Origin of the sequence: Plantactinospora sp. WMMB782, assembly GCF_049179135.1 — a bacterium.
Classification (GTDB): domain Bacteria; phylum Actinomycetota; class Actinomycetes; order Mycobacteriales; family Micromonosporaceae; genus Plantactinospora.
In genome coordinates this window covers 1,253,585-1,311,255 of record NZ_JBMHMC010000007.1, presented here as the reverse complement: position 1 = coordinate 1,311,255, position 57,671 = coordinate 1,253,585, and the positions used below count along the sequence as shown (strand labels likewise).

Below are 57,671 nucleotides of genomic sequence, written 5' to 3'. Positions count from 1 at the left end.
CCCGCGTGACGCCTGTCACGCGGGAGCCGGCTGGACTTTGGCCGGCTCCCCGGGGGTCGGGTGGCTGTCGTGGATTCGCCGCACCGCTGCCACACGGTCTCGACGACTTTGCAACTGCCCGCCTGCGGCGGACACCGAACTGTCAAGGACAGCGGCTAGCGGACAGCCACCTCACGAGTCCTATTGCTATACAAAGCTCGGACCACCTCCCTTCCCGTGTACGGCCACGCTATCCAGCCCGGTCGGCGCCGGCAAGGGTTTTTGACCACAGGAGGGTGGTGGTGAGGAACTCGTAGACGGCTGCGACGAGCTTCTCCGGCAACCGCCCGACCAGGGCGCGTGCGGCCGGGCCGGCGAAGGCAGTACTGGCGTGAAGTCTGTACAAATTTCGAGTCTTGCCGGATCAGGCTACCGGGCCGACGGCCCGGTAGCCTGCGGTGCTACGCGGTCTTGGCGACGCCAACCGGGCAGGTCATCCCGTTCGGGCCGTGGTTGCAGTAGCCGTTCGGGTTCTTCGCTCCTGGCGGACGATGAGGTATTCCTCTGAGCCCTCGCCGAACGACGGTGACGAGCAAGCTCAGGACTCGTGGTGGCGGCTGCGTAACTCAACGACACGCGCCCGTCGCACGAACAGTTCGGCTCCGGATCGGAAGATCTCCAGCTGACCCGCGGCTACGAGATCGAACAAGGCGGTTCGAACGACACCTAGCTCGTCCGCAGCTTCATCGAGGCTCATCATGTCAGGTTGCGGCGAGGACCGGAACCGCTCCAGGTCGAGATCAAACCATTCCAGCTGTTGCTTCCACAGGAAATACTCGTGGTGGAGCCGCGCCCGGCCGCGCTCCACCGGGAACTCCGCGAGGAACTCGTCAAGCACGTCGAAGATGGCGTCGACACCGGCGCGATCTTCTTCCGGCGTGGTCGGCCGCCCTGAGACGTCAAGGTCGTGGGCCTTGAGGACGAGTGCAGGCCACCCAAGGTTCGTCCCTTCGCCAAGGCGCAGGATGAGGTACTCACGGAAACCATCGAGGAGCCGACCGCTGGTTCCCATGTCAAGCCCAGTCAGGAAGGCAACCACCTTCTCGAAGCTCAGATCAGCCCGACCGAAGTACATACCGGGACGTTGCCGCACACTTCGAAGTACTTGTCGGTGACTCACGCCGAGATGGTATGACGGCAGGCGGGCTGTTCCCCAGGCCGTCGACGAGCAGTTCGCTCCGAGATCAGTACGCGGTGGACACCCGGATTTCGACCCGTCCTTTCGTCGACGCCGAGGGGGAGGGGACCGGACTTCAAGATCCCCTCCCTCAGTTGGTCGCGCGACGCGCTCAGTGCGCTTCGCTGACCAGGCCACGCCGACCGGGCAGGTGAGACCGTTCGGGCCGTGAGTGCAATACCCTCCCGGATTTTTGGACTCTGACGAACAGTGATGTGCTGATTCGCGCCTTTGAATCAACGCGACCGGTAGGCGTCGGCGCGATGTTCTATTGCCGTCACGGTCACAACGCGGTCGTCTTCGTCGATCTCGTAGAGGACTCGATACGTGCCCCGTCTGGCCGACCAGGTTCCCTCGAACGGTGGCAGAAGCAGTCGTTTGCCGACGCGATGCGGGTTGTCGAGGAGGACGGTGGTAATGAACTCGTAGACAGCTGCGGCGATCTTCTCTGGCAGCCGCCCGGCCAAGGCGCGTGCGGCCGGGCCGGCGACCTGAAGTCGGTAGCGGTCGGGGGCCGGCCCAGTCACCGTGCCTGCTTCGACCGCTTCGCCATCAACGCCGCGAGTTCGTCGGCGTCGAGAACGTCACCGGCTTCGACGGCCGCCTTGGATTCGGCAAGTTGCCGCATGGCTTCAGCGCTGGACAGGACCTCCAGCGTCTCTTCCAATGCCGCGAGATCGTCGGCGGAGATGAGCACCGCGGCGGCGTGGCCGTGTTTGGTGATCTCTATCCGCTCATGGGTCGAGGTCACCTCGTCGATGAGTTCCGAGAGGCGGTTGCGAGCGTCGGTGAACGGCACGACAGTCATGCTCGAAGTATAGGCAGTTACTGGCGTGAAGTCTGTACAAATTTTGAGGCTTGGTGGATCAGGCTACCGGGCCATCGGCCCGGTAGCCTGCGGTGCTACGGGGTCTTGGCCACACCAACCGGACAAGTCATGCCATTCGGGCCATGAGTACAATAACCACCCGGGTTTTTGGTCGGCGCCAGGTATTGCTGGTGGTAGTCCTCGGCGTAGTAGTAGTCACCCAGCTCCGCGATCTCGGTGGTGATCTCACCACGCCCGGCCTGCGCCACCACCGGGGCGAACGCGTCCCGGGAGGACCGGGCGGTCGCCGCCTGCTCCTCCGTGGTGGTGTAGATCGCCGACCGGTACTGCGTACCGACGTCGTTGCCCTGCCGCATCCCCTGGGTCGGGTCGTGGTTCTCCCAGAAGACCTTGAGTAGGTCCTCGTAGTCGATCTTCGACGGGTCGTAGACCACCTGAACCACCTCGGCGTGCGCGGTCCGGCCGGAACAGACCTCCTCGTAGCTCGGATTCCGGGTGTAACCGCCCGCATAGCCCGCAGAGGTGGAAATCACCCCGGGCAGGGTCCAGAACAGCCGCTCGGCCCCCCAGAAACAACCCATCCCGAAGACGGCCACCTGGGCGCCGGCCGGCCACGGCCCCCGCAGCGGGGTGCCGAGCACCTCGTGCCGGTCGGAAACCGGCATCGCGATCGGTCGGCCGGGCAGGGCCTGGTCGGGGGTGGGCAGTTCGGCATTGACACGCCGTAGGAACACGATGGAACTCCTCTCGTACCTCTGCCGGGTGTAACGCGGCACGCACCCGGATCCTTACCCGTCCCGGCCCGCGCCACCCGTCACCCGGCTCCCCAGGCGGTCACCCGTCGAGTGCGGCGGCGATCCGGTCGGCGTACCAGGTGGCCTCCTCGTCCGAGGCGTACTTCGTGCGCGGCCAGAAGAAGCCGCGCAGCCCGTCACCCTTCGTCCGGGGTACGACGTGGGTGTGCAGGTGCGGGACGGACTGGGACACCCGGTTGTTCATCGCCACGAACGTGCCGCCGGCACCGAGGCCGGCCTCGACGGCGAGCGCGAGTCGCCGGACCAGCCGGAAGTAGCCGGGCAACGCCCTTTCCGGCAGGTCACCGAGAGTCTCCACGTGTTCTCGGGGCACCACCAGCACATGCCCCCGGAACACCGGCCGTACGTCGAGGAAGGCCACCCCGTCCGGGCTGTCCAGCACCCGGAACGCCGCCGCACCCGCCACGATCCCGCAGAACACGCAAGCCGCCACCACGGCAGGCTAGCCTTCTGCAAATGAGTCACGGCTTCGAGACACTCGCCATCCACGCCGGCCAGGAGCCGGAGCCCCGGACCGGGGCGGTGGTGCCACCGATATACCAGACCAGCACCTACGCGCAGGACGCCGTCGGCGCACCCCGGCTCGGCTACGAGTACAGCAGGTCGGCGAACCCGACCCGGGACGCGTTGCAGGACTGCCTCGCCGCGCTGGAGGGCGGCCCGGTCGGGCTGACCTTCGCCAGCGGGCTGGCCGCCGAGGACACCCTGCTGCGTACGGTCTGCCGGCCCGGTGACCACGTGGTGATCCCGGACGACGCGTACGGGGGCACGTTCCGGCTCTTCGCCCGGGTCGCCGAGCGCTGGGGGCTGACCTGGACGGCGGCCCGGATCTCCGACGTCGACGCGGTACGTGCGGCGGTCCGCCCCGGCCGGACCAGGGTGATCTGGGTGGAGACCCCCACCAATCCGCTGCTCGGGATCGCCGACATCGCCGGGCTCGCCGGACTGGCAAGTGACGTCGACGCGCTGCTCGTGGTCGACAACACGTTCGCCTCGCCGTACCTACAGCAGCCGATCGCGCTCGGCGCGGACGTGGTGGTGCACTCCACCACCAAGTACGTCGGCGGGCACTCCGACGTCGTCGGCGGCGCCCTCGTCGCGGCCAGTGCCGCGCTCGGCGAGGAACTGCGCTACCACCAGAACGCGATGGGGGCGGTGAACGGGCCGTTCGACGCCTGGTTGACGCTGCGCGGGGTGAAGACCCTCGGGGTACGGATGGACCGGCACTGCGACAACGCCGAGCGGATCGCCGACTACCTCGCCGGGCACCGGGCGGTGGCCCAGGTGCTCTATCCCGGCCTGCCGGAGCACCCCGGGCACGAGGTCGCGGCGAAGCAGATGCGCCGGTTCGGCGGAATGATCTCCTTCCGGGCGGCCGGCGGTGAGGAGCACGCCGTACGGATCTGCGACCGGGCGAAACTCTTCGTCCTCGCCGAGTCGCTGGGCGGGGTCGAGTCGCTGATCGAACACCCGGGCCGGATGACACACGCAAGTGCTGCCGGCTCGCCGCTTGAAGTTCCCGCCGATCTCGTGCGACTGTCTGTCGGCATCGAGACCGCCGACGACCTACTCGCAGACCTGGAGCAGGCGCTCGGCTGACCGCCGTCCGGCCGGCTGGCCGCCCGGACGGCGCCGCGGACAAGCCGATGGGGAGGTGGCCGTGCAGGACATCACGCCGAACTGGGTGGGCGCGACCGCGAAGCAGATCGCCCGGGCCGTCCGTCGCGGGGACGCCTCCGCCACCCAGGTGGTGGCGGACCACCTCGACCACATCGACCGGACCGACCGTGAGCTGTCCGCGTTCCGGGTGGTGCGGGGCGGTGAGGCGATCGTCGAGGCGGAGAAGGTCGACGAGCAGGACGACCTGGCGAACCTGCCGCTGGCCGGGGTGCCGGTGGCGGTCAAGGAGAACACCGCCGTGGCCGGGCTGCCGACCTGGAACGGGTCGGCGGCGGCGCGTACCCCGGTCGCCGAGGACGACCACGAGGTGGTCCGGCGGTTGCGCGGCGCCGGAGCGGTGATCGTCGGGGTGACCCGGATGCCGGAACTGGGGCTGTTCGGGTTCACCGACGACGAGACGGTGACGACCCGCAACCCGTGGGCGCTCGACCGCACCCCGGGCGGCTCCTCCGGTGGTGCGGCGGCGGCGGTGGCCTCCGGCATGGTGCCGATCGCGCACGGCAACGACGGGCTCGGTTCGATCCGGATCCCGGCCGCCTGCTGCGGCCTGGTCGGGCTCAAGCCGGGCCGCGGGGTGGTGCCGTGCCAGCTCGGCGCGAACGACTGGTACGGCCTCGCCGAGCAGGGCATCCTGGCGACCACCGTGGCGGACGCCGCGGTCGGCTTCGCGGTGCTCGCCGGACGCCGGCCGGACAAGCTGACACCTCCGCAGCGGCTGCGGGTCGCCGTCTCGCTCCGGTCGCCGGTGGCCGGGGTACGCCCGGACCAGCCCAACCGGGACGCGGTGGCCGCCGCCGCGAAGCTGCTGACGGTGGCCGGACACGACACCGTCTCGGTCGACCCGGTCTATCCGACCTCGCTGGGGCTGCGCGGCATCGCCACCTGGCTGGCGTCGGCGGCGAACGAGATCGAGGCGGCCGGTCTCGATCCGGCCACCCTGCAACCGCGCAGCCGGCGGCACGCCGCCCTCGGCAGGTGGGCGCTGCGCCGTGGCCTGGTACGCGAGCAGGACCGCACCAGGTGGCGGGAGCGGAGCATCGGCTTCTTCGGCGACCACTCGGTCGACCTGCTGCTCACCCCGGCCCTGGCCAGCGCCCCGCCGCCGGCCGGCGGTTGGGCGTCCCGCCCGTGGCGGGCGAACCTGCTGACCTGCATCCGGTACGCCCCGTACGCCGGGCCGTGGAACCTGGCCGGACTGCCGTCGCTTGTCGTACCGGTCGGGCTGCGCCCGGACGGGCTGCCGGTCGGGGTGCAACTGGTCGGGCCGCCCGGCTCGGAGCTGCTGCTGCTCGGGGTGGCCGGGCAGTTCGAGCTGACCGGCCCGTGGCGCCGGCACGCCCCGAACTGGCCCAGGGTGCCGACCCCCGCCGGCTGACCCACTCCGCGCATCCGACCTGTCGACCTGTCGGCCGGCGTCTGTCGACGGCGTCTGTTGGCCGGCGTCTGTCGACGGCGTCTGTTGGCCGGCGTCTGCTGGCCGGTCAGGAGTTGGTCTGGGCTAGCAGGACCGCGACGAGCAGGGCCGGCGGTTGGAGTACGGCGGCGGCGGTCAGTGGCAACAGTCCGCTGTTCCTGGTGCGCTCGAACCAGTCGGCCACCCCGCCCCGGCCGACCCGATCCACCCGGTCCGACCCGCCGGCCCTGCCGCCCTTGTGGGCGGACCGGCCGAGCAGCAGCGCGCCGATCGCGCAGAGGGCGCCCGGATAGAGCATGCGCAGTTCGGCAGGTGCCTCGGGCAGTTTGTGCCCCTCCTCCGGGAAAACCACCGCGAGCCCGGCGGCCATTACCGTCACGGCGCCGGCCGCGATCCCCAGCGCCAGCCGGCTGCTGGGCGGCAGGACGGCGTACACCACTCCGAGCACGATCAGCGGCAGCCCGACCACCGCCCAGCCGACCGTCGCCAGGGCAGCCGGCGAGCAACCGCCGTCCGTGCAGGCCACGGCGACCAACTGGCGCAGCAGCGGTTCGCGCGACGCGATCCCGGCGACGATCGCGCCGAGGACGAGCAGCACGAACAGGCCCGTGCCGGCCAGGCCCGGCGTCGGCCACCGCAGCCGGTCGTCGGCCTCCGCCGGGGCCGGGCCGGGCCGGAGCGGCGGCACCGGAGCCGGCCGGAGCGCACCGCGACGGTCCAGGGTCAGCCAGGGTGCGGTCGGCGCGGGCAGCAGGACCGGGCCGACCGGCGATAGGGTACGGCCGTCGACGGTCACCGTGGCCCACTGCCCGGGTACGGGCACACCGTGCAGTACCGCGGGTCGAGGCTCGCGGCCGGCGGTCGGTACCAGCGGCTCCCGTACCCCGATCTCGGCAAGTGGGAGTACGTCCGGGCCGGCGCCCGCGTAGACGTACACCCGGTCGACGCCCTGGTGCACGGTGACCGTGTGCAGCGGCTGCGGTCGCCGGAAGAACCGGCGGCCGGCGAGTACCCGGCCGGCGGACCGGGCACCGACGCCGAACCCGAGCAGGGCGAGGATCGTCACCAGGGCCAGCACCGGCGTCAGGTCGTACGGCTCGCTGACGAGTTGCCGCAGGCCGGCGTCGTCCAGCGCGACCTCGACGGTGGAACCGACCGGATAGTCGGCCGACTGGTAGACCGGTAGCCGTCGACCTGGCCGGCCGTCCGGGAAACCGAGTTGGAGTTCTCCCCAGGACGGGTGGGAGAGCACGGTGGCGGTGACCACCTCGGCCCGGCGCTGCTGGTCGTCGACCTCGCTCTGCCGCACGCCGCTCCAGGTGGCGAGGGCCAGCGCGACGGTGAGCAGCACCGTGCCGGCGACCATGGAGCCCAGTGGGAGGCGGGGCGGCCGGGCCGGCCGGGGTGGCCTCGCCTGGCGGGCCCGGCGGTGCCAGTCGCGCAGGGCCGCCCGGTGCCGCCGGGGCGGGCGGGTAAGCCGGGCGAGCAGCCCGCAGCCGACCGCGTAGCCGACGAGCAGCGGATAGAACCAGACCGGCAGGTGGTCGGCCTGGGTCAGCTCGTAGCCGAGGGCGGCGGGCACCGTCGCGGCGGTCACCGCCGAGGCGAACTCCAGCCGGACGAGGGCGAGCAGCGGGAGGCTGGCGATCAGCCCGACGACGACGTTGCCGGCCCGGTCCGGGCCGCAGGGGTCCGCCGCCGTGCAGGGCGCGGCCGGCAGGACGGCAAGTAACACGCCGCAGAGCAGCAGGCCGGCGCCGAGGGCGAGCCAGCGGGCGTACCGGACCAGCCACTCCGGCCGGCTCTCCGGCTCGGCGGTCAGCCTGAGTCGGACCACGTCCCGCCAGGGCAGCGGTGGCGGCGGCCCGTCGGGCAACGATGCGCCCGCAGGGGTCGGCTCGGTGCCGGCAGACATCGTCAGGCTCCGTTCCCGTGCTGCGGCGGCTGGAGGATCGGGCAACGGCCCGAGCGGAGGATAGAACGGCCCGGCAATCCGGTGCCGGGTGACCTCGGGCACGCCGGCAGCGCCGGGTCGAGTGCGGCCGGGCCGGGATGCGACGATCTGGGACATGACGGAGCTGGTAGGACTCGCCGAGGTGACCGCCGCGCGCGAGCTGCTCGCCGGGGTCGTCCGGACCACTCCGCTGGAGCCGTCCCGGCCGCTCTCCGCCGCCCTGGGCGGACCGGTCTGGCTCAAGTGCGAGCACGTGCAGCGGGCCGGGTCGTACAAGGTCCGTGGCGCGTACGTGCGGATCGCCCGGCTCTCGGCGGCGGAGCGGGACCGGGGGGTGGTGGCGGCCAGCGCCGGCAACCACGCCCAGGGGGTCGCGCTCGCCGCCGGGCTGCTCGGCGCCGCCGCCACCGTCTTCATGCCGGTGGGCGCGCCGCTGCCGAAGGTGGCGGCCACCAAGGGGTACGGCGCCCGGGTGGAACTGGTCGGCAACACCGTGGACGAGTCGCTGGTGGCGGCGGAGGACTTCGCCGACCGCACCGGGGCGGTCTTCATCCACCCGTTCGACCACCCGGACGTGATCGCCGGGCAGGGCACGGTGGCGCTGGAGATCCTGGAACAGTGTCCGGAGGTGCGGACCATCGTCGCCGGGGTCGGCGGCGGGGGCTTGGTCTCCGGGATCGCGGTGGCCGCCAAGGCGCTCCGCCCGGAGGTACGGGTGGTCGGGGTGCAGGCCGCCGGCGCCGCCGCCTTCCCCGCCTCGCTGCGGGCCGGTGAGCCGGTACGCCTGCCCGCCTTCGCCACCATCGCCGACGGCATCGCGGTGGGCCGCCCCGGCGAGGTCACCTTCGCGCACGTCAGCAAGCTGGTCGACGAGATCGTGACGGTGCCGGACGAGGACATCTCCCGGGCCCTGCTGATGCTGCTGGAGCGCGGCAAGCAGGTGGTGGAGCCGGCCGGTGCCGCCGGGGTGGCGGCGCTGATGTCCGGCGCGGTGCGGGTCGAGCCGCCGGTGGTGGCGGTGCTCTCCGGCGGCAACATCGACCCGCTGCTGATGCTGCGGGTGATCGAGCACGGGCTCGCCTCGGCGGGCCGGTTCCTGCGGATCACCGTGCGCTGCGCGGACCGTCCCGGCCAGTTGGCGTCGCTGCTGGGCCTGATCGGCGAGCACCGGGGCAACGTCGTCGACGTCGTGCACCAGCGGCAGAACCCGCACCTGCGGCTCGGCGAGGTGGAGGTGGCACTCTCGGTGGAGACCCGGGGGGCCGAGCACTCCGACCGGCTGATCAGTGCGTTGCGGGGCTGCGGCTACCAGGTCGACGTCGCCCAGCCGGGCTGAGCCGGCCGGGCTGCAACGTCGTCGCCGGTCGCCTCCTGGTCAGCCGCCGTACGCCTCGAACCGGACCACCGTCACCTTTATCTCCGCCCCGCTGGGCGCCGTGTACGTGACGGTCTGGCCGGGGCGGGCGCCGAGGATGGACTTGCCGAGCGCGGACTCCGGGCTGTAGACGGTCAGGTCGGTGGTGGCGGCGATCTCCCGAGACCCCAGCAGGAAGGTCTCGGTGTCGTCGGTGTCGTCGTCGAAGTGGATCGTGACGACGCAGCCCGGTGCCACCACGTCGGCGGCCGGCGCCTCGCCCACCTGGGCGGTACGGAGCAGTTCCTGTAGTTGACGGATCCGGAATTCCTGTTTGCCCTGCTCCTCCCGGGCGGCGTGGTAACCGCCGTTCTCCCTGAGGTCACCCTCTTCTCGCCGGGCGTTGATCTCGGCGGCGATCGCCGGCCGTCCGGCGATCAGCTCGTTGAGCTCCGCCTGCAGCCGGTCGTAGGCCTCCTGGGACAGCCAGGTGGCTGCCTCGCGGTCGGTCGTGGACACAGACGATCTCCTCGGGTAGTCGTGGACAGGGACGAATTACCAAGTTACCAGTGCGCTACACACCGGACGCCACGTCATTTACCGCTGTACAGCTGCCGACGGGATTTCTCGGGCCGCCGGGGAGCCGACCCCGGGGGAGCAGGGCGCGTCCGGCCGGCCGGGCGGCAGCGGGACGAAAAGCTCAGTCGGCCGGGCGGCAGCGGAGCACCTCGCCGAGCATCGGCCGGGCCGTGGTGGCCAGCCGGTGCCGGACCGTCAGGTGCCGCTGCCCCGGCTCGGCGTCGACCCGCATTTCCTCGCGGGCGACCTCGGCGCCGTCCCTGGCGCGGGCCCGCAACACGCAGACCGCCGAGCCGCCCGCCGGAACGGTCACCCGGAAGTCGAGCACCAGCTGGCTGTCGGTGATCTCGGTGTAGGTGATCACCTGGGCGTCGTAGTTCGGGTCGCCGTACTGCCGGTAGAGGCGGTAGGAGGCGGCCACCGTCACCGCCAGCAGGGCCGCCGCGAGCAGCGCCGGGACCCAGGGCCGGCGGTGCCGGTGCGTACGGCGCCGACCGTACCGGCCGGGTGGGAACACCGGGGCGGAGGGTACGGGTGTGGCGGGCGTCTCGGGCACCGGCGGGTATCTCCTGGGACTGTTGTCGGTGGCATCGGCAAGAATGGGTACGCCCATTCTCGCAGTAGACGAGGGACGGGCGCCTGGAGGGGGACCGGGGGCCGAGCCCGGCCCGGGCATCACGAGGGAGCACCTGAGTTGGCAGAGCAGCTACGGCTGATGGCCGTGCACGCCCATCCCGACGACGAGTCGAGCAAGGGCGCGGCGACCATGGCGAAATACGTCGCCGAAGGCGTGCAGGTCCTCGTCGTCACCTGCACGGGCGGCGAGCGGGGCAGCGTCCTGAACCCGAAGTTGGACCGGCCGGACGTCTGGGCGAACATCGCCGAGATCCGCCGGGCCGAGATGGACGCCGCCCGGGCGATCCTCGGCATCGAGCAGGCCTGGCTCGGCTTCGTCGACTCGGGGCTGCCGGAGGGCGACCCCCTGCCCCCGCTGCCGGAGGGCTGCTTCGCGCTCCAGGACGTCGAGGTCGCGGCGGCGCCACTGGTCAAGCTGATGCGCGAGTTCCGGCCGCACGTCGTCACCACCTACGACGAGGACGGCGGCTACCCGCACCCCGACCACATCATGTGCCACAAGGTGAGCGTGGCGGCGTTCGACGCGGCCGGCGACCCGGAGCGCTTCCCCGAGCTGGGTGCGCCGTGGCAGCCGTTGAAGCTCTACTACGACATCGGCTTCTCCAAGGCCAAGATCATGGCGCTGCACGAGGCGATGCTCGCCCGGGGCGCCGAGTCGCCGTACGCGGAGTGGCTGGAGCGCTGGGAGGACCGGCCGGACAAGGGGCCGCGGATCACCACCCGGGTGCCGTGCTCCGACTACTTCCCGGTTCGCGACGACGCGCTGCGGGCGCACGCCACCCAGGTCGACCCGGACGGCTTCTGGTTCCACGTGCCGATGGAGTTGCAGCAGCAGGCCTGGCCGACCGAGGACTTCGAGCTGGTCCGCTCGGTGGTGGAGAGCCCGCTGCCCGAGTCGGACCTCTTCGCCGGGGTCCGGGAGACCGCGCAGGTCCGCTGAGCCCGGGATAGGCGTACCGTGAAGGGACAGCCCGGCACATCGGAGGATTTCCAGTCATGCTTACCGCTGCGCAGGTGCTCGCGCAGAACAACTTCGGTGACACCCGGACCGGTGGCCTGGCCGGACCGATGGGTCTGTTCCTGATCACCGTACTCGCCATCGCCACGGTTCTGCTGATCCGTAACATGAACGCCAGGTTGCGCCGGCTGCCGGACCGCTTCCCGCACCAGCGCGAGGACGACCTGCCGGACACCGAGGCGGGGGCCGAGCCGTCGGCCGGCGAGGGGAAGTCCGGCGTGGCGTCCGGGCCGGAGGAATCTGCTGGAAGCGCTCCCAATACCGCCCAGCAGGGCCGGAACGACCAGTCCGCGCCATGATTCACGCTAATCCGCCCAGGCGCCCCCTGTTGCGCTCAATCGGATTGGCTTAGCCTTCCGCCGGGGGACCAAAAGTCCCCGCACCGTGCGCGGGAGGGGGCGCCGATGAGAAGCAGACCCGACGCCCAGCGCCGGTGGCAGCACGGCCACGTCCCGAAGCGGCCGCCGGCGAACGGCGGCGATCCGTGACCTCGGGGCGTCGGCCGGGACGCTTCCTCGCCCTGGCCGGCATCGCGTCGACACCCCGTCGGGCGCGCGCCCTCACCTTCAGCGTCCTGCCCGTCGCGGTGGCCCTCGCCGTGGCCGGCCTGCTCCTCCCCACCGGTCCGTCGGCCGACGATCCGCTGCCGGCGGTGGCCCGGTTCGGCCTCGCCGTCGCGGTGATGGCGGTGGCGCAACTGTTCCGGCTGCGCCTGCGGGTCGGTTCCGGCCGGGTCAGCGTCACCTGGGGCGAGGCGTCGTTCATCATCGGCCTCGCCCTGGTGCCCCCCGGCTGGCTGCCGGCCGCCGCCCTGCTCGGCGCGGTGCTGGGCTGGACCCTACTGACGATTTTCGTGGACCGGCGCTCGGCGCTGGACGTCGTGCACACCGCCGCCTCGACGGCCCTCTCGGTCGGGCTGGCCGTCACCGTGGCGCTGACGGTCGCCGGATCACTCGGCACGAACGTGCCGGAGGCGCTGCGGACCCGGTTCGCCGGCGAACTGTCGCCGCCGCTGATCGCCGCGCTCGCCGTCGGTTCGCTCAGCTACCTGCTGGCCTCCGCCTGGCTGGCCGGGCTCGCCCTGGCACTGCGGCACGGCGAACGGCTCTGGCCGGCGCTGCTCCGCGCCCTGCAGGGCAAGCTGCTGATGTTCGTCGGCAACGTCTTCGTCGGGCTGGCCGTGGTGGCCGTGCTCGGGTACGACAGCCGCTGGCTGCTCTTCCTGCCGCCGGTGCTCTGGCTGCTCCAGCAGACGTACAGTCACCGGCTCCGCGCCGACGACGAGCGCCGCGCCTGGCGGGCCCTGGCCGAGGCGACCGGCGCGCTCAACCAGCTCGACGAACACGGCGTGGCCACCGCCGGGGTGGCCGGCCCGCTGGCGCTGTTCGGCGCGGAGTGGGTCGAGGTGGACGTGCGGCGCGGCGACGGCCGGTGGCGGCGCTACCGGGGCGAGCCGGGCCGGCCGGTGGTGCACCGCGACCTGACCGCCGCCGAGCGGGCCGACCCGGAGCCGGCCGGGCCCACCGGGGCGCCGACCGCCGGGAACGGCCGGCCGCCGCTCGCCAGCCGGCTCGGCCTGGACCTGGCCGCCGGTCAGGTCGGCGGCGACCTGGCCGCCGACCGGGGCACCGGGCCCACCGGCGCTCGCGCCGGCAGCCCGCCCGGCCTCGCCGTGACCGGGCGGACCGAGCAGGAACTGGCCCGACCGCTTGTCGTCGGCGCGTCCCCGGTCGGCGAACTTCGGGTCCGGTTCCCCCGCTCCGCCCCGCCGAGCCAGCGGGAGCAGGACGCGCTCTCCGCGTTCGGGGACGCGCTGGCGGCGGCGCTGCACGACGCGGCGACGCACCGCCAGCTCCGGCTGGTGACGGCCCGGTCGTCGTACGAGGCGGTGCACGACGCGCTGACCAACCTGATCAACCGGGCGGCGTTGCTGAGCAAGGGTGACGTCGCGCTGCACCAGCTCGGCCACGACCATCCGGTGGCGCTGCTGCTGCTCGACATCGACCACTTCAAGGAGGTCAACGACACCCTGGGGCATGCGGCCGGCGACGAACTGCTGCAGGTGACGGCCGACCGGCTGGACGCAGTGGTCCGCCCCGGCGAACTGCTGGGCCGGCTCGGCGGTGACGAGTTCGCCCTGCTGATCCCCACCCCGGCGGTACTCACCGAACCGTCCACCGACCGGTCGCCGATGCCGAACGTGCTGCGCCGGGCCAGGGAGATCGTCGAGCTGCTCGCCACCCCGATCGAGGTGGCCGGGGTGCGGATGTCGGTCGAGGTCTCCGTCGGCGTGGTGGTGGCCGGTGCGGGTACGGCCGACATGACCGAGCTGCTGCGCCGGGCCGACATCGCGATGTACCAGGCGAAGCAGGGCGGCGGCAGCGTCGCGTCGTACGACAGCGCCCGGGACGCGGCCAGCACCGACAAGCTCGCCCTGCTCGCCGAGTTGCGCGAGGCGCTCGACGTCGACGACCAGCTCGAACTCGCGCTCCAGCCGGCGGTGGACCTCTGCACCGGAGAGCCGACCGGGGTGGAGGCGCTGATCCGCTGGCGGCACCCCCGGCGGGGCCGGCTCACCCCGGCCGACTTCGTCCGGACCATCGAGGGCAGCGAACTGCTCGGCGCCTTCACCCGGTACGTGGTGGACAAGGCGCTCGGGGTGGCCGCCGAGTGGGCCCGGCACGGTCTCGACGTACCGATCTCGATCAACCTGTCGGCGCGCAGCCTGCTCGATCCGAGGCTGCCGGCCGAGGTGGCCGAGTCGCTGCGCCGGCACAAGGTGCCGGCGCGCCGGCTGGTGTTGGAGATCACCGAGACGGTGGTGATGAGCGAGCTTGAGGTCATCGACGAGGTGCTCTCCGCGTTGCGCACCATGGGCGTGCAGCTGGCCGTGGACGACTTCGGCACCGGCTTCTCCTCGCTGACCTTCCTGACCCGGATCTCGGTGGACGAGTTGAAGGTCGACAGGTCGTTCGTGATGAAGATGGCGGAGTCGGCGGAGGCGGCGGCGATCGTGCGTACCACCGTCGACCTCGGCCGCGAGCTGGGGCTGCGGGTGGTGGCCGAGGGGGTGGAGACCGCCGACCAGCGGGCCGCGCTCGCCGAACTCGGCTGCACGGCCGCGCAGGGCTACCACTTCTTCCGGCCGATGCCGTCGGACAAGATCGTCGCGGTGCTGCGCTCGCTGCTCGACTCCGCCCAGGCCCGGATCCTGCCGCTGCGCGCCGACGGCGCCTCCTAGCCACGGTCGGGGCGGAGCGAGCGGGCCGAGCGCCGAGCGGCGTACCGGCACAGCGGTTATGGTCGTCGGGTGAATCGACTGGCCGGCGCGACCAGCCCGTACCTGCTCCAGCACAAGGACAACCCGGTCGACTGGTGGCCGTGGACGCCGGAGGCGTTCGCCGAGGCCCGGCGCCGGGACGTACCCGTGCTGATCTCGGTCGGCTACGCGGCCTGCCACTGGTGCCACGTGATGGCGCACGAGTCGTTCGAGGACGAGGCCGTCGGCAAGCTGGTCAACGACAACTTCGTGGCGATCAAGGTGGACCGGGAGGAGCGGCCGGACGTCGACGCGGTCTACATGACCGCCACCCAGGCGATGACCGGGCAGGGCGGCTGGCCGATGACGGTCTTCGCCGCCCCGGACGGTACCCCGTTCTTCTGCGGGACCTACTTCCCGAAGGCGAACTTCGTCCGGCTGCTCCAGTCGGTCAGCCAGGCGTGGACCGACCAGCGCGAGGCGGTGTTGCAGCAGGGCGCCGCCGTGGTCGAGGCACTGGCCGGCGCGCAGGCCGTCGGCGGGCCGACCGCGCCGCTCACCGCCGACACCCTGGACGGCGCCGCCGAGCAGCTCGCCCGGGAGTACGACGAGACGAACGGTGGCTTCGGCACCGCGCCCAAGTTCCCGCCACAGATGAACCTGCTCTTCCTGCTCCGGCACCACCAGCGCACCGGTGCGGCCCGGGATCTGGAGATCGTCCGGCACACCTGCGAGGCGATGGCCCGGGGCGGCATCTACGACCAGCTCGCCGGCGGCTTCGCCAGGTATTCGGTGGACGGGCACTGGACGGTGCCGCACTTCGAGAAGATGCTCTACGACAACGCGCTGCTGCTGCGGGTCTACACCCAGCTCTGGCGGCTCACCGGGGACGCGTTCGCCGGCCGGGTCGCCGCCGAGACCGTCGCGTTCCTGCTGGCCGACCTGGACACCCCGGCCGGCGGGCTGGCCTCGGCGCTCGACGCCGACACCGACGGGGTGGAGGGCGCCACCTACGCCTGGACCCCGGACCAGCTCGTCGAGGCACTCGGCGACGACGACGGCCGCTGGGCCGCCGACCTCTTCGCGGTCACCGACGCGGGCACCTTCGAACACGGCACCAGCGTGCTCCGGCTGGCCCGGGACGTTGACGACGCCGACCCGGAGATCCGGGAACGCTGGCAGCGGGTCCGGGCCGCCCTCCGGGAGGCACGCGACCGCCGGCCCCAGCCGGCCCGGGACGACAAGGTGGTGGCGGCCTGGAACGGGCTCGCCGTCACCGCCCTGGTCGAGTACGCCACCCTCACCGCCGACCCGGTCGCCGGAACGGCGGCGGTGCGGATCGCCGAGGTACTCGCGGAACGTCACCTCGTCGACGGGCGGCTGCGCCGGGTCTCCCGGGACGGTCAGGTGGGCGAGCCGGCCGGGGTGCTGGAGGACTACGGCTGCGTCGCCGAGGCGTTCTGCGCGATGCACCAGTTCACCGGGGAGGGGCGCTGGCTGGAGCTGGCCGGGCAACTCCTGGACGTCGCCCTGGACCGGTTCGGCACCGGGCGGGGCGGCTTCTACGACACCGCCGACGACGCCGAGCAACTGGTCAGCCGGCCGGCCGACCCGACCGACAACGCCACCCCGTCCGGACTGTCGGCGGTGGCGGCGGCGCTTGTGGCGTACTCGGCGCTGGGCGGCCAGGTGCGCTTCCGGGAGGCGGCGGTGGCGGCCCTGGAGACCGTCGCGCCGATCGTCGCCAGGCACGCCCGGTTCACCGGGTACGCGGCAGCGGTCGGCGAGGCGCTGCTCTCCGGCCCGTACGAGATCGCGGTGGTCACCGCCGAACCGGCCGGCGACCCGCTGCTGGCGCTGGCGCACCGGCACGCCCCGCCCGGCGCGGTGGTGGTGGCCGGCGAGCCGGACCGGCCCGGCGTACCCCTGCTCGCCGACCGGCCGCTTGTCGACGGCGGCCCGACCGTCTACGTCTGCCGGGGCTTCGTCTGCGACCGCCCGGTCACCTCCCCGGACGCCCTGCTGGCGCAGCTCGGCGTGGCCGGGAGTTAGGCTTGCCCGCGCTATGGATTCCCGCACGGGTCTGCCCGTTGTCGGCATGGTGGGTGGCGGCCAACTGGCCCGGATGACCCACCAGGCCGCGATCGCCCTCGGCCAGTCGCTCCGCGTCCTCGCGCTCACCCCGGAGGACGGTGCCGCGCTCGTCGCCGCCGACGTCCGGTACGGCAAGCACACCGACCTCGCCGCGTTGCGCGACTTCGCCGACGGCGCCGACGTGGTCACCTTCGACCACGAGCACGTGCCGACCGAGCACGTCCGGGCGCTCGCCGAGGCCGGGGTGGCGGTCTACCCGCCCGCCGAGGCGCTGCGGCACGCCCAGGACAAGCGGGCGATGCGGGAGCGGCTGACCGAGCTGGCCGCCCCGGTGCCGCGCTGGCGGCCGGTCGCCGAGCCGGCGGAGCTGGTCGAGTTCGGCGACGAACTGGGCTGGCCGGTGGTCCTGAAAGCGGCCCGGGGCGGCTACGACGGCCGGGGAGTCTGGGTCGTCTCCGGCCCGGCCGAGGCGACCGAGCTGGTCCGCACGCTGCGGGAGGCCGGCACCGAGCTGATCGTCGAGGAGCGGGTGCCGCTGCGCCGGGAGCTGGCGGTGCAGGTCGCCCGCTCGCCGTTCGGCCAGGTGGCGGCGTACCCGGTGGTGGAGACCGTGCAGCGGGACGGCATCTGCGTGGAGGTGCTGGCGCCGGCGCCGAGGCTGCCGGAGGATCTGGCGCTGCGGGCCCAGCAGCTCGCCATCGACCTGGCCACCGCGCTCGGCGTGGTCGGCCTGCTGGCGGTGGAACTGTTCGAGGTGGCCGGCCCGGACGGCGAGCCGGCGCTCGTCGTCAACGAGCTGGCGATGCGCCCGCACAACTCGGGGCACTGGACGATCGAGGGTGCCCGGACCTCCCAGTTCGAGCAGCACCTGCGGGCGGTGCTCGACTACCCGATGGGCGACACCGCGCTGACCGCCCCGGTGGTGGTGATGGCCAACGTGCTCGGCGGCCCGGACGGCGGCATGTCGATCGACGAGCGGCTGCACCACCTCTTCGCCGAGGACCCGGGCGCCAAGGTGCACCTCTACGGCAAGCAGGTCCGGCCCGGCCGGAAGATCGGGCACGTCACGGTGCTCGGCGACGACCTGGAGAAGGTACGCGCCCGGGCGGTCCGGGCCGCCTGGTGGCTACGGGAGGGACACGAGTGACGGAGTCTGCGCCGCCGGTCGGCCTGATCATGGGCAGCGACTCGGACTGGCCGGTGATGGGCGCGGCGGCCGAGGCGCTCACCGAGTTCGGCGTCGGCTACGAGGTCGGGGTGGTCTCGGCGCACCGCACCCCGGTCAAGATGATGGAGTACGCCCAGTCCGCCGCCGGGCGGGGCATCCGGGTGATCATCGCCGGGGCGGGCGGCGCGGCGGCGCTTCCCGGCATGGTGGCCTCGGCCACCCCGCTGCCGGTGATCGGGGTGCCGGTGCCGCTGGCGCATCTCGACGGGCTCGACTCGCTGCTCTCCATCGTGCAGATGCCGGCCGGCATCCCGGTGGCGACCGTCTCGATCGGCAACGGCCGCAACGCCGGCCTGCTGGCGGTGCGGATTCTCGCCGCCGCCGACGAGGCGCTCCGCGACCGGATGGTCGCCTACCAGGCCGACCTGGCCGCACTCGTCGCCCAGAAGGAAGCCAAGCTGCGGGCCAGCCTCGGCGGATAGCCCGCGCTGCCCGGGTCAGCGCATGCCGCGTACCGCGCGCAGGCGTTCCTGGGTGCGGCGGCGGTTCTCGTTGCTGGCACCGAACGCCAGCAGCAGCAGGCCGACCGGGATCAGCACCAGCCACGGGCCGAAGCTGAACAGGGCGCGCAGTGCGGCCAGTGCGGTGACCACCGCCCCGATGATCACCGGTGCCTGCTGCCGGCGGTAGGAGCCCCAGATCAGCGTGGCCACGCCGCCGAGCAGCAGCAGCACCTGCCGGACCGCGCTGTCGTTGCCGGCCAGCACGATCACCAGGGTCGGCAGGAACGCCGCCACCAGCGCCGGCCCGTACGCCGCCCAGCTGCTCAGGTCGGTGCGGTGCCGCAGCTCCAGCAGGCCGACCAGCAGGGCCAGCACGGCGAAGGCGAGCGTGTACGCCTCCGGCAGTGCCACGTCGGCGAGCGCCATCAGCAGCCACCAGGCGACCACCTCGCAGCCGACCGCCGACCAGAAGAGGGTGCGCCGCTCGACGGTACTGCGGTAGGGGCGTACGGCGGCCATCCCGAGCACGGCACCCCAGGCGGCGAGGAGTGCGGCGATGTGCCGGGGCGAGTCGTAGGCGAGCGCGGCGGCGATGAGCGCGGCGGCGTACCCGCTCCACTCCACGGTGGTGGCCTCGCGGATCGCCTCCGGACGGCGCAGCCGGGGCAGCATCGCGGCGACCAGCAGCAGGATCGCGCCCACCGCCAGCACCCCGAAGGCGGACCAGGCCGGGTCGAGGCCGAACACCAGCCCGGCGGTGAAGACGAAGGTCTGGGCCATCACCGAGGCGAAGAGCCAGCCGAGGATGCGGGCGTTCTGGGTCCGGCCGCCCAGCGCGGCGACGGCGCCGACCCCGACCGCCGCGCCCAGGGTGAACAGGGTCAGCTCCCGGGTGGCGAGCGCGCCGGCCAGCCCGGCACCACCGGCGGCCAGCCCGATGCCGAAGACCAGGATCCGGGTCAGCCGCAGCGAGCGGGCGATCTCGGCGTCCGGCGGCGGCGGGGTGAGCGCCAGCCCGAGCATCGCGATGGTGAAGACCCCGAGCGCGGCCAGGGTGACGTTCGGCCAGCCCAGGCCGAGCGAGATCGGGGCGATCAGCAGGGTGATCGCGGCACCGGGGAGTACCACCGGCACCGCCCGGGCCGGCCGGCCGCCGCTGAACCCGGTGGCGGCCAACCCGGCGGCGATGGTCAGCAGCAGCGCGGCGAGTACGTTGCCGGGGTCGGCGGCCTCCGGCTCGGGGTCGGTGAGCGCGGCCGGCGGCCCGTCCCAGATCCCGGTGAGCGTCTGGTACGGCTCGACGAGCGCCACCACGAGCGCGGGTGCCAGTGCGGCCACCGCCAGCGCGGTCGGCAGGGCGGCGGCGAGCATCGCCCCGACGGCGGGGCTCACCGACCAGCGACCGCCCCGGGCCGGCTCGGGCAGCCGGCGGAGTGCACCGCCGAGCATCACCGACCAGCGCCGGATCGGCTCCCGCAGCGGGGTGGGTGCCGGGGTGACCGCCCGGACCAGCTCGGCGAGCACCCCGAGCAGTACGGCCGAGGCGGCGTAGACGCCCCAGGGCAGGCCGGTGAAGAGGGCCGCCACCGAGGTCGCGGTCGCGCCGCCGACGATGCCCATCGTGGCGTACGGGAGGTACTGCGGAACCTGCCGGCGGACCAGTCCGACGACCGCCACGCCGAGGCTGGCCCCGGCGAGGGTGGCCAGCACCACCACCTCGGCCGGCCGGTGCAGCGCGGCGGCGAGCGAGGCGAGCGCTCCGGTGAGCGCGAACAGCCCGCCGCCGGCGGCGATCCCGCCGATAAGCGCGGTCTGTGGCGGCATCGACCAGGAGTCGGTTTCCTCGGCCGGACCGGAGAGGGTGCCGACGACCCGGGCGAGGGTGGCGACGACGGCGCCGATCAGCGCGACGATGCCGAGTGCGGCGGCGGTGGTCCACGGCCGTACCAGGCTCGCGCCGACCGCGTGCAGGGCGACCACGCCGGCCACGGTGGCCCGGGCCAGCCCGGCCCGGGGGTCGGTGGCGACGACGGAACTCACCCCGTAGACGGTGGCGACGGCACCGCCGACCACGATCGGGGACCACCAGGGCAGCCCGAACGCCGCCGGGGTGCCGATGGTGGCGAGTCCGACGCAGACCGCGGCGACGTCGTACGCCCACGGCCGGGGCAGGGCGATCGCGGCGGCGCCGGCCAGCAGGAGCAGCGCGACCGGGGCCTGCCAGCCGGTGCCGTCCGGGCTGACGTGCCACTGCGAGAGGTCGGCTTCCCAGAGCCGGCCGGGGGTGGTCAGCACCTGGAGCCCGCCGCTGGCCGCCGTCGCGCCGGCGAGCAGCGCGACGATGCCACCGGTGAGCGAGATGCCGAGGACCGGTCCGCGCCGCCAGTCGGCCGGCATGGCCCGGATTCCGGCGGCCACCACCAGGATGAGGAAGGCGGCGACGGCCAGTTCGGCACCGTCGCCGAGGATGCCGGCGATCCGGGCCAGGGTGCCGACCAGGGCGGCGGTGACCGCCGCGGCGGCGATGTCCGAGCCGTCGAGCAGCCGGTCGGCCCGGCGGCCGGCGTCGATCGACGGCGCCAGCACCAGCAGGATCGCGCTGACCAGCAGCAACCCGCCGACCAGGGTGTCCGGCAGGGTGGCGCCGGGTGCGCCGAAGGCCGCCGCGGTGACGGCCAGCGCACCGAGGCCGGTGCCGACGGCCAGCGGCCCGCTGATCTGCCGCTGGGCCACCTGGGTGACCGCCGCGTAGCAGAGTACGGCGCAGACGGCCAGGAAGCTGGCGGCCAGTACCGGCTCGGTGGCCTCGCGGGTCGACAGGACGGTCGGGGTGGGGTCGACGGGTACCGCCGAGGCGACGAAGGACGCCACCGCGCCGGGAAAGGCGAACGCGGCTCCGCCGGCAGCCCAGTCGCCGACCAGCCCGGCGTACCTGCCCAGCGGTGCGGTACGGGCCAGCGGGGCGAGCGCGACGAGTGCACCGCCGAGCGCGAGGGCGAAGAGCACGGCGGCGGTCAGGCCGGGCCGGGCCACCGAGGCGGCCGCCCCGGCGAGACCGACCACGGCGGCGGCGACCGCGTGGGTCAGCGCGGCCCGTCGGGTCTGCGCGGTGAGCCCGACCAGCCCGATGCCGACGGCTACCAGCACCGGTGGCCAGGGCGCGGCGCCCCAGCCGAGCCCGAGCGAGGCGGGGGCGGCCAGTGCGGTCAGCGCGGCGCCGACCACGGCGAACTCGCGGCGTACCTCGGGCGGCGAGGAGAGCACCGCGGCGATGGTGAGCAGCAGTGCGGTGACGGCGAGCTGCCAGGAGGTGTCGCCGACCCCGGCGGCGAGTTCTCCGGGGTATTCGGCGAGGTCGGCCTCCCAGACCGGCAGCGCGGCCCGGATCGGGGCCAGGGCGGCCCGCAGCGCGCCGCCGGCCACCACGATGCCGATCACGATCAGGGCGGCGGCGGAGGCGAGTTGCGGCCCGCGCCGGGCCGCCTCGGGCACCGCGCGTACGCCGAGGCCGGTGAGCGCGATGACGGCGGCGATCACCACCAGCGCCCGTCCCGGCAGGGCCACCGCGGCGACCCGGCCCGCGGCACCGATCACGGCCAGCGTGAGGATCCCGGCCGCGACGTCCGGCAGCGGTGGCCGGCGCAGTACCAGCGCGCCGACCAGGCCGACCCCGGCGGCGAGCAGCAGGGCCAGGCCGGCCCGGGCCGCGCCCGGTACCGTGTCGGCGTTCACCAGGGCGATCACCGCGCAGATCACGGCGACGGCGAAGGCGACCCCGTGCAGGGTCCAGGCCAGTTCGCGTACCCACGGGGTGCTGGTCGTCGGCCGGGTGCCCGGGGTGCCGGACGGCCGGCGGGCGCCCGGGGTGCGGACCCGTCTCACCGGCCCGCCCTGGGTCGGGTCCGCCTGGACGACCGCGTCCGCCTCCTCCGGGAAGGTCTCCGGCCGGTCCGGCCCGGTCGCGGCCGGCCCGGACCCGGTGTCCCGGTCGGAGTCGTCGGTCGGGTCGGCCGGTGCCCGCCCCGGCCGGCCGTCACTGCGGCGCGGCGGCGCGGGCGGGGCGTCCACACCGGCCGGTGGGCCGAACCGGAACCGGGCCGGCCAGCCGGTCAGCCGGCCGTCGTCGCCGAAGAGCCGGGCGAGGTAGAGGTTGCCGATCGCCACCGCCACCAGCACCACGGCCCAGCCGGCCGGCCCGGTCACCATGGAGTACGCCAGCAGCGGCAGGATCGGCTGCACCGCGAGTACGGCGGCGTAGCGCGGCGCGTTCAGCCCGGTCGCCACGGCGTAGCCGGCCGCCACCACGGTGGTGACCAGGAAGGTCAGCCCGGCGAAGACCGAGCCGGGCAGGCCGCTGTCGCCGAACCGGTCGACGGTCCAGAGCGCGTACCCGGTCAGCGGCACCAGCAGCAGCCCGACCGCCGCGACGGTCTCGGCGGTGGCGACAAGCCCGCGCTGGGCCACCCGGGGCGGTGCGGCCAGCATCAGCGCGGTGGCCAGCACCAGGATCGCCACCCGGCTGAAATCGTCGAACGAGCTGAGCGCGACGGCGACGAAGACCACCGCCGCGACGCCGAGCAGCAGTGCCCCGAGTCCGAGCAGGATGTTCTGCACCTCGAGGGTGGATGCCTCGGGGCGGGCCTTGCCGTCGTCCCAGGACGGTTCGGCGCCGGGCGGCGGCGGTGGCGGCGGTGGCGGGGCGACCGGCGGCATCCGGTCCGGGCCGCCGCCGCGGGGCTGGCGGGGCACCCGGGGCGGCGGCCCGCCCGGCGCGCTGCCCGGCGCGGCGGTCGGCGGGCGCCGGCCGGCCTTGCGCCGGAGCACCCGGCGGGGCTTGGTGCTCTGCTTGCGCCGCTGGTCGGCCGCGTGCGACAGGATGTCCCGCTGGAAGAGCGCCGCCTGCATCTGCGAGGCGATCGTCTTCTGCTCCTTGGCGATCGCCGCTTCGCGGATCTTCATCTCGGCGATCGAACGCTCGATCCGGGCCACGTCGTCGGCCCACTGGAGCTGCTCCGCCCCGCAGTTCGGGCAGTACGGCGCAGCCTCGATCTCGCGGCCGCACGAGGAGCACTGGTACGTCGTACTCACGGCACCCCCTCCAGCCGGCGCTGACGCCGCATCACGGGCCTACACCGAGCATGCCCACCCGGGGTCTGCGTTGCACAGCCCCCGATCGCGTGCGAAACCCGGCTGAGGGAATCCTAAAAGGCCGGCCGTGCAGCCCGGAGGCTCCACGGCCGGCAAGTCGGCGTCGAATTCACGTCTGTCGCCGTCCGGCCGCTCCGTCGAGGGCCGGCCGGTGCGGCGTCCCGCCGCGTTACGGTCGGCCCATCCCCCGGTAGTCCCAGCCGGCCTGGGTCCACAGTCCGGAGTCGAGGCAGTTCCGGCCGTCCACGACCCGCCGTCCGGCGGCGAGTTCGCCGAGTGCCACCGGGTCGGCGTTGCGGAAGTCGGCCCACTCGGTGAGTACGCAGAGCAGGTCGGCCCCGCGCACCGCCTCCTCCATGCTGGCCTCGTACGTCAGCTCGGGCCGCTCCCGGCGGGCGTTCTCCATGCCCTGCGGGTCGTGCACGTGCACGTCGGCGCCGGCCTTGTGCAGGGCGGCGGCGACGGCCAGGGAGGGGGCGTCCCGCACGTCGTCGGAGTTCGGCTTGAAGGTGGCGCCGAGCACCGCGATCCGGGTGCCGGAGAGGTCCGGCCCGGCCGGCCCGTACCGGCGGCCGAGCAGTTCGGCGGCGAGCTGGAGCACCCGGCTGCGGCGGCGCAGGTTGATCAGGTCGACCTCGTGCAGGAAGCGCAGCGCCTCGCCGGCGCCCAGCTCCTGGGCCCGGGCCTGGAACGCCCGGATGTCCTTGGGCAGGCAGCCGCCGCCGAAGCCGACGCCGGCCTGGAGGAAGCGGTTGCCGATCCGTGGGTCGTAGCCGATCGCCCGGGCGAGCTGGGTGACGTCGCCGCCGGCCACCTCGCAGACCTCGGCCATCGCGTTGATGAACGAGATCTTGGTGGCCAGGAAGGCGTTCGCGGCCACCTTGACCAGCTCGGCGGTGGCGAAGTCGGTCACCACCAACGGAACCTCCCGGTCCTCGGTGGCGGCGAGGTCGAAGACGCCCTTGTGCGCGGAGTAGAGCATGCCGTTGGCCCACTCGCTCTTGACCCCGACCACGATCCGGTTGGGCCGGAGTACGTCCTCGACGGCGAAGCCCTCCTGGAGGAACTCGGGGCTCCAGGCCACCTCGACCCCGAGGTCGGCCTCGGCGTGCTTGCCGACGAGCTGCTCGATCCACTCGGCGGTGCCGACCGGGACGGTGGACTTGCCGACGATCAGCGCCTTGCGGATCAGGTGCTGGGAGAGCCCGGTGACGGCCGCCTCGACGTACGACAGGTCGGCGCCCATGCCGTCGGCCCGCTGCGGGGTGCCGACGCAGATGAAGTGCACGTCGCCGAAGACGGCGGTCTCGGCGATGTCGGTCGAGAACCGGAGCCGACCGGCCGCCAGGTTGCGCTTGAGCAGCTCGTCCAGGCCGGGCTCGTGGAACGGCACCTCGCCGCTGGCCAGCTTGGCGATCTTCTCGGCGTCGACGTCGAAGCCGATCACCTCGTAGCCGAGTTCGGCGAAGCAGATGGCGTACGTCGCGCCCAGGTAGCCGGTGCCGAGGAAGGTCAGCCGCGGGCGGGCGGCACCGGACGGCGGGGTGACCGCCGGGATCGCCGGCATGGGCTGGGTGCTCGGGTACGGGATCGTCACGCCTGTGTTCTCCGCTCGCAGTGGCGGCGCTTCATTGCGTCGCGGTGGGAGGTCGGCGCCGGAGGAGGACGCCGATGTCGGACATTGTGGGCCTTGTTCACCTGGTGTCGACGGCGCTCGGCCGGTGGGTGGCCGCCGGTGCCGGGACGACAAGCGCTGAGCCTACGCGGACCGCGGTTGCCGGTGCACCTTCGGTCGGCATCTTCACAGCGTGCCCGCCGGTCCGTAGAAGATCTTGACTGTCGGAAATGCCCGCTCATAGGCTCCGAGCCACCTTCAAGTCGATCTGCCGAGACCTGGTACCAGCCCCGAGAAGGGACCTGAACTTCAGATGACGGTTTCGACGTTACCCCCGACGGCCGGTCCGAGGCCCGCCAGATCGATCTCCCGGCGCCTCGGCGGGGCCGCCCTGGCCCTGCTGCTCGCCCCGCTGCCGCTGCTGCCGGGCACCCCGGCCGGCGCCCACCCCCGGCCGACCCCGGCCGGCTGCGTTCAGGACCCGGCCGCCCGGCTGGCCACGGTGCCGAGCCCGGAGCGGCACCTCGGCTTCCCGCTCGGCCTCGGCCAGCAGCGGGTGGTCACCGACGACGAGATCCGCTCCTACCTCGGTGCCGTGGACGCCGCCTCGGACCGGGTGGTCACCGGCAACCTGGGCGACAGCGTGCGCGGCCAGTCGCTGCCGTACGCGATCGTCTCCGACCCCGGCCACCTGCGCCGGGGCGCGCTGGAGAAGATCGCGCAGGACGTCCGGGACCTGCGCGACCCGCGCCGGCTCTCCGGCCGGAGGGCGGCGGAGATCGCCGCGAGGGGGCCGGCGATCGTCTGGGTGACCGGCAACGTGCACGGCGGGGAGTACTCCGGCGGCGACGCCGCGCTGAAGACCCTCTACGAGCTGGCCGCCGGCCTCTCCTGCGAGGTACGCGAGCGCAACGAGAACCTGGTCACGATCATCGTGCCGACGCAGAACCCGGACGGCCGGGACGCCGGCCGCCGGCAGAACGAGTACGGCTTCGACCTGAACCGGGACTGGTTCGCGCGCACCCAGCCGGAGACGGACGCCAAGGTCGAGCTGCTGCGCAGGTATCCGGCGCAGGTGTTCGTCGACGCGCACGAGATGGGCGGCCGGGAGTACTTCTTCCCACCGAACGCCGACCCGATCCACCACGAGATCGCCGACGAGGTGGTCGACTGGATCGACCGGATCGGGGCGGCCAACGCCGCCGGTTTCGGCTACAACGGTGCCTGCACCGACACGGTGACCACCGAGTGCTACTTCAACTACGACACCTACGACATGTTCTTCATGGGGTACGGCGACACGGTGCCGGCGACCGGCTTCGGTGCCGCCGGGATGACCTACGAGAAGGGCAGCGCCTCGGCGGTCCAGGACCGGGTGCAGCAGCAGTTCGACACCCAGTGGGCGACCGTCGGCTGGGCCGCGGAGCACCGACGCGAGATCCTCACGGGCTACCACCGGATCTGGTCGGACGCGCTGGCCGAGGGGCGGGCCGGCCGGCTCCAGCCGAACGAGGTGGTGCAGCCGGCGAACGAGGTCCGGTTCCCGGTCCCGGACGTGACGGTCCGGTCGTACTTCCTGCTGCCGGACCGGCAGCTCGGCGACGTACGGCGGCTGGTCGAACGGCTGCGCCGGATGGACGTCGAGGTGTACCGGCTGACCAGGCCGGTGACGGTGCCGGACGCGAGGATCTTCGGTGGCCGCTCGGCCCGGAACCTCAGCGTGCCGGCGGGGGCGTACTGGATCCCGATGGAGCAGCCGCAGAAGCACTGGATCCAGGCGGTGCTGGGCGAGGACCCGTACGTCCCGTTCCCGTACTTCTACGACGTCTCGTCCTGGAGCAACCCGCTGCTGATGGGCGTGGGAACGATCTGGACCGGTGACCGGCTCTCGCCGAGGGCGGAACGGGTCCGGGGGGTCGACGGCGGGCGGAGCGGGTACGCACCCCGGTCCGGCTCGTACTCGTACCCGTTGGACTCGGCGGCGGCGGCCGAGCTGACCTTCCGGCTGCTCGGCGCGGGCGTGCCGCTGCGGCGCGACCAGCGCAGCGGGGTGGTGACGCTGTCGGCGGCCGGCCTGACCGGCGAGCGCGACCGGCTGGCCCGCTCCCTCGGGGTGACCCTGACCCCGGGCCGGCGTGGCGGCACCGGCAGCACCCTGGCCCTGCCCGACGTCGGCCTCTACTCCGGCGCCGGCATCTCCACCACCGCCGGCTCGCACGGCGAGGCCCGGTACGTGCTCGGCGAGCGGTGGGGGCTCGACCTCACCCCGGTCGGCACGGCGGACATCAACGACAACACCGCCGCCTTCACCGGCCGGACGGTGCTGCTGGTGCCGGACGGCAGCAACCCGACCGGCGGGCTCACCGCCGCCGGCCAGGCCAACCTGCGGGCCTGGGTGGCGGCCGGCGGCACCTATCTGGGGCTGCGCAACCAGGGCACCCGGATGGCCCGGGCGGCCGGGCTCACCTCCACCGTGGAGCTGCCGAAGCCGGACGACTACACGGTGATCGGCTCGCACCTGCGGGTCGACGTGGACCGGAGCAGCCCGGTCGGGCTGGGCCGGCCGGCCGAGGACTTCGGGTTCAACAACAACGATGCGATCCTGTCGCCGAGCAGCACCGGACGGAACGTGTTGACGTACCCGGCCGACGGGCGGTTCTGGCACAACGGCTTCACCGAGCGGGCGGACGTGCTCAGGGGCACCGTCGCGCTCGTCGACGAGCCGACCGGGGCCGGCCGGGCGGTGCTGTTCGCGTTCAACCCGCTGTTCCGGGCGTACAACGAGAGCGGGCTGCACCTGGTCGCCAACGCGCTGCTGGCCCCGGCCGCCGCCCCGACGGCTTCGCCGGGTGCCCGGACGGCGGCTCCGGCCGTACCCCCGGAGCGGGCCGCCGCGATGGCGGTGCCGGCGGCGGAGAACCTGGGTGGACAGTGGCGGCCGATCTCGATCCGGGTCGCCGCCGCCGACCTGGACCGGGCCCGGACGGTCGTGGCCCGGCACACCGGCGACGTCCGGGCCGCGACGGTCGACGGTACGGCGTACCTGACCATCCCCAACCCGGCGGGGCTGGCCGCGGACGAGCATCCCTTCCTGCGGGATCTGGTCCGCCAACTGCGTGCGGCGGGCATTCCGCTGCGCTCGGTCGTCGCCTGACGGGGTCAGACGGAAGTGCGGGGGCGGGAATTCTCTGCCGCCCCCGCGCCTTCCGTTCGAGTCGGGCCGGCTGCGGAATCGCGCAATTGATTGGGGACCATTCCTTCTCGTCGACGGTCGCACCGGCCTACGGTGGCCGGCAGTCCGCTCGCCAAGGGAAGGTATGCGATGAGAATCCTGCGTGCACTGTTGGCCGGCGCCGCCGTTCTCGGCGCCCTGTCGTTGCTCCCGCCCGGGGTGGCCCAGGCCAACCCGTCCGGCTCAGGCGCCGGCGCGGGTGCCGGCTCCCGGGCCGTCGGGGCGCCGTCCTCGGCCGTCACGGGGGTGGCGGACGTCCGGCAGATCGCACCCGGCGTCTACAGCGGCCGGACAGTGGCGGCGTGGGGCTGCGCATCCGGAGCTGTCTGTTTCTACACCCAGCTGAACGGCAACGGCGGGGTCTGCTGGTCGAGCGGAAACGTGCCCTCGTCCAGTTGTGGCTATCGGGCCTCCTATTTCAACAACGGTGTGCCGTGTGCCGGGTGCGACCACGTCCGGGTGTACGAGGGTGCCAACTACCGTGGCATGGAGTTGGCCTGTCTGCACTACGGCTGGGCCGAGGGCCGGGGGAACTTCCCCCTCTCGGTGCCGGTGAGTTCGTTCCGCTGGGGCGGCGAATGCTGACAGGTGGCTGACCACCGGCGGTGCCGACGGGCGGGGGGTGTCGCCGTCCGTCGGGAACCATGCGCGCAGCAGACTGTCGAGCTGCCCCGCCTGTGCTCCCAGCCACGACAACGCCCGCTATCCCCGGGCGCCCCCGCCCCGCCCCCGCCCCGTGCGCCTCGTCCCGTTCGTGCGCCCGGCTCGACAGTCTCCGGGTCGGGTGGGTGGCGGCGTTCCGAGCCAGCCGGGTGCTGGCCGCCGCCCCGTCCGTGCGACCAGCTCGACAGTCGCCGCGCCGAGTGCCACCCGGCTCGGCCGGCGGCCGGGGGGCGGCGAGCGGCACGGGCGATCGGCACGGGCGACCGGGGCGGGGTGGACGAGGCGGGAGTGGGGTCGGGGGAGGGCTGTCGAAGCGTGGTTACCGGCGGGTATCGTTCGGATATCCGGGGCGCGGGGCCGCCGGGGACGAGTGCCGGGGAGGGCCGCGTGGCAAGTGAGCCGTCGTTCGACGCATACCTGCTTCCCGAGGAGCACCAGGCGGTCCGGGAGGCCGTCCGGGAGGTCTGCGACGCCAAGGTCGCGCCCAACGCGGCCGAGGCGGACGAGACCGGCGAGTTCCCCAAGGCGTCGTACGACGCACTCCGCGCCGCCGACTTCCACGCCCCGCACATCCCCGAGGAGTACGGCGGAGCCGGTGCCGACGCGCTGGCCACCGCGATCGTTATCGAGGAGGTGGCCCGGGCCTGCGCCTCCGCCTCGCTGATCCCGGCCGTGAACAAGCTCGGCACCATGCCGCTGCTGCTGGCCGCCTCCGACGAGTTGAAGCGGCGCTACCTGCCCGCGGTGGCCCGGGGCGAGGCGATGTTCTCGTACTGCCTCTCCGAGCCGGAGGCGGGCAGCGACGCCGCCTCGATGACCACCCGGGCGGTCCGGGACGGCGACTTCTACGTGCTCGACGGTGTCAAGCGCTGGATCACCAACGCCGGGGTGTCGGAGTACTACACCGTCTTCGCGGTGACCGATCCGGCGGCGCGGTCCCGGGGCATTTCCGCCTTCGTGGTGGAGAAGTCCGATCCCGGGGTCAGTTTCGGGGCGCCGGAGAAGAAGCTCGGTATCAAGGGCTCGCCGACCCGCGAGGTCTACCTGGACAGCGTGCGGATCCCGGCGGACCGCATGATCGGCGAGCCGGGGACCGGCTTCGGCACCGCGATGCGGACCCTGGACCACACCCGGGTCACCATCGCCGCCCAGGCGCTCGGGATCGCCCAGGGCGCGCTCGACTACGCCAGGGCGTACGTCAGGGAGCGCAAGCAGTTCGGCAGGGCGGTCGCCGAGTTCCAGGGCATCCAGTTCATGCTCGCCGACATGGGGATGAAGCTGGAGGCGGCCCGGCAGTTGACGTACGCGGCGGCCGGGAAGTCGGAGCGCGGCGACGCCGACCTGACCTACTTCGGCGCCGCCGCGAAGTGCTTCGCCTCGGACGCCGCCATGGAGATCACCACCGACGCGGTGCAGCTCCTCGGCGGGTACGGCTACACCCGGGACTACCCGGTCGAGCGGATGATGCGGGACGCGAAGATCACGCAGATTTACGAGGGCACGAACCAGGTCCAGCGGATCGTGATGGCCCGGCAACTCCTCAAGGACTGACGCCGCTCCCGGGCACGCCATCGCCACGCCAGGGACGGCGCGACGCCGACCGGGGGAACGGGCTGCGACTACGATGCTGGCATGAGTGCGGAGGCGTTCGGCAGGCAGCTGCCCGCCGTCGTCACGCTCGACGACCTGGCGGCCATGATCGCTGCTGACCGGCACGGCCATCGGTATGAGCTGAGCCCCGAGGGAGCCCTGTCGATCATGCCGCCGCCCGATTCCGAGCATGCCGCGATCGCCAGCCGCCTCCTGGTCTGGCTGGCGATGGCGGGTTGGCCGGCCGAGCAGGTGTTGCAGGCCGCCGGCGTCCGGATTCCCGGTCCGGACGGCGACGGTGGCCGGATACCCGACCTCACGGTCTGGGCCCGCCCACAGCCCCGGACGGTCTGGCTGGCCCTCGCCGACCTGGTCCTGGTGATCGAGATCGTGTCACCCGGCTCGGCCGCGATGGACGAGGTGGTCAAGCGCCGCGAATACGCCCACGCCGGCATCCCCCGCTACTGGGTGGTCGAGCGGGACGCGGCGCAGACTGTCACCCTGCACGTCCTCGGCCCGGACCGGTCGTACGAGGTGGCGGCGAAGCTGCCCCTGGCCTGGCTGTTGCAGACCGACCCGGCCGACCACCAGCTCGGCTGATCCGGAGCGCGACCGACCGGGCGTGCCGGGGCGGGAGGTGGGGCCGGTCGGCGTATCGGCCCCACCTCCCGGTCTGGGTCAGCTCCCCAGGGTCCAGCGCTGGTTGGTGCCGCCGTGGCACGCCCAGAGGTGCACCTTGGTGCCGTTCGCGGTCCCGTTGCCGCTGGCGTCCAGGCAGAGCCCGGACTGTACGCCGGTGATGGTGCCGTTCGAGTTGACGTTCCACCGCTGGTTGGTCTGCCCGTTGCAGTCCCAGATGATCGCCAGGGTGCCGTTGGCGGTGCCCTGCCCGTTGGCGTCCAGGCACTTGTTGCCGTACACCATGAGCTGCCCGCTGCTGGTGTAGGTCCACCGCTGGTTGGTGCCGGTGCCGCAGTCCCAGATCTGGGCCTGGGTGCCGTTGGCCGTACTCGATCCGCCGATCTCCAGGCAGCGCCCGGACTGCGCCCCGACGATCCGGCCGGTCTGCGGCTGTGGTTGTCCGTCGCCGCCGCCCTGCGGGCCGGCGGCGGCCATCACCGCCTGGGCGCCCGACGGCCAGTTGCCGCCGCTGACCGTGACGTTGTTGTTGACCACGTTGCCCCGGTCGCCGTTCGTCACGTTCGTGCTGTTGTTCGTCGACCAGTTGTTGGTGACGGTGAAGTTGCCCATGTTCTCGGCGAACCAGTAGTTGGCGGTGGCCCAGGTGCCGGTGTTCGAGAAGACGTTGTTCCGGGCGGTCCAGTACCGCGAGCCCTCGTCGAAGTAGATCCCGAAGTACCCGTTGGTCCGCAGGCAGTAGTTGTCGCTGATCAGCCCGCCCTGGTTGGCCGAGAGGGTGTAGATGCAGCCGCCGTCGTTCATCTGCTGCATCACGTCGTGCACGTAGTTGCCGATCAGCCGGTTGTTCGAGGCCGTGGTGGGGGTGGAGTAGCGCGGCTGGTAGTTGTAGAGGCCACGGTCGGCGTAGTGGTTGCTGCCCCCGGCGTCGTTGGCGCCCCAGCCGTATCCCATGGACATGCCGGTGTACGGCATGTTGTAGACCTCGTTGTGCGAGATGGTGGCGGTGTTGACGTAGGTGGTCAGCACCGAGACGATGCCCCGGTGCTCCACGCCGATGTCGTGGATGCGGTTGTTGCTGATTGTGATGTCCCGGTTGGTCATCCGCTGGTCGCTCGGGTGGTGGGCGTCGGCGCGGACGCCGCCGACCACGATGCCGCCGGCCGAGGTGCGGGCGATCTCGGAGCGGTCGACCGTGATGTTGCTGGCGCCCAGGCCCACGCCGCTGGCGTGCGCGTTGGCGTCGTTGCCGATGCCGATCGCGGTCTGCCCGAGGTTGAAGAACCGGGAGTCGGTGACGGTGATGTTGTTGGCGGCGGAGATCTGCACGGCGGCCGGCGACTGGAACCAGTTCGGCCGGGCGGCCTCGAACTGCGGGCAGCCGTTGTGGCAGGAGCTGAAGGCGGGCCAGCTCCAGTTCCCGGCGATGTAGGCGCCGGTCTGCTGGTCGACGTAGCCCTGGTTGCTGCTCGGGCCGAGCCAGCTCGTACCGGTGAAGGTGATCCCGCTGAACGTGACGTGGTGCGCCGGGGCGCCGTAGGTGCCGCCGAGGTTCACCAGGGACTGCAACGCCGGCAGCTCGATGCCGAGGTTGTTGATGTTCTGCCCGGACGGCGGGATGTAGAACAGGTCACCTGTCGTCCGGTTCAGGTACCACTCGTTGGCGGCGTCCAGGAACTCGTAGGCGTTCGTCAGGTAGAGCGGGCCGGCCCGGTGCGGGCTGGTGAAGGTGTCGTACCCGAAGTTGTTGTTGTTCCAGGCCGGCTGCTGCATCGTGATGAGGTTTCCGCTGATGCTCTGCACCGGGGAGTAGCGGTCGGTGAAGGAGCCGACGCTCTCCATCTCGATCCGGCTCTGGTTGGCCAGGTTGTTCAGGTAGTTGAGCGCGCTGTTGGTGAACCTCATCCCGGTGCTGGACGGGGTGAAGTCGGCCCGGTTCAGCTGGGTGCGGGCCCGGGTGGCGATGGCGCCGTCGACGTAGAGCTGCCGGCTCTCGGTGCCGGCGCCGACGTTGGCCCGCCAGATGTTGCGGCCGGCGTCGACCTGGGTCCAGCCGGTGACCGCCCGGGAGCCACTGAGCACCGGGCGGGCCGACGCGGCGGCCTGCCACACCACCCGGTAGCCGTTGTTGCCGGAGTCGGCGGCGGTGAACCGCAGCGGCGCGGAGAGCCGGTACACCCCGTCGGCGAGCTGGACGACGATGTCGCCGGACATCGCGGCGGTGAGCCCGCGCACCGCGGTCTGCGCGCCGGTCAGCGAGCAGGGCTGGCTGGCCGAGCAGGTGGTGCCGCTGCCGGAGGGGGAGGCGTAGAGGGTGGTGGCGGCTGACGCGGGGGAGGGCGCGGCGGCGACGAGGGCCACCGTGGCCAGTGCCGCCGCGGCGGCTCCGGCCAGCACCCGCCTCCGGCCGGCAGAGGATGACGGTACGGACACGGGACGGTCTCCTTACCTGGGGGTGGGGTGGTGCCGGGTGTGGTGGTGGGCGCCCCGCCGAAGGCTCTCCGTCTCGAAGTTCATCATACGAATTATGTTTCCGCAAGGATCGAGCGAGCTGAGTGGCCAGCTCAGCCCGGCGGCTCCGGCGACCCCGGAGCAGCGGCCGGAGCGGACGGCGTGGTGGCTGTGGACCGTCCGTGCAGGAGCTTCCGGAGATGCTCCAGCCCGTCCAGGGCGAGCCGGTCCTGCGTGACGGCGAGCGGGCGCCAGATCGAGGCGGCGGTGGCGATCGTCTCGTTCTCGGCCGTGAACGACTCGATGCAGACCGCCCCCCGGTAACCGGTCCCGCCCAGCGTGGTGAAGAAGCGCGGCCAGTCGAAGTGGTCCCGGCCGGGAGCGCCCCGGTCGGTGCCGCTGACCTGCACGTGCTTCAGGTACGGGCCGGCGGCCGCCAGCGCCGCGTACGGATCGGCCTCCTCGATGTTCATGTGGTAGGTGTCGACCATCAGACCGACGTTCGGCGGCAGGCCGTCGATCAACTCGACGGCCTGCCCCAGCGTGTTCACCACACTCGTCTCGTACCGGTTGAGCGCCTCCACCCCGAGCGAGACGCCCCGCTCGGCGGCATGGTCGGCGACCGGCGCGAGCGCCCGGCGGAACTCCGCGTAGCAGGCGAAGCGCTCCGCCGCCGACATCCGCCAGGTCCGGCCGACCGAGGCGTACAGCGGGCCGCCGACACAGGACGCGCCGACGGCCGCCGCACTGTCCACACAGCCGATCAGGTACGCCACGGTGGACTCGACCACGGCCGGCGGGGCGTACACGAGGTCCCGCCCCGGCGGGGTGACCGCGCAGACGGCGACGGCGGTCAGGCCGTACCGGGCCAGTAGATCACGGGTCCGGCCCGGGTCCCAGTCGCCCGGCTGCTCGATCGGCAACTCGACCGCGTCGAAGCCGTACGCGGCGATCTGCGGGACGAGGTCGGCCAGGGCCCGGTCGTCGACCGGTGACGTCCAGACCCACGGGTTGACACCGATGGCGTACAAGCTGCCTACTTCCAGCGTTGCGGATAGCCGGGCAGGTCGGTGCAGCCGCACATCGCGTAGTGCAGCGGCGGCATGCCCGGGTCGAGGTACTGGTCCAGGTTCTCCTGGGTGATCGTCGGCTGCGGCAGCTTCCACGGGCTGGAGACCGGCTGGCCGTCCAGGATCCGCAGCGCGGCCAGCACCGGGGTACGCCACTGGTAGGTCGGGTAGGTCGGTGCGATGGCGGTGAGGTTCCGCTCCTTCCACAGCTTCAGGAAGTCGAGCTGGTCCTCGCCGTTTATCGGCGGCACCGGCTTGCCGGCGTCCTGGAACGCCTCGACCGCCGCGACCGCGACCGCTCCGGCGTCCATCCAGACGCCGTCGATGGAGCCGTGCCGCTGGAGGTAGTCGTTGACGATCTTCTTGGTCTTGGCCGGGTCGCCGTCGGTGAACTCGACCCCGACGACGTCCACCTTCGCCTTGTCGAAGGCGACCTTCGCGGCGGACCAGCGGGTCTCCAGTACGTCGACACCGGGCAGGATGCGCAGGGCGAGCAGCTTGCCGCCGGGCTTCATCCGCTGGCTGACGAACTCGGCACCGACGTGCCCGAAGCCGTAGCCGCCGATCGGGTTGATGAAGGTCACCGGGCAGTCGGTGTCGACACCCCGGTCGAAGACGACGACCGGCAGGCCCGCCCGGCAGGCGGCCTCGACGGCCGGGGTGAGCGTGGCGGTGGTGTTCGGCGAGACGAGCAGCGCGTCGCAGTCCTTGCCGAGCAGGTCGTTGATGTCCGCGATCTGCTTCTGGTCCTTGCCCTCGGCGTCGACGTGCACGAACTCGCTGATCCGGCTCTTCTGGGCCTCGACCTCGGCCTGCATGGTCTTGAACCCGACCTGCCGCCACGGGTTGTTCAACGCCGCGTTGGAGAAGCAGATCTTGTGCGGGCCGGCCTTCCTGAATTTCGTGGTCTCCACCATCTTCGGGTCGAGCACCTGCTCCCACGGCTTGTCCGCCGGACCGGTCGGGGTGGCGCCGAGCAGTGCCAGTTCCTTGTCGTAGTCGGCCTGCACGAAGAACTTGGACTGTTCGCCGGTGCCCGAACCGGCGGCCGAGCTGGCGGAGCCGGACGGGGTCGCGGCCGGCTCGTCGGTGGCACAGCCGGTGAGCGACAAAAGGGTGACCGCGGCCAGAGCCGCGAGGGAGCGTTTCACGGTATTTCCCCTTATCTGGACGAGGAACGCATTGCCGAGACCGCCACGGCGGCCAGGATGATCACGCCCTGGACGGTCGACCTGAGGGCGCCGGAGACGCCGTAGAAATTCATCAGGGTGAAGAGCAGTTCGAGGGTCAGCGCCCCGAGCATCGCGCCGACGACCGAGCCACGGCCGCCGCCCAGCGCGACCCCGCCGAGCACGACGGCGGTGATCGCGGTGAACTCCAGTCCGGCGCCGGCCTGGAACGAGACCCCGCTGTAGCCGCCGAGCAGGATCGCCGCGACCGCCGCCGCGAGCCCGCTGAGCATGAAGGCGATCGTCCGGGTACGCCAGACCCGTACCCCGGCCAGCTCGGCGGTGCGCGGGTTGTCGCCGACGGCGACGAGCGTCCGGCCGAAGTCGGAGCGGCCCAGCAACACGGCCAGCGCCGCGAGGACCAGGAGCACGAGCAGCGCGTACGGGACCCGGCCGAGCAGCGGCACGTCCTCGAACGCGCGCCGGCCGAACCGGCGGAACTCCTCGGAGAGCCCGCCCCGCGGCGCACCGTCGGACCAGAGGTACACCGCACCGACGAGGATCAGGAACATGCCGAGCGTGGTGATGAAGGACGGCACCCGCAGCCGGGTGGTGACCAGGCCGTTGACCAGCCCGACGAACAGGCCGGCGGCGAGCAGCAGCAGCACCACCGGCCAGGTGCGGGCGGGGTCGCTGTCGATGAGCCGGGCGGCGACCACCACCTGCGCGGTGACCAGGGAGCCGACGGAGAGGTCGAACTCGCCGCTGACGATCACGAAGTACTGACCGGCGGCCAGCAGGATGATCGGTGCCGAGCGGCCGAGGAAGGACATCAGCGACGGCGGGGCGAGGAAGTCGGGCTGCCGGACCGCGACCAGCACCAGCAGCAGCGCGAGGATGGCGACGATCGGCAGCAGTCCGCCGGGGCGTACCCGGGACAGCGGCGACCGCAGCGGAGGGCGCTCGACGGTCTGCATCTAGGCCGCCTTCCGCAGGGACCGGTGGGCGTAGAGGGCGACCGCGGCGATGATCACGATGCCCCGGATCACCTGCTTGACGAAGGCGTCGACCTCGAGCTGGTTGAAGACGGCGTCGATGCTGGCCAGCAGCAGTACCCCGCCGACGGTGCCGACCACGCCGCCCCGCCCGCCGGCCAGCGCGGTCCCGCCGATCACCACCGCCGCGATCGACTCCAGGTCGTAGAGACCCTCGGTGCCGACCCGGGGAGCGCCCGAGCCGAGCCGGCTGGCCAGGTAGATCCCGGCCAGCCCGGCGCAGAGCGAGCAGAGTACGTGGGCGGTGACCAGGACCCGGCCGGTGCGTACCCCGGAGAGCCGGGCGACCTCCGGGTCGCCGCCGACGGCGAGCAGGTGGTGCCCGAACCGGGTACGCGTCAGCGCGAACCAGACCGCCGCGGCGACGGCGAGCAGCAGCAGGAACGACACCGGCACCGGGCCGATCCGCTGGTAGCCGAGGGTCTGCACCAGCGCCGGGGAGGTCTTGCCGGCCGGGCCGGCGTACCCGTGGTCGAGGTAGCCCTTGAGCAGCAGCCCGACGCCGAGGGTGGCGATGAAGGCGTTCACCCGCAGCCGGGTGACGAAGAGCCCGTTGAGCAGCCCGATCGCCGCGCTCACCCCGAGGGCGAGCAGCACGGCCGGCAGCAGTGCGCCGTCGCTGCCGGCCATTGTCTCGGCGGCGAGCAGGGTGCTGAGGCTGACCACGTACGCCACGGAGAGGTCGAGGGAGCCGCCGAGGATGACAAGGGTCTGCCCGACGGCGACGAGGCCGAGCCCGGCGGCGACGTGCAGCAGGCTCACCGTCGTCGCCTGGTTGAAGAGCTGGCCGCCGTCGATCCCGACCACCAGGGCGCCGATCGCCAGGGTCAGGGCCAGGGCGACGAAGACTCCCGGAACGTTGCGCCGGACCGCCAGCACGGGTGCGGCGGTCATCCGGCGGTCTCCCGTACCGCGCCGACGGCCAGGGCGAGCACGTCCTGCTCGGCGGCGCCGGCCGGCAGTTCGCCGGCGATCCGGCCGTCCCGGAGTACGACGATCCGGTCGCTCATGCCGATCAGCTCCGGTAGCTCGGACGAGATCATCAGCACGGCGGCGCCGTCCCGGGCGAGCCGGCGGACGAGGTCGTGCACCACCGCCTTGGCGCCCACGTCGATGCCCCGGGTCGGCTCGTCGAAGAGCAGGATCCGGGGGCTGAGGGCGAGCCAGCGGGCGAGTACCACCTTCTGCTGGTTGCCGCCGGAGAGAAAGCGGATCTCCTGGTCCTCGCCGGCGGCGCGCAGTTCCACGGCGCTGAGCAACTCACGGACCCGCACGGTCCGGGCGGCGTGGCCGGACCGGACCCGCATCCGTACCGCCCGGCTGGCCAGCAGGGCGTTGTCCAGCACCGACTGCCGGGCGACGATGCCCTCGCCCTTGCGGTCCTCGCTGACGTAGGCGATGCCGGCCCGGATCGCCTCGCGCGGCGAGCGCAGCGCCCGGGTGGTGCCGTCGACGGTAACGGTGCCGCTGGTGAACGGGGCGACGCCGAAGAGGGCCCGGGCCAGCGCCGACCGGCCGGAGCCCTGTAGGCCGCCGATGCCGAGCACCTCACCGGCGCGCAGCTCCAGGTCGACCCCGCGCAGTTTCCGGTTGCCGCCGTCCCGGACGGTGAGCCGGACCGGCCCGACGTCGTCCGGTGCGGCCCGTTCCGGGTAGTAGCTGGACAGCTCCCGGCCGACCATGTGCCGCACCAGCTCGTCCACCGTGGTCTCGGTGGTGTCCAGGGTGCACACCCGGCGGCCGTCCTTGAGTACGGTGATCCGGTTGGACAGCGCGAAGACCTCGGCGAGCCGGTGTGAGACGTAGAGCAGGCCGATGCCGCGCTCGGTGAGCCGGCGGACCAGGCCGTAGAGGAGTTCGACCTCGTGGTCGGCGAGCGCGGCGGTCGGCTCGTCCATGATCAGCAGCCGCACGTCGAGGGCGAGCGCCTTGGCGATCTCGACCACCTGCTGCTGCGCCACCCCGAGCTGTCCGACCGGTACGTCGGTCGGCAGCGAGGTCTCGCCGATCGAGCCGAGCAGTTCGGCGGTGCGCCGGTGCATGGCCCGGCGGTCGACCAGGCCGCGGCGTACCGGCTCGTGGCCCAGGTAGACGTTCTCGGCGACGGTCCGCTCCGGCAGCAGGTTGAACTCCTGGTGGATGATGCCGATGCCGGCCCGCTGGGCGTCGCGCGGACCGCGGAACGTCCGGGCCGCACCGGCGAAGGTGAGGGTGCCGCCGTCGGGGGCGTGCGCGCCCGAGACGATCTTCATCAGGGTGGACTTCCCGGCACCGTTCTCGCCGACCACCGCGTGCACCTCGCCGGCCGCCACGTCGAGGTCCACCTGATCGAGGACACGTACTCCGAGGAACGACTTGCCGATGTCGCGGAGCGAGAGCAGCGGCGTCCGTATGGCGGCATCGTCTGACAAAGCTCAGATCACTTCCTTGACACCCATGAGACGTAACACGTATGAAGATAGATGTTCACATCCGTGCATGCAATCCTCGTTCTGCCGTCCGGCCGGCAGGTGGCCAAATGCGGCGTCGAACCGTCCACGATGGCCAGACGGGGGATGGCAACCGCTCGGGCTGGAACATCAGATCAATCCTGCGAGGAAATATTGACATACACCTATGAGCTGGTCATCCTGACCTCGCGGACCACGGGACGGACACACGGCAGTCCAACCATCGCTGTGTGACGTTCTGCGGCGCTGACTGCCGTCGCGGCGGACGGCACGACGACCGACCGGGCGAACCCGCGCTCCCGGCGTCCAGGCCCGACCTGGCACGCCGTGGCCCGCGGCCGGCCCGTGGTCGCACCCCGCCCCGCCCCTGCGAAAGAGAGACGGCATGCGTCGCAAGACACTTATCACCGGAGTGCTGGCCGGCATGTTGCTGGCACTCGCACTCGTCCCGCCGGCATCGGCGGCCCCCACCTTCCGAGCCCTGCTGTTCACCAAGACCACCGGCTACCGGCACGACTCCATCCCCGCGGGGATCTCGATGTTCCAGCAGCAGGCGGCGGCGGACAACTTCGAGCTGGTGCACAGCGAGGACTCGAGCGTCTTCACCCAGGCCAACCTGGCCACCTTCGACGTACTCATCATGTTCCAGACCTCGGGCATGGTCTGGACCTCGGCCGCCCAGCGGCAGGCGGTGGAGGGCTACCTGGCCAGCGGCAAGGGCATCGTCGCCATACACAACGCCACGGACATGGGCATCGAGTCCGAGTACCCGTGGTGGGACCAGACGGTGAACGCCGGAGCACACATGCCGGAGCACTCACCCGGGGTACTGCCCGGCACCGCGATCGTCGCCGACAAGAAGCACCCGTCGACGGCAAGCCTGCCGGACCGGTGGAACCGCAGCGAGGAGTGGTACAACTTCGACCGCAACCCGCGCGGCCAGGTGCACGTCCTGGTCACCGCCGACGAGCGGACCTACAACCCGGGCTCCCGGGCGATGGGGCCGGACCACCCGATCTCCTGGTGCCGCAACACCGGCGGCGGACGGGTCTGGGCCACCGCGATGGGGCACGCCATCGCGTCCTACAGCGAGACCCACTTCCGCAACCACGTGCTCGGCGGGGTCAAGTGGGCCGCCGGCAACGAGCCCGGCGACTGCGGCGGCACCGTCTGGGGCAACTTCGAGAAGCGCACCCTCGACGACAACACCGTCGACCCGATGGCCCTGGCGGTGGCACCCGACGGCCGGGTGCTCTACGCCCAGCGGGGCGGCCAGGTCAAGATCTTCAAGCCGTCCACGAACACCACTGTCACCGCCGGCACGCTGAGCGTCTACACCGGCGGCGAGGACGGCCTCACCGGGATGGCGCTGGACCCCAACTTCGCCAGCAACGGGTACGTCTACCTCTACCACTCACCGGCCAGCAGCTCGACCGACGTCAACCGGGTCTCCCGGTACACCCTCAGCGGCGACACGCTGAACCTCTCCAGCGAGGTGCGGATCATCGACATCCCGGCGTACCGGGACCGGACGTTCCCCGAGCCCGGACACACCGGCGGATACATCGAGTTCGGTCCGGACGGGAACCTCTTCATCGGCACCGGTGACGACACCCCGCCGAACCTCGACCCCAACTGGCAGGGCTACGCCCCGCTGGACTGGCGCTCCGGCAAGGCCAACCTCGACGCCGCCCGGACCGCCGGCAACACCAACGACCTGCGCGGCAAGCTGCTCCGGATCAGGCCGTCGGCCAGCGGCGGATACACCATCCCGACCGGCAACCTCTATCCGCAGGGCACCGCACAGACCAAGCCCGAGATCTACGCGATGGGCTTCCGCAACCCGTTCCGGTTCTCGGTCGACCCGGCGAACGGCTGGGTCTACCTGGCCGACTACGGGCCCGACCGGAACCCGCCGACCACCAACCGGGGGCCGGAAGGGCTCGTCGAACTCAACGTCATCAAGTCCCCGGGCAACTACGGCTGGCCGTTCTGCCACGGCGACAACCAGCCGTACGCGCCGTTCAACCCGGACACCGGGGCGGTCGGTGCCAAGTTCAACTGCTCGGCGCCGGTCAACAACTCGCCGAACAACACCGGCCTGACCAGCCTGCGGCCCGTCGTCGCACCCCAGATCTGGTACGGCTACGGCACCTCGCCGACCTTCCCCGAGCTCGGCTCCGGCGGCTCGGCGCCGATGGGTGGCCCGGTCTACCGGTACGACCCGGCGAACCCCTCCCAGACGAAGTTCCCGCCGTACTACGACGGGGTGCACTTCTTCTACGAGTGGGCGCGCAACTACGTCAAGGAGGTGCACTTCGACTCCGCGACCACTGTCACCCGGACCAACCCGTTCCTGCCGGCCGGCAACTTCAACAAGCCGATGGACATGGAGTTCGGTAAGGACGGCTCGCTCTACCTGCTGGAGTGGGGCACCAACTTCGGTGGCGGCAACAGCGACTCGGGGCTCTACCGGATCGACTACATCCAGGGCGGCCGGTCCCCGATCGTCAAGGCCACCGGCACGCCCACCAGCGGCAACGCCCCGTTGAACGTCCAGTTCAGCAGCGCCGGTACGGCAGATCCCGACCCCGGCGACACGCTCAGCTACCTGTGGACGTTCGGTGACGGCACCACCTCGACCGCGGCCAACCCGGCGAAGGTCTACACCGCCAACGGAAACTACACGGCCCAGTTGAAGGTCACCGACAGCAGCGGGAAGAGCGGCTTCGCCAACGTGCAGATCACGGTCGGCAACACCGCACCGGTGGTCACCATCACCACCCCGGCCAACGGCGGCATGCTGACCTTCGGGGACAAGGTGTCGTACCAGATCACCGTCACGGATCCGGGTGGCGCCGCGGTCGACTGCTCCAAGGTGCTGCTCAACCCGGCTCTCGGCCACGACGACCACGCGCACGAGACGACGGACTACGCCGGCTGCTCCGGCACGATTTCCACCGACCTGCTCGGCGGGCACCCCGACGGAGCCAACCTGTTCTACGTGCTCAACGCCCGGTACACCGACAACGGCGGTGCCGGCGGCGCCAACCCGCTGACCGGGCACGGGCAGGCGATCCTGCAACCGAAACACAAGCAGGCCGAGTACTACAGCAGCCAGTCCGGCACCCGGGTGGTCGACCAGGCCGGTGCGGAGAGCGGCAAGCGGGTCGGCGACATCTCCAACAACGACTGGGTGGCGTTCACCCCGATGAGCCTGTCCGGCATCACGAACGTCAGCTACCGGCTGTCGTCGCCGTCCGGTGGCGGCACGATCGAGCTGCGCGCCGGTTCACCGACCGGCACGCTGCTGGCCACCACCCCGGTGCCGAGCACCGGCGGCTGGGACAACTACCAGTCCACCCCGCCGGTCAGCGTGGCGTCGCTCACCGGGTCGCACACCCTCTACCTGGTCTTCAAGGGCAGCGGGAACAACTGGTTCGACCTCGACTCGCACACCTTCGGCGGCAACGGGGTCGGCACGCCGGGTTCCGGTAACCCCGATCCCGGAAGCGGCGTGGCGGGCAGGACCTGGACCCTGACCGCGCAGCACAGCGGCAAGCTGATGGACGTCAGCGGCGTCTCCACCGCCGACGGCGCCCAGATCCACCAGTGGGCGGCGACCGGCGGCAACAACCAGAAGTGGCAGGCCGTGGACGCCGGGAACGGCGCGGTCTACCTGAAGGCCGGGCACAGCGGCAAGTGCGCCGAGGTGACCGGCGGTTCCACCGCGAACGGGGCCTACCTGCAGCAGGCCACCTGCAACAACACCGACCGGCAGAAGTTCACCGTCACCGCCACCGGAACCTCCGGGGTGTACACGGTGAAGAGCGTGCCGAGCGGGCTCTGTGTGGACGTCGACGGCGGCGGCACCGCCGACGGGGCGCGGCTGTTGCAGTGGAGCTGCCACAGCAACGCCAACCAGCAGTGGCGGTTCACCGCGGCCTGACGCGTTCGGCTCGACGCGCAGGCAGGTGACGACCCGGTCGGGACCAGGCTCCGAGCGAGCCTGGTCCCGACCGGGTCCGTTTCGACGGTGCTCCCGGCCGGGTGCCGGCCGGGCCGGGGCTCAGTTCGCGGGTGGGGCCGTTTCGAGCAGTCCGGCCGTCGCGAGCGCGTCCCAGAGTTCGTCCGGAACGACAGCCGTCGACCGGCGCAGGGTCTCGGCGACCTGGAAGCGGTCGCGCAGGCCGACGACCGTCGAGACGACCGCGGGATGCCGGCGTACGAAGGCCAGCGCCGCCTGCGGCAGGGTGACCCCGTGCGCCTCGCAGACCGCCGCGATCCGCCGCGCCCGGTCGAGCAGTTCCGGCGGGGCGGGCCGGTAGTCGTAGTACGCCTCGGCCGGTGGCCGGTCCCGGGACAGCAGACCCGAGTTGTAGACTCCGGCGATCACCACGCCCACCCCACGCTCGGCGGCGGCGGGCAGCAGGTCACCGGCCGCGCCCTGCTCCAGCAGGGTGTACCGCCCGGCGCACATCACCACGTCGACGTCGCCGCCGGCCACGAACCGGGCCAGCATCGCCGACTGGTTCATCCCGGCGCCGACGGCGCGCACCACGCCCTGCTCCCGGAGTTCGACGAGCGCGGGCAGCGCCCCGGTGCCGGCCTCGGTCCAGTGCTCGTCCGGATCGTGCAGGTAGACCACGTCGAACCGGTCCAGCCCGGTGCGCTCCAGGCTCGCCTCCAGCGACCGGAGCACGCCGTCCCGGCTGAAGTCCCAGACCCGCCGGTGGCTGGCCGGAACGTCGAAGCCTTCCGGGTCGCGCCGGTGCGCGTCCTCCGGCGAGGGTACGAGCAGCCGGCCGACCTTCGTCGACACCACGTACTCGTCGCGGGGCCGGGAGCGCAGGGCGGCGCCGAGTCGCCGCTCGGAGAGCCCGAGCCCGTAGTGCGGCGCGGTGTCGAAGTAGCGGATCCCGGCGTCCCAGGCGGCGTCGACGGCGGCGGCGAACTCCTCGTCGGTGCTCGCCCGATAGAGGTTGCCGCCCTGCGAGGCGCCGAAGCCCAGCGCGCTGAGCCGGACCAGCGGACTGCGCGGCAGCTCCCGGACCGTCCCGCCCGCCGGCTGTCCGCCCGCCGGCTGTCCGCCCGCCGGCTGTCCGCCCGCCGGCTGTCCGCCCGCCGGCTGTCCGCCCGCCGGCTGTCCGCCCGCCGGCTGTCCGCTCACCGGCCCAGCCATCCGCCGTCGACGGGCAGCACCACGCCGTTGACGTAGTCCGAGGCGGCGGAGGCGAGGAAGACGGTGGCACCGGCCAGGTCGTCCGGGCGGCCCCACCGGCCGGTCGGGATCCGGGCGAGGATGGCGGCGTTCCGGTCGGCGTCCTCGCGCAGCGCCCGGGTGTTGTCGGTGGCGATGTAGCCCGGCGCGATGGCGTTGACGTTCACGCCGTGTGCCGCCCACTCGTTGGCCAGTGCCCGGGTCAGCCCGGCGATGCCGGACTTCGCGGCCGCGTAGCCGGGCACGGTGATCCCGCCCTGGAAACTGAGCAGCGACGCGGTGAAGATGATTTTCCCGCGTCCCCGGTCCACCATCCTCCGGCCGAGCTGCCGGCTCAGCACGAACTGGCTGTTCAGGTTCACCTCGATGACGTGGTCCCACATCTCGTCCGGATGGTCGACCGCCGGGGTCCGGGCGATCGTGCCGCCGTTGTTGACCAGGATGTCGACCGGGCCCAGCGCGGTGATCTCGTCGGCCAGCCGGTGCACCGCACCCCGGTCGGCGAAGTCCGCCCGCAGCGGCGTGAACCGCCGTCCGGTGGCGCGGACCCGGCGTTCCACCTCGCTGCCGTCCGGTTCCATCCGGGCGGAGACACCGACGATGTCGGCCCCGGCCACCGCCAGCGCCTCGGCCATGGCCAGCCCGATACCCCGGCGGGCGCCGGTCACCACCGCCGTCCGCCCGGACAGGTCGAACAGTCCGGTCACCGGGCGCCCTCCCGCCAGTCGAGCAGTACCTTCAGCACGGCGCCACCCTCCAGCGCCGCGAAGGCGGTGTGCACGCCGTCGACCGGTACGACCTGGGAGATCAGCGGTCGGACCGGGACGGTGCCGGTGGCGACCAGCCGGACCGCCTCGACCACGTCGTCGCGCTGGTACAGCCGGGCACCCAGCAGCTCCAGTTCCCGCCAGAAGAACCGGTGCAGGTCGACCGGGCGGGGCTGCGGATGGATCGCGACCATCACCAGCCGGCCCCGGGTGGTCAGCACCCGTACCGCCGTCTCGACCCCGGCGGCCGAGCCGGACACCTCGAACGCCACGTCGGCGCCGGCGCCACCGGTCCACTCCTCGGTCAGCGCGACCACGTCCGCGGCGGCCGGGTCGACCGTCTCGATGCCCAGCTCGGCGGCGACCGCGCGCCGGGCGGGAGCGGGCTCGACGAGCTTCACCCGGGCACCCCCGGCCCGGGCGACCAGGGCGATCAGCACCCCGACCGGGCCGCCGCCCACCACGACGACGTGGTCGTCGGGCCGCAGCGCCGCCCGCCGGACGTCGTGCACGGCGACCGCGACCGGTTCGACGAGCGCCGCCTGGTCGAGCGGCAGTTCCTCGGGCAGCGCGATCGCCAGGTCGGCGGGCACCGTCCAGGACGCCTGCATCGCGCCCGGCGAGTCGATGCCGAGGAAGTCCATCCGGTGACAGATGTGCGAGGTGCCCCGCCGGCACGCGGCACACCGGCCGCAGGACCGGGTGGGCATCACCGTCACCGGCTGCCCCACCGACCAGCCGGTGACGTCGGGACCGACCGCCTCGACCAGGCCGGACATCTCGTGCCCGAGTACGGCCGAGGAGCCGACCCGGGCGTCCATGTCCCCGTGGTAGATGTGCAGGTCGGTGCCGCAGATCCCGGTGTACGCCACCGCGATCCGGAGCTGGCCGGGGCCCGGCGGGGCCGGGTCGCGCTCCTCGATCCCGAGGTGCCGGGCGCCCCGGTAGACGACTGCCTTCAATCGATCCTCCGTCTCGGCGTTCGGTTGTCCGTTACCGCGGGCCGCTCGGGCGGTCGCGGTGCGGGAAGTCGGCGGCGGGTCAGGGACGGTGCCGCCGGTGGTTGGCGGTGGGGCCGAGGCCGACCGGGCCGACCGGGAGCAGCGGGCGGGCGCCGTCGGCCCCGGCCAGCAGCCGCCGCCCGGCCTGTTCCGGCCGGACGTTCGGGCTCTCCGCGGTCACGCCCCCCGGGGTACGGTCCGACCGCCCGATCGCCTCCTCGTCGAGCAGTACGCCGAGGCCCGGCGAGTCGCCGAGGACGAAGGCACCGTCCTCGACGTGCAGGTCGATGGCGACCCCGATCGGGCGGTGCAGGTCCTGCAACTCGCTCACCAGGTGGTTCGGTACCGAGGTGGCGGCGTGCAGCAGCCCGGCCGGACTGTTGCCGATCGGGCTGACCGGCAGGTCGTGGGCGTGGGCGAGGGCGGCCACCCGGAGGAAGTGGGTGACTCCCCAGACGGCGGACGCCTGTACGACGTCGACCGCCCCCGCCGTGATCAGCGGGCGGTACTGTTCGAGCCCGGTGAGGTTCTCCCCGGTGGCGACCGAGGCCCGGACCCCTCGGCTGACCGCGGCCAGCCCGTCGGCGTCCCAGCGCCGGACCGGCTCCTCGATCCAGATGAGGTCCAGCACCCGCTCCAGTTCGCCGACGTGCCGGACGGCCTGCTTGCGGGTCCACGCCTCGTTGACGTCGAGCATCAGTCCCGGCCGCTGCCCGGGGGCCGCCTCGGCGAGTACGTCCCGGACCAGGCAGAGCCGCTCCCGGTCCCGGCCGATGTCGAGGCCGCCCTTGAGCTTGGCGGCCCGCAGCCCGTGCCGGGCGTAGCGCCGGTATTCCGCGACCAGTTCGTCGTCGGTGAGCCCGATGTCCAGACCGGACGCGTACGCCGGGACCCGCCGGTCGCGTCCGCCCAGCAGCCGCCAGAGCGGCTCTCCGGCGGCCTTGGCCTTGATGTCCCACAGGGCGGTGTCGATCGCGCCGATGGTGCCGAAGACCTGTCCCGCGTGGCCGGCCTTGAAGGTCTGCCGCAGCATCCGGTCGTAGAGCGCCGTCACGGCCCTGGGGTCCTCGCCCTCCACCGCCGCGAAGATCCGCTCGATCTCGACGTGCGGCCCGAAGCCCACCCCGGTGATCCCCTCGTCGGTCTCGACGACGACGATCGGCAGCGAGGTGACCCCGTCCGGGAAGACCCCGTTGGCGTCGCCGACGGGGCGTCCCCACTCCTGGACGGTGCTGAGGGTCCGGTACCCGGTGATCCGCATGTCAGCCCTTCGTGGAACCGGCGGCGACGCCGTCGGCGATCTGGCGCTGGAGGAAGAGGTAGACCAGCAGGACGGGAATGGCGGCGATCATGACTCCGGCGGCGAAGGTCGGGATGTCGTCGGAGTACTGCCCGCGCAGCGAGGTCACCCCGACCATCAGGGTGCGGTGTTCGGCCGAGGGCATCACCACCAGCGCCATCAGGACGTCGTTCCAGCAGAACAGCGCGTTGAGGATGCCGACCGAGAGCAGGGCCGGGGTGCCCAGCGGCAGCATGATCCGCCGGTATACCCCGTACACGCTGTTGCCGTCGATCCGGGCCGCGTCGATGATCTCCGCCGGGATGGTCTTGTAGTAGCTCGTCATCAGGAAGACCGTGAAGGGCAGGAACTGCGCCACGTACACCAGGATCAGCCCGGGGTAGGTGTCGAGCAGGCCACTGTCCGCCATGATCCTGGCGAGCGGCACCATGATCACCTGGAACGGGACGAAGAGCCCGGCCAGACAGCCCAGGAAGAGCGCCGACGATCCGCGGAACCGGAGCTGGCTCAGGGCGAAGCCGGCCATCGAGCCGAACAGCAGCAACAGCAGCACCGAGCAGGTCACCACGACGAGTGAGTTGACGAAGTAGCGGCCCATGCCGACGCTCGTCCACGCCGTGACGACGTTCTCCCAGCGCAGCGCCTCGGTCAGCGAGAAGCGGTCCAGGATGTACTCCCGCCGGGTCTTCATCGCGACGTTCGCGGTGAAGACCAGCGGATAGACCGTGGCCAGCGCGAGCAGGGCCATCGGGATCGCGACGAACCACCGGCCCAGGCCGATCCGGGACATCAGTCCACCCTTCCGGTCCGGCGGAGCAGCCTCAGCTGGAGCAGGCCGACGACCAGCATGATCACGAAGAGCGCCGTCGACGCGGCCGAGGCCAGGGCCGGACGGTTCATCTGGCCCTGCTGGATCCAGATGTAGTACTCCGGCAGGTAGGTGGAGCCCTCCGGCCCACCGCTGGTCATGACGTAGAGCAGGCCGAACATCGAGGTCAGCATCCCGATCATCGTGGTCACGAAGACGAACTGGATGGTCCGGGTCAGGCCGGGGACGATCACGTGCCAGATGGTCTGCGGCAGCGACGCGCCGTCGACCCGGGCGGCGTCGAGCAGCGCGGCGTCCAGGGTCGCGAAGCCGGCCAGGAAGACCACCAGGGCCATCCCGAAGGTCGCCCAGACGTGTACGCCGACCACGACGAACATCGCCACGTCCGGGTCGCCGAGCCAGTCCACCGGGCCGAGACCGACCGAGCCGAGCACGCTGTTGACCGGGCCGTCGAAGGCGAGCAGCAGGTTGAAGATCGCGCCGACGATGACCGGGGAGAGTACGGCCGGGAAGAAGTAGACGCTGCGGTAGAGCCGGTGCCCGGGTACCCGCAGGAAGATGAAGGTCGCGAGCAGGCCCGGAATGGCCACCGCCACCGGCAGCAGCAGCACGAGCAGTCCCACGTTCCGCAGCGCCTGCCGGAACAGCGGGTCGTCGAGCAGCCGCAGGTAGTTGTCGAAGCCGACCGCCGTGCCGTTGCGGTCGCCGTCACCGGTGAAGGAGAAGTTGACCCCGAGCAGCAGCGGCCAGAGCCGCAGTACCACGATGATCAGGACGGCCGGCGCCACCAGCACGTACGGCGCCAGGCGCTCGGCGGTGAGGCCACGGGACCGCCGCCGCGGCCGGGTACGGCCGTCGGGCGTGCCCCGGGCAGCCTCGCCGGCCCGCCCGGCCGGAGCCGGGCGGGCCGACGACACGGTTTCTCGGATCGACACCTGATCAACCCGCCTTGTCGACCGCGGCCATCTGCTTGGCGACCTCGTCGACGCTTACCGAGCCGCTCAGGAGCTGCTGGGAGAGGCGTCCCATCAGGTCCAGTGCCTCCGAGGAGAGCGCGACGTGCAGCGCCGGCTTGCCGGACTTCAGCCCCGAGATCATCGTCCCGACGGCCGGGCCGGCCTGGGTGGCGTCGATCGTGGTGTCGGCGGCGATGGCGCCGGCATCGGCGAAGAACGCCTTCAGGGCGTCGGTGGAGGTCAGCGAGCGCACCAGGTCGGCGGCCACCTTCGGGTCCTTCGTCCACTTCGCGACGCCGTACCCGATGCCCCCGTCGTACGGCAGGCTCGGGGTGGTGCCGGCGGTGACCACAGGTGCGCTCATCACGCCGAGCTTCTCCGGCGTCAGGAACTCGTTGAAGTCCTTCCAGTGCCCCACGTCCGACATCAGCCCGATGACGTGGGCGGCCTTGCCGGACTGGAACAGCGCGAACGAGTCGTTGAACATCGCTGTCGAGTTGGCGCCGTCGTTGTTCAGCTTCTTGTCGCCGGCCTCCTTCCAGAGCTGGAAGATCCGCTTGACGTTCGGCGAGTTCCAGTCGCGCTTGCCGGCGATCCAGGCGTCGTACTCGGCGGTGGTGAGCACCCCGGAGGCCAGGCCGGAGAGCCAGAACTGGATGCCGTAGCCCTCCTTGTTGCCGAGGGCGAAGCACTTCGCGCCGGTCTTGCTGGTGATGGTGGCGCAGTTGGCGACGAACTCGTCCCAGCCGCCGGCCGGCTTCGCCGGGTCGAGTCCGGCCTTCTCGTAGAGCGACTTGTTGTAGTAGATCGGGTGCCCCTGCAGGGTCACCGGGCTGGCGTAGGTCTTGTCGGCGGCGGTGAACGCCTCCCAGCCGGCAAGCCGCTGCCGGTCCTCGGCCACGTACCCGTCGAGTGGCACGAGTGCGCTGACCCGGTCGCGGATCTGGCCGCCACCGTTGAAGAGCACGACGTCCGGCCCCTTGCCGGCCTGGATGGCCGCGCCGAGCAGGGTGTAGTACTGGTCGAACGGCTGGGCGACGAACTCGACGGTGACGTCGGGGTGCTTCTTGGCGAAGTCGGCCTTCGCCTTCTCGATATAGGCTGCGGCTGCGGGTTCACCGGATTTCCAGTCCCAGACCACCAGTTTGTCCCCGGAGCCCGAGGACGAGGAACCGGATCCTGTGGCGCTTCCGCAGCCGGCCAGCGCCAATCCCGCAACGAGGACGGCTGACCAGACTGCTCGCTTCATCGCGCTGCTCACCTTCGTAGGGAGTGGCCGACCGGGCGGCCGGGGATGTTGCTAGATTGCGGCGAAGGTAACTCGTATGACGTCTTACGTCAATAGCCAGGCCGTACACTGAACACGCCGTCCGCATCCCACACATGCGCACGGCACCCCGGAGGGGACATGACGACATCGCGGGAAGCGAATCCGGGCGCTCCGGCACCCCCGGCGTGGTCGCGGCGACCGGCCAACCTGGCCAGGGCGGTGACCGCGGAACTGGTCGAGCGGATCGTCCGCGGGCAACACCCGCCCGGCACGCCGCTGCCGCCCGAGCCGATCCTCTGCGAGACCTTCTCGGTCAGCCGGACCGTGGTCCGGGAGGCCGTGAAGATCCTCCAGGAGAAGGGGCTGGTGCAGGTCCGCCAGGGCAGCGGCACCACTGTCACCCCGGCGTCCATGTGGGACATGCTCGACGAACTGGTCCTCGGTGCGACGATCGCCCAGGACGACACCCTGGCGATCCTCGACGACCTCGTCGTCACCCGCCGGGTGCTGGAGTCCGACATGGCGAACGTGGCCGCCCGGCTGGCCGGTCCGGAGCACCTGCGCCGACTGCGCGAGCTGGTGGACCGGATGGACGAGCTGGTGGACGACCACGTCGCCTACCACGACCACGACCGCGCCTTCCACGACACGGTCATGCAGGCGTCCGGAAACCGGATCGCCCGTGGCGTCGTACGGTCGCTGGAGAGTCAGGTGGTCAACACCGCCCGCTACATGGGCCGGACCGAGCGGGCGCTCTGCGTGGCGTCCAACCAGGGACACCGGCGCATCTACGACCGGATCGCCGCGCAGGACCCGGAGGGTGCCGCCGAGGCGATGTTCACGCACATCACCGAGGCCTGGCTGGTGCGCCGGGGCGGCTCGGGCAGTCCGGCGCGGCTGCAACGGTGATCCGACCCCGGGGCCGGCAGGTCCGGCCCCGCGGCCCGACGCCGGAGCGGGTTCCCGGTCGGCGGAGGGCCCACTTCCGCCGCCGTGAGCCCGCCTCGTCCGGTCGGCGCCGAGCCGTCGGGGCCGGAGTACCTGCTGGACTCCGGCGGGAGCAGGGCCACGACCCGTGGTGTCCCGGGCCGTGGCCGCTGCCCTGTCCCGCCGGAGCGCGGGAAGGCGCGCCCCTAGAACTGGGCGAAGAACCGCCAGATCTCACCCTTGGTCCAGGTCGTGACGCCGCTCTCCGAGTAGGTCCCGTCGACCGGGCCGGGCATGTGGCCGTTGTCGAACGCGGCCCACTGCACCGGGTACCCCGCCCGGCAGCCGGAGTAGGCGGTGGTGCGGTGCGTCCGGCTGCCCGCCGCCGGCTCCGGCGGATTCTGCGCGGTGCACCCGTTGTTCCGGACGAACGTGTCCCGCAGGCTCCGGCCCTGGGAGATGTTCAGGACGTTGTCCGAGATGCCGTGCAGGCCGAAGTACGCGATGGGTTGTGACCCGCCGCTGCACCCGCTGATCTGCGCACCGGCGATCACCGCGACCGCCCGGAAGACCGTGGCCCGCGCGCAGGCCAGGGCGTAGCTCATGCCGCCGCCCCAGCTGAAGCCGGTGGCGAACCGCCGGGCCGGGTTGACGCAGAGGTCGCTCTCGATCCGGCGGATCATGTCGTCGACGAAGACCACGTCCTCGCCGCCGGAGTTGGCCCAGCCGTTGCCGAAGCCCTGCGGTGCCACCAGGATCGCGCTGTTGTTGCCCGACTGCTCCCACTGGCCGTAGTAGGACCAGGCCTGGCCGCTGGTGCCACCCGAGTCGATCTCGTTGGCGGTGCCGCCCCGCCAGTGGAAGGCGAAGATCAGCCGGTACGGGGTGTTGTTGTTGTAGTTGTTCGGCATCCGCAGGATGAAGCTGCGGGCCTTCCCGTTGCTCTGGATCGAGTGCGTGCCGTTGCGCAGCGTCGGCGACTTGCCACATCCGGCACTGCCACCGTTCGGCGGCGGATCGGTCGGCGGCGGGTCGGTCGGTCCGCCGCCCCCGAGCCGGACCAGCTGCCACTGCTGGTTGTTGCCGTTGAAGTCGGCGTACTGCACGACGTTCGCGCCGTCGGCCGTCGAGGCGCCCTGCACCTCCACCGCCTTGTTGCTGTTCCGGTTGAGCAGCCGGACGTGGCCGCCGTCGGAGTCGGCGAGCCGGAACTGCTGGTTGGTCCCGTTGTGGTCGGACCACTGGACGATCGCGCCGCCGTCGGCGGTCGACGCGTTCGACACGTCGAGGACCTTGCCGGAGTGCCGGGACTTCAGCCGGTAGTAGCCGCCGCCGGAGTCGACGAACTGCCACTGCTGGTTGGCCCCGTCGTTGCGGGTCCACTGGCTGATCCGCGCGCCGTCGTTGGTGGCCAGGCCGTACAGGTCCAGGGCCTTGCCGCTGTTCCGGTTGACAAGCACGTACCAGGCGTTGGTGTCCACCGTGGCTGCCGAGGCGGGTGTGGCGTGCAGTACGCCGAGGGCGCCGGCCGCGAGGACCGTGGCCGCCATCGCCGCCAGACCTGCCCGCCAGCGGTGTCTGTGCCTGGCGGCGGATGGTGCCTCACCGATGGCCTTCATGATCCGCTCCTTCGATCGGGCCACCCGCGATCAGGACGGACGCGGCTGGCCTGCCGTGTGTGCCGGCGTCCGGTGGTGGCGTCAGCACGTGAGGTTGGTGTGCGGGCACGGCGGCGCGGTCGGCGCTCGCGTTCCGGCCCCTGCCCGGACGGGCCGGCGAACGTCGAACAGCAGCCTGGGCAGTCCGCGCCCGGTGCTGTGGTCAGGCTCCCGACAGCCTTCGACCCACGGGGAGAAGTTAGCGCTAACAACGTCATACGTCAAACGATTCGTATCGATGTGGCTCGTCGTCCCACGGTGCCGATCGGGGGTGGCGAACAGCCGGGGTCGGTGCAGCGGTCCAGGTCCCCGGACGCGCCCCCCCGGCGCCGGTCTGCCGGGGCGAGGCGCGGTGCGTAGACCGGGCGAGGCGCGGTGCGTAGACCGGGGCGAGGCCGGGCGCCGTGGACCGGGGGCGAGGACCGGCGCTCGCCGAGGTGGGTCAGCGGTCGCCGAGGCGGCGGGTCGCTCCGTCCATGCCGTCGTCGTCCGGCCCGCCGGTGAACTGGGTGGTCTCGTCCGAGCGTCCGCCGAGCCGGGTCGTCGCGTCGTTGCCGGGCTGACCGGGGCGGGGTGCCGGCGGCGTCAGCGGGCTGAAGGTGGGCGGCACCGGCGGCGCGCTCGGCACCGGCGGCCCGGAGATCGGGGCACCGTAGTGGGGTGCCCCTCCGGCCGGCGCGTTGTACGGCGGCGCCGGATACTGCGGCGTGCCGGGACCGTAGCCCGACGGCACGGCGGGGCCGAAGTTCGGCGGGGCGGCCTGGGCGTAGTTCGGTCCGGCCGACGGGCCGTAGTTCGGCGGATGCGGGGCTCCGGGCGCACCCGGCCCGCCGGGCGGGAACTGGCTCGCCGCGCCGGGCCCACCGGTCGGCACCTGGGCGCCGGGCGGGAACTGGGCGCCGGACGGGAACTGGCCCGGCGGCTGCGCGCCGGGCGGGAACTGCCCGGCCGGCGGGTGCGGCGGGTAGCCGGGCTGGCCGGCGGCACCGGGGAAGCCGGCCGTCGCGGCCCGGGGCGAGCGCCAGCGCTGCGGCACGAGCACGGTGGCACCGAGCAGCACGGCGACGAGCGTGGCGAACGCGCCGGACGGCGCGGTGAACGCGAAGTCGACGCCGAGGAAGGAGCGCGGCAGCACGTCGACCATCGACCCGAAGTCGACCATCGACCAGAGCGCCATGATCATGAAGAGCAGGCCGGCGGCGGCCGTACCGACCGGGGACCAGCGGGGCAGCAGCAGGGCGGCGAGCAGCCCGGCGACGACAGCGATCGCGACGAAGCCGACGATCATGTCCTCGGTCCTGGCCCGGGTGATGCCGCCGTTGAACTGGACCAGGCCGATCCCGGACAACACCCAGATGATCGGCGCGCTGACCAGCCCGAATACCAGGGATCCAAGGTGTCGCACTGCAACCTCCTCGCACCGGGTGCCTTTCGGCACCGTACCCGGACCGGGCAACACCGGCCTCGGCGTGTCGGTCCGGGGCGGGTCGATCGGACGACCCGCCCCGGCACGGTCAGCTTGTCGTACTGCCGGCGTCGTCGTGCTTCGTCGCGGTCCGGGGTGGCGCCGCCCACGGCGATCCGGCGTCCCGGCGCGGCAGCGGCGGCAGGGGTTCGGTGTCCCGCTCCGGATAGCCGAGCGTCGGCGGCTTGATGTCGCTGTCCGGCGGGTTGTTCAGCAGGGACCAGTCGGTCGGGGTCTTCTCCTCCACATCGGACGGCGTCGGCGCGGGGACGGCGGCGGCCGGGCGGGGCCAGCGACGCCAGCGCTGGATGCTGAAGGTCGCCATCAGCAGCAGCAGGCCGACCAGGAACGTCGTGCCGTTGTCGAGCACCTGCAGCAGCGGCAGCGGGTCGCCGAAGACCTTCCAGTTCGCCGGCACCGCGTCGCGCACGGTGAAGGGGTCGACGAACAGCCCGACGTACGGCGCGACCAGCAGCAGGCCGGTGACGAGCGGGCCGGCGGGGGAGAGCCGCAGCGTGCCGAGCAGGCCGAGCAGGATGCCGGCGACGCCGAGGTAGACGGCCCCCTGGATCAGGTTGGCCGTGTTGAACGTACCGACTTCCACCCAGCGGGTGACGGTGCGGGCGGACCCTTCCTGACCGAGCGCGATCAAGGCCCAGGTCAGTGGCGCCGCCACCACTCCGGCGAGGAAGCTCCAGAGATGTCGCATCCGCGCACCGTACCGCCTCGGAGGCCGCCCGGCAGCCTGCCCCGGCGCGTCTTCGATCGAACTTGCTGATTGTCACCGTCGGGTGACCGGAGGGACCGGGGCGGCCGGGGGGTGACCCGGGTAACCGGCGTCACCGGCGCGGGCCTGGATCCGGGGCCCCGCCGTACCGTTGCGGCATGACCGAGCAGCCCCCGCCGCAGCCGTCCGGCAAGCCGACCTCGTACTCCCGGGTCACGCTCAGCCGGATCATGACCGCGGTCGACGTCAACCTCTACGGCACCGTGCACGGCGGGGTGCTGATGAAGTTCGTCGACGACGTGGCCGGCGCGTCGGCGGCCCGGCACTCCGGCGGTACGGCGGTCACCGCCGCGATCGACGTGATCGTCTTCGCCGAGCCGGTCCGGGTCGGTGACCTGGTGCACGCGCACGCCCAGGTCAACTGGACCGGGCAGACCTCGATGGAGGTCGGGGTGCGGGTCGTCGCCGAGCGCTGGGACAGCGCCGAGGACGACCCGATCCTGGTGGCCACCGCCTACCTGGTCTTCGTCGGGGTGGACGTGGCCGGCAACCCGCGCCCGGTCCGTCCGGTTCTGCCGCAGACCCCCTCGGACGAGCGCCGGTTCCGCGAGGCGGAGATCCGCCGGGCGCACCGGCTGGCCAAGCGCAGGGCGATCCAGGCACACCGGGGCGCCGCCGCCGACCCCTCCGTCGCCGGCTGACCCGCCGGCACCGACGACCCCCGCTCGCCTCCGACCCCCGCTCGCCTCCGACCCCCGCTCGCCTCCGACCCCCGCTCGCCTCCGGCCCCCGCTCGCCTCCGACCCCCCGCTCGCTGCCGGCTGCGGCCCGCCGCCGACCCCGGTGCGGGCCACATGGTCGGGCGGCCGGAGATGTGGGTCGGGCACGCGTACCGGTGCCGGCCTGCGGGCGCAGAATTGCGGGTCGGGGTACGGCAGTATGGCGACCGGGCCCGGCACACCGGCGTGCCGGCCGTAGGGAGGAGCAGGACCATGGTGGGCGAGGTGCTCTGGACGCCGCCACCGGCCGGCGACGACCGGTCCCGGATCGGCGACTACCTGCGCTGGCTGCGCCGGCACCGGGGACTCGACTTCGCCGACTACGCCGCACTCTGGCAGTGGTCGGTCACCGACCTCGCCGGCTTCTGGCGCTCGATCTGGGACTACTTCGAGGTCCGCGCGCACACCGAGCCGACCGCCACCCTGGTCGACCCGACCATGCCCGGCACCCGCTGGTTCCCCGGCGCCACCCTCAACTATGCCGAGCACGTACTCCGGATGCCCGGGATGGGCGACGACGAGCCGGTGGTGATCGCGCACAGCCAGACCCGGGCCCCGGTCACCCTCACCGCCGCGCAGCTGCGCGAGCAGGTACGCCGGGTCCGGGCCGGGCTGGTCCGGCTCGGTGTCGGCCGGGGCGACCGGGTGGCGGCGTACGCCCCGAACGTCCCCGAGACCCTCGTGCTGATGCTCGCCACCGCCAGCCTCGGCGCGGTCTTCTCCTCCTGCGCCCCCGAGTTCGGCACCCGCAGCGTGCTCGACCGCTGGCGGCAGATCGCCCCGACCGTGCTGGTGGCGGTGGACGGCTACCGGTACGGCGACAAACCCGTCGACCGCCGCGCCGAGGTGGCGACGATCCGGGCCGAGCTGCCGTCCCTGGTGCACACGGTGGTGCTGCCCTACCTGGAGCCGGACGCCGGGCCGCCGGACGGCGCCCTGGCCTGGGCGGAGCTGGCGGCCGGCACCGACGAGCCGCTGGCCTTCGCGGCGGTGCCGTTCGACCACCCGCTCTACGTGCTCTACTCCTCCGGCACCACCGGGCTGCCGAAGCCGATCGTGCACGGGCACGGCGGCATCCTGCTCGAACACCTGAAGATGCTGGCCCTGCACCACGACCTCGGCCCGGGCGACCGGTTCTTCTGGTTCACCACCACCGGCTGGATGATGTGG

General features: G+C 72.5%; 44 protein-coding genes and 1 pseudogene (1 of these 45 cut by a window edge). 17 read left to right on the top strand and 28 right to left on the bottom strand.

Annotated features, from left to right (window positions below; genetic code table 11):
- Positions 1–229: 229 nt before the first annotated feature.
- From ACN28A_RS07785 to ACN28A_RS07755, 7 genes and pseudogenes are all read right to left on the bottom strand, one after another.
- Positions 230–385 carry a hypothetical protein gene (locus ACN28A_RS07785; RefSeq protein WP_421393689.1) on the bottom strand — a complete coding sequence of 52 codons (156 nt, stop codon included), beginning with the start codon at positions 383–385 and terminating at the stop codon, positions 230–232.
- A gap of 55 nt (positions 386–440) precedes the next feature.
- A pseudogene (locus ACN28A_RS07780) lies at positions 441–515 on the bottom strand (peptide-methionine (S)-S-oxide reductase); the annotation flags it as partial.
- A 62-nt stretch (positions 516–577) separates the two neighbouring features.
- The gene (locus ACN28A_RS07775) at positions 578–1,114 is read right to left on the bottom strand and encodes a hypothetical protein (RefSeq protein ID WP_421393687.1); all 537 of its coding nucleotides are present in this window, start codon (positions 1,112–1,114) and stop codon (positions 578–580) included.
- A gap of 338 nt (positions 1,115–1,452) precedes the next feature.
- A complete protein-coding gene (locus ACN28A_RS07770; RefSeq protein WP_421393685.1) occupies positions 1,453–1,743 on the bottom strand; it encodes a type II toxin-antitoxin system RelE family toxin in 291 nt (96 codons plus the stop codon).
- On the bottom strand, positions 1,740–2,024 hold the full coding sequence (locus ACN28A_RS07765; RefSeq protein WP_107260578.1) for a type II toxin-antitoxin system Phd/YefM family antitoxin: 285 nt from the start codon (positions 2,022–2,024) through the stop codon (positions 1,740–1,742). Before ACN28A_RS07765 ends, ACN28A_RS07770 begins: the two co-directional genes overlap by 4 nt.
- A 95-nt stretch (positions 2,025–2,119) precedes the next feature.
- Positions 2,120–2,779 (bottom strand): peptide-methionine (S)-S-oxide reductase MsrA, encoded by a 660-nt coding sequence (gene msrA / locus ACN28A_RS07760; protein WP_421393684.1) that lies wholly within the window; start codon positions 2,777–2,779, stop codon positions 2,120–2,122.
- A gap of 100 nt (positions 2,780–2,879) precedes the next feature.
- Positions 2,880–3,293 carry an HIT family protein gene (locus ACN28A_RS07755; RefSeq protein WP_421393682.1) on the bottom strand — a complete coding sequence of 138 codons (414 nt, stop codon included), beginning with the start codon at positions 3,291–3,293 and terminating at the stop codon, positions 2,880–2,882.
- A gap of 23 nt (positions 3,294–3,316) precedes the next feature.
- Here ACN28A_RS07755 and ACN28A_RS07750 point away from each other — a divergent pair, with 23 nt between their 5' ends.
- Together ACN28A_RS07750 and ACN28A_RS07745 are read left to right on the top strand one after the other, a co-directional pair.
- On the top strand, positions 3,317–4,459 hold the full coding sequence (locus ACN28A_RS07750; RefSeq protein WP_421393681.1) for a cystathionine gamma-synthase: 1,143 nt from the start codon (positions 3,317–3,319) through the stop codon (positions 4,457–4,459).
- A gap of 55 nt (positions 4,460–4,514) precedes the next feature.
- Positions 4,515–5,915 carry an amidase gene (locus ACN28A_RS07745; protein ID WP_421393679.1) on the top strand — a complete coding sequence of 467 codons (1,401 nt, stop codon included), beginning with the start codon at positions 4,515–4,517 and terminating at the stop codon, positions 5,913–5,915.
- 106 nt (positions 5,916–6,021) lie between these two features.
- Here ACN28A_RS07745 and ACN28A_RS07740 read toward each other — a convergent pair whose 3' ends face one another.
- Positions 6,022–7,869 (bottom strand): hypothetical protein, encoded by a 1,848-nt coding sequence (locus ACN28A_RS07740; RefSeq protein ID WP_421393677.1) that lies wholly within the window; start codon positions 7,867–7,869, stop codon positions 6,022–6,024.
- Positions 7,870–8,023: 154 nt separating this feature from the next.
- Here ACN28A_RS07740 and ilvA point away from each other — a divergent pair, with 154 nt between their 5' ends.
- On the top strand, positions 8,024–9,244 hold the full coding sequence (gene ilvA, locus ACN28A_RS07735; protein WP_421393676.1) for a threonine ammonia-lyase: 1,221 nt from the start codon (positions 8,024–8,026) through the stop codon (positions 9,242–9,244).
- 39 nt (positions 9,245–9,283) lie between these two features.
- Here the strand turns inward: ilvA and greA are convergent, their stop codons facing one another.
- Complete coding sequence (gene greA, locus ACN28A_RS07730) at positions 9,284–9,781, bottom strand: transcription elongation factor GreA (RefSeq protein WP_107260563.1); 498 nt, start codon at positions 9,779–9,781, stop codon at positions 9,284–9,286.
- 181 nt (positions 9,782–9,962) lie between these two features.
- Positions 9,963–10,397: a DUF4307 domain-containing protein gene (locus ACN28A_RS07725; RefSeq protein WP_421393675.1), complete on the bottom strand. Its 435-nt coding sequence runs from the start codon at positions 10,395–10,397 to the stop codon at positions 9,963–9,965.
- A 138-nt stretch (positions 10,398–10,535) separates the two neighbouring features.
- Between ACN28A_RS07725 and mca the strand changes: the two genes are divergently transcribed.
- The 6 genes from mca to purE all read left to right on the top strand — a co-directional run bounded on the left by mca (position 10,536) and on the right by purE (position 18,498).
- The gene (gene mca, locus ACN28A_RS07720) at positions 10,536–11,417 is read left to right on the top strand and encodes a mycothiol conjugate amidase Mca (protein WP_421393673.1); all 882 of its coding nucleotides are present in this window, start codon (positions 10,536–10,538) and stop codon (positions 11,415–11,417) included.
- A 56-nt stretch (positions 11,418–11,473) separates the two neighbouring features.
- Positions 11,474–11,794 carry a hypothetical protein gene (locus ACN28A_RS07715; RefSeq protein ID WP_421393671.1) on the top strand — a complete coding sequence of 107 codons (321 nt, stop codon included), beginning with the start codon at positions 11,474–11,476 and terminating at the stop codon, positions 11,792–11,794.
- Positions 11,795–11,979: 185 nt separating this feature from the next.
- Positions 11,980–14,736 carry an EAL domain-containing protein gene (locus ACN28A_RS07710; RefSeq protein ID WP_421393670.1) on the top strand — a complete coding sequence of 919 codons (2,757 nt, stop codon included), beginning with the start codon at positions 11,980–11,982 and terminating at the stop codon, positions 14,734–14,736.
- 69 nt (positions 14,737–14,805) lie between these two features.
- Positions 14,806–16,806 (top strand): thioredoxin domain-containing protein, encoded by a 2,001-nt coding sequence (locus tag ACN28A_RS07705; RefSeq protein ID WP_421393669.1) that lies wholly within the window; start codon positions 14,806–14,808, stop codon positions 16,804–16,806.
- Positions 16,807–16,819: 13 nt separating this feature from the next.
- Positions 16,820–17,995, top strand: coding sequence for a 5-(carboxyamino)imidazole ribonucleotide synthase (locus ACN28A_RS07700; protein ID WP_421393667.1), 1,176 nt, complete (start codon positions 16,820–16,822; stop codon positions 17,993–17,995).
- Positions 17,996–18,024: 29 nt separating this feature from the next.
- Positions 18,025–18,498, top strand: coding sequence for a 5-(carboxyamino)imidazole ribonucleotide mutase (gene purE / locus ACN28A_RS07695; RefSeq protein WP_421404217.1), 474 nt, complete (start codon positions 18,025–18,027; stop codon positions 18,496–18,498).
- 15 nt (positions 18,499–18,513) lie between these two features.
- Here purE and ACN28A_RS07690 read toward each other — a convergent pair whose 3' ends face one another.
- On the bottom strand, positions 18,514–23,607 hold the full coding sequence (locus tag ACN28A_RS07690) for an SCO7613 C-terminal domain-containing membrane protein (protein ID WP_421393666.1): 5,094 nt from the start codon (positions 23,605–23,607) through the stop codon (positions 18,514–18,516).
- 229 nt (positions 23,608–23,836) lie between these two features.
- On the bottom strand, positions 23,837–25,264 hold the full coding sequence (locus tag ACN28A_RS07685; RefSeq protein ID WP_421393664.1) for a UDP-glucose dehydrogenase family protein: 1,428 nt from the start codon (positions 25,262–25,264) through the stop codon (positions 23,837–23,839).
- Positions 25,265–25,595: 331 nt separating this feature from the next.
- On the opposite strand from ACN28A_RS07685, the gene ACN28A_RS07680 reads away from it, so the two are divergent.
- The 4 genes from ACN28A_RS07680 to ACN28A_RS07665 all read left to right on the top strand — a co-directional run bounded on the left by ACN28A_RS07680 (position 25,596) and on the right by ACN28A_RS07665 (position 31,367).
- Entirely contained in the window at positions 25,596–28,436 is a 2,841-nt protein-coding gene (locus ACN28A_RS07680) for a M14 family zinc carboxypeptidase (RefSeq protein ID WP_421393662.1), read from the top strand.
- A gap of 168 nt (positions 28,437–28,604) precedes the next feature.
- Complete coding sequence (locus ACN28A_RS07675; RefSeq protein ID WP_421393661.1) at positions 28,605–29,099, top strand: peptidase inhibitor family I36 protein; 495 nt, start codon at positions 28,605–28,607, stop codon at positions 29,097–29,099.
- Positions 29,100–29,564: 465 nt separating this feature from the next.
- Positions 29,565–30,728, top strand: coding sequence for an acyl-CoA dehydrogenase family protein (locus tag ACN28A_RS07670; protein WP_421393660.1), 1,164 nt, complete (start codon positions 29,565–29,567; stop codon positions 30,726–30,728).
- Between the two features lie 81 nt (positions 30,729–30,809).
- A complete protein-coding gene (locus ACN28A_RS07665; RefSeq protein ID WP_421393659.1) occupies positions 30,810–31,367 on the top strand; it encodes a Uma2 family endonuclease in 558 nt (185 codons plus the stop codon).
- A 78-nt stretch (positions 31,368–31,445) separates the two neighbouring features.
- On the opposite strand, the gene ACN28A_RS07660 is transcribed toward ACN28A_RS07665, so the two are convergent.
- From ACN28A_RS07660 to ACN28A_RS07635, 6 genes are all read right to left on the bottom strand, one after another.
- Positions 31,446–33,839, bottom strand: a complete 2,394-nt coding sequence (locus ACN28A_RS07660) for a ricin-type beta-trefoil lectin domain protein (RefSeq protein ID WP_421393658.1) — start codon at positions 33,837–33,839, stop codon at positions 31,446–31,448.
- A 131-nt stretch (positions 33,840–33,970) separates the two neighbouring features.
- Positions 33,971–34,888 (bottom strand): sugar phosphate isomerase/epimerase family protein, encoded by a 918-nt coding sequence (locus ACN28A_RS07655; protein ID WP_421393657.1) that lies wholly within the window; start codon positions 34,886–34,888, stop codon positions 33,971–33,973.
- 5 nt (positions 34,889–34,893) lie between these two features.
- Positions 34,894–36,078 (bottom strand): ABC transporter substrate-binding protein, encoded by a 1,185-nt coding sequence (locus ACN28A_RS07650; protein WP_421393656.1) that lies wholly within the window; start codon positions 36,076–36,078, stop codon positions 34,894–34,896.
- Positions 36,079–36,089: 11 nt separating this feature from the next.
- Positions 36,090–37,073, bottom strand: a complete 984-nt coding sequence (locus tag ACN28A_RS07645; protein ID WP_421393655.1) for an ABC transporter permease — start codon at positions 37,071–37,073, stop codon at positions 36,090–36,092.
- A complete protein-coding gene (locus ACN28A_RS07640; RefSeq protein ID WP_421393654.1) occupies positions 37,074–38,045 on the bottom strand; it encodes an ABC transporter permease in 972 nt (323 codons plus the stop codon).
- Positions 38,042–39,562 carry a sugar ABC transporter ATP-binding protein gene (locus ACN28A_RS07635; RefSeq protein WP_421393653.1) on the bottom strand — a complete coding sequence of 507 codons (1,521 nt, stop codon included), beginning with the start codon at positions 39,560–39,562 and terminating at the stop codon, positions 38,042–38,044. Before ACN28A_RS07635 ends, ACN28A_RS07640 begins: the two co-directional genes overlap by 4 nt.
- 424 nt (positions 39,563–39,986) lie before the next feature.
- Between ACN28A_RS07635 and ACN28A_RS07630 the strand changes: the two genes are divergently transcribed.
- Positions 39,987–43,550: a ThuA domain-containing protein gene (locus ACN28A_RS07630; RefSeq protein WP_421393652.1), complete on the top strand. Its 3,564-nt coding sequence runs from the start codon at positions 39,987–39,989 to the stop codon at positions 43,548–43,550.
- Between the two features lie 120 nt (positions 43,551–43,670).
- Here ACN28A_RS07630 and ACN28A_RS07625 read toward each other — a convergent pair whose 3' ends face one another.
- The 7 genes from ACN28A_RS07625 to ACN28A_RS07595 all read right to left on the bottom strand — a co-directional run bounded on the left by ACN28A_RS07625 (position 43,671) and on the right by ACN28A_RS07595 (position 50,816).
- Entirely contained in the window at positions 43,671–44,771 is a 1,101-nt protein-coding gene (locus ACN28A_RS07625; RefSeq protein WP_421393650.1) for an aldo/keto reductase, read from the bottom strand.
- Entirely contained in the window at positions 44,768–45,529 is a 762-nt protein-coding gene (kduD, locus tag ACN28A_RS07620; protein ID WP_421393648.1) for a 2-dehydro-3-deoxy-D-gluconate 5-dehydrogenase KduD, read from the bottom strand. The genes ACN28A_RS07625 and kduD overlap by 4 nt, the downstream gene beginning before the upstream one ends.
- On the bottom strand, positions 45,526–46,551 hold the full coding sequence (locus ACN28A_RS07615; RefSeq protein WP_421393646.1) for a zinc-dependent alcohol dehydrogenase: 1,026 nt from the start codon (positions 46,549–46,551) through the stop codon (positions 45,526–45,528). The genes kduD and ACN28A_RS07615 overlap by 4 nt, the downstream gene beginning before the upstream one ends.
- Before the next feature lie 79 nt (positions 46,552–46,630).
- Positions 46,631–47,851 (bottom strand): mandelate racemase/muconate lactonizing enzyme family protein, encoded by a 1,221-nt coding sequence (locus tag ACN28A_RS07610; protein ID WP_421393644.1) that lies wholly within the window; start codon positions 47,849–47,851, stop codon positions 46,631–46,633.
- A 1-nt stretch (position 47,852) separates the two neighbouring features.
- Positions 47,853–48,680, bottom strand: a complete 828-nt coding sequence (locus ACN28A_RS07605) for a carbohydrate ABC transporter permease (protein WP_421393642.1) — start codon at positions 48,678–48,680, stop codon at positions 47,853–47,855.
- Positions 48,680–49,654 carry a carbohydrate ABC transporter permease gene (locus ACN28A_RS07600; protein ID WP_421393641.1) on the bottom strand — a complete coding sequence of 325 codons (975 nt, stop codon included), beginning with the start codon at positions 49,652–49,654 and terminating at the stop codon, positions 48,680–48,682. Before ACN28A_RS07600 ends, ACN28A_RS07605 begins: the two co-directional genes overlap by 1 nt.
- Positions 49,655–49,658: 4 nt before the next feature.
- Positions 49,659–50,816: an ABC transporter substrate-binding protein gene (locus ACN28A_RS07595; protein ID WP_421393639.1), complete on the bottom strand. Its 1,158-nt coding sequence runs from the start codon at positions 50,814–50,816 to the stop codon at positions 49,659–49,661.
- Between the two features lie 267 nt (positions 50,817–51,083).
- On the opposite strand from ACN28A_RS07595, the gene ACN28A_RS07590 reads away from it, so the two are divergent.
- Positions 51,084–51,854, top strand: coding sequence for a FadR/GntR family transcriptional regulator (locus ACN28A_RS07590; RefSeq protein WP_421393637.1), 771 nt, complete (start codon positions 51,084–51,086; stop codon positions 51,852–51,854).
- Between the two features lie 224 nt (positions 51,855–52,078).
- Here the strand turns inward: ACN28A_RS07590 and ACN28A_RS07585 are convergent, their stop codons facing one another.
- The 3 genes from ACN28A_RS07585 to ACN28A_RS07575 form a co-directional block, all read right to left on the bottom strand.
- The gene (locus ACN28A_RS07585; RefSeq protein ID WP_421393635.1) at positions 52,079–53,491 is read right to left on the bottom strand and encodes an RICIN domain-containing protein; all 1,413 of its coding nucleotides are present in this window, start codon (positions 53,489–53,491) and stop codon (positions 52,079–52,081) included.
- A 481-nt stretch (positions 53,492–53,972) separates the two neighbouring features.
- Positions 53,973–54,935, bottom strand: a complete 963-nt coding sequence (locus ACN28A_RS07580) for a hypothetical protein (protein ID WP_421393634.1) — start codon at positions 54,933–54,935, stop codon at positions 53,973–53,975.
- Positions 54,936–55,044: 109 nt separating this feature from the next.
- Positions 55,045–55,704, bottom strand: a complete 660-nt coding sequence (locus ACN28A_RS07575; protein ID WP_421393633.1) for a hypothetical protein — start codon at positions 55,702–55,704, stop codon at positions 55,045–55,047.
- A gap of 176 nt (positions 55,705–55,880) precedes the next feature.
- On the opposite strand from ACN28A_RS07575, the gene ACN28A_RS07570 reads away from it, so the two are divergent.
- Positions 55,881–56,423 carry an acyl-CoA thioesterase gene (locus tag ACN28A_RS07570; RefSeq protein WP_421393631.1) on the top strand — a complete coding sequence of 181 codons (543 nt, stop codon included), beginning with the start codon at positions 55,881–55,883 and terminating at the stop codon, positions 56,421–56,423.
- 294 nt (positions 56,424–56,717) lie between these two features.
- Positions 56,718–57,671, top strand: the 5' end (the start) of a protein-coding gene (locus tag ACN28A_RS07565; RefSeq protein WP_421404215.1) for an acetoacetate--CoA ligase. It continues 1,050 nt past the right edge of the window; 954 of the gene's 2,004 nt are visible here — the first part of the coding sequence; its start codon is at positions 56,718–56,720; its stop codon lies off the right edge, out of view.

Coding starts and splice junctions, on each gene's coding strand:
- ACN28A_RS07570 (WP_421393631.1), top strand. CDS start 55,881: ATGACCGAGCAGCCCCCGCCGCAGCCGTCCGGCAAGCCGACCTCGTAC.
- ACN28A_RS07575 (WP_421393633.1), bottom strand. CDS start 55,704: ATGCGACATCTCTGGAGCTTCCTCGCCGGAGTGGTGGCGGCGCCACTG.
- ACN28A_RS07645 (WP_421393655.1), bottom strand. CDS start 37,073: ATGCAGACCGTCGAGCGCCCTCCGCTGCGGTCGCCGCTGTCCCGGGTA.
- ACN28A_RS07610 (WP_421393644.1), bottom strand. CDS start 47,851: ATGCGGATCACCGGGTACCGGACCCTCAGCACCGTCCAGGAGTGGGGA.
- ACN28A_RS07585 (WP_421393635.1), bottom strand. CDS start 53,491: ATGAAGGCCATCGGTGAGGCACCATCCGCCGCCAGGCACAGACACCGC.
- ACN28A_RS07750 (WP_421393681.1), top strand. CDS start 3,317: ATGAGTCACGGCTTCGAGACACTCGCCATCCACGCCGGCCAGGAGCCG.
- ACN28A_RS07665 (WP_421393659.1), top strand. CDS start 30,810: ATGAGTGCGGAGGCGTTCGGCAGGCAGCTGCCCGCCGTCGTCACGCTC.
- ACN28A_RS07680 (WP_421393662.1), top strand. CDS start 25,596: ATGACGGTTTCGACGTTACCCCCGACGGCCGGTCCGAGGCCCGCCAGA.
- purE (WP_421404217.1), top strand. CDS start 18,025: ATGGGCAGCGACTCGGACTGGCCGGTGATGGGCGCGGCGGCCGAGGCG.
- ACN28A_RS07630 (WP_421393652.1), top strand. CDS start 39,987: ATGCGTCGCAAGACACTTATCACCGGAGTGCTGGCCGGCATGTTGCTG.
- ACN28A_RS07700 (WP_421393667.1), top strand. CDS start 16,820: ATGGATTCCCGCACGGGTCTGCCCGTTGTCGGCATGGTGGGTGGCGGC.
- ACN28A_RS07775 (WP_421393687.1), bottom strand. CDS start 1,114: ATGTACTTCGGTCGGGCTGATCTGAGCTTCGAGAAGGTGGTTGCCTTC.
- ACN28A_RS07640 (WP_421393654.1), bottom strand. CDS start 38,045: ATGACCGCCGCACCCGTGCTGGCGGTCCGGCGCAACGTTCCGGGAGTC.
- ACN28A_RS07740 (WP_421393677.1), bottom strand. CDS start 7,869: ATGTCTGCCGGCACCGAGCCGACCCCTGCGGGCGCATCGTTGCCCGAC.
- ACN28A_RS07715 (WP_421393671.1), top strand. CDS start 11,474: ATGCTTACCGCTGCGCAGGTGCTCGCGCAGAACAACTTCGGTGACACC.
- ilvA (WP_421393676.1), top strand. CDS start 8,024: ATGACGGAGCTGGTAGGACTCGCCGAGGTGACCGCCGCGCGCGAGCTG.
- ACN28A_RS07605 (WP_421393642.1), bottom strand. CDS start 48,680: ATGTCCCGGATCGGCCTGGGCCGGTGGTTCGTCGCGATCCCGATGGCC.
- ACN28A_RS07675 (WP_421393661.1), top strand. CDS start 28,605: ATGAGAATCCTGCGTGCACTGTTGGCCGGCGCCGCCGTTCTCGGCGCC.
- ACN28A_RS07590 (WP_421393637.1), top strand. CDS start 51,084: ATGACGACATCGCGGGAAGCGAATCCGGGCGCTCCGGCACCCCCGGCG.
- ACN28A_RS07765 (WP_107260578.1), bottom strand. CDS start 2,024: ATGACTGTCGTGCCGTTCACCGACGCTCGCAACCGCCTCTCGGAACTC.